Here is a 57,503-nt window from a genome sequence, read left to right on the forward strand (position 1 = left end):
TTAAAGCGGCGTGATTTTTAAGAGCAAAAACAATGAGTTATTTTTTGTTTGATAAGAGCTGGCTTGCCTGCGATAGCGGTGTATCAGTGCCAGATGAGCTAACTGACAGGCCGCTATCGCAGGCAAGCCAGCTCCCACAGTTTGATCGTATTGTCAGCTCAGGCGTTGGCCAGTTCGGAAGCGTTGCCCTTCGGCCGTGCCAGCCAATACCCCAACACCGCCAACGGCGCCGTCGCCAGCATCACAATCACCGTGATCAACAGCGGTTGCTCGATCATCGACGACACCAGCAGGCTGGCCAGGAAGCACAGGCCCAACTGCAGGGTATTTTGCAGGGCCGCCGCCTTGCCGGAGTTTTCTGCAAAGGGCATCAGCGCATTCGCCACCACAATCGGGTAGCTGGCGCCGTTGCACAGCGCCATCAGGCAGAACGGGATCAACAAGGTGGTCAGGGTCGGCACACTCAAGGTGGCCACTAGGTACAACGCCACCATGCTCAAGCAATAGGCGACCAGCAACCACGGCAGCAGGGTCTTGCCCGCCAGGCGCTGCAAGGCACTGCGGCAACTGTAGCCGCCAACGAGAAACGCCAGGGTCGGCAATACATAGCTGAGGCCGATGTCATTCGGGCTGTAGCCCATGCCACCGAGGATAAACGGCGAGGCGGTCAGCCAAGCGAAGAAGCTGGCCGAACAGGCGGCAAAGATCATCACATTGCCGGTAAACACCCGCGAGGTGAGCAATTGCCCATAGCCCAGGCGCACCGGGTTGCCCTTGTGCTCCGAACGCTTGGGCATGTTGCGCAGGAACAACGTCGGCAACAGCAGCAACAACGACACCACCAGCAACACGCCGAAGATCGCCTGCCAGCCAAAGTGATTCAGCACCATGGCACCCAACAGCGGTGCCAAGGCCGGAGACAGCGACATCAACGGCATGATGCTGGCGAAGACGCGGTGGGCCTTGTCGGCCGGGTAGCGGTCAATCACCAGCGCCTGCCAGCTCACGGCGGCGGCACACACGCCAATCGCTTGCATAAAGCGCAGGGCCAGCAGCTGCGGCGCGGTTTCGACCCAGAACATGCCCAGGCAACCGAGCACAAACAGGCTCAGGCCCGCGAGCAGGATCGGCTTGCGCCCCAGGCGGTCCGAGAGCGGCCCCCACAGCAACTGCCCCAGCGCAAAGCCTGCGAGGAAAACACTCAAGCTGGCGCCCACCGCGCCAGCACCAATATTCAACTGCTGGCCCATGGCGCCAAACGCCGGCAAGTACATGTCCATGGCCAGATAACCGAGCATGCTCAGCCCCGCCAGGTACCAGGTAAAACCAAAAGAATTTTTCATCGAAGCCTTGTAGAGACTGCCATCAAACTATTTGCTGACTGGCGCCCATTATGAAGCTGACAATATCTGTGTGAAGCGATAATAATTGGACACTCTCATCAATAATTTTGAAGGCAGCACCTATGTGGTCGGAATATTCCCTGGATGTGGTCGACGCCGTCGCCCGCCACGGCAGCTTCAGCGCCGCCGCTCAGGAACTGCACCGCGTACCGTCGGCCATCAGCTACACCGTGCGTCAGCTCGAAGAATGGCTGGCCGTGCCGTTGTTTGTGCGCCGGCATCGCGACGTGGAACTGACCCCCGCTGGCCGCCTGTTTATCGACGAAGCCCGCAGCGTGATGAAAAAAATGCTCGGCACTCGGCGCCTGTGCCAGCAGGTGGCCAATGGCTGGAGTGGCCAGTTGAAGGTGGCCGTGGACTCCATCGTCAAACCCCAACGCTGCCGGCAGTTGGTGCTCGACTTTTATCGGCAGTTTCCCGAAGTGGAATTGCTGCTCGAATACGAGGTGTACAACGGCGTGTGGGATGCGCTGGCGGATGAACGCACCGACATCGTGATCGGCGCCACCAGCGCGGTGCCGGTGGCCAGCCACTTCAGCTTTCGCGACATGGGCCTGTTGAACTGGCTGTGCGTGGTCAGCGCCCGGCACCCGCTGGCGGCGGTGCAAGGTTTGCTCAGTGATGACCAACTGCGCCCCTTTGCCTCGCTGTGCATGACCGACACCTCCCGCAACCTGCCCAAGCGCGACACCTGGACCCTGGATAATCAGCGCCGCCTGGTGGTGCCCAACTGGGCGTCGGCCCTGGATTGCCTGCGTGATGGCCTGTGTGTGGGAATGGCGCCGGCTCATCAGGTATTGCCATGGGTGGAGCGCGGTGAGCTGGTGGCGTTGCAGTTGAGCCGGCCATTTCCGGCCAGCCCGTCGTGTGTGGCGTGGGCGCAGAACAAGCTGTCGCCGGCCATGGCGTGGTTGCTGGAATACCTGGGAGATACCGAAACCATGAACCAGGAATGGCTGAATGGCCCGTCCCTGTAGGGCTGGCCCCCTTCCACACTTTTTCAATCCAGGAGGCGGGTGATGGCCCTTACGATCATCTCCACTTCCTTGCGCTCCAGCGTCAGCGGCGGCAACAGGCGAATGATCTTGCCCCGCGTGACATTGATCAATAGCCCATGCTCCTGCGCCGCCCGTTGGGCCAGGTCGCGGTAAGGCCTGGCCAGTTCAATGCCGATCATCAGGCCCTTTCCACGAATCGCCCGCACCTGCGGATGCTCCTCCAACTCCATGCGCAAGCGCGCTAGCAAGTGTTCGCCCTGGCGCGCGGCGTTTTCCAGCAAGCCTTGCTCCTGGATAATCTCCAGCACCGTACACCCGACGCGACACGCCAGCGGGTTGCCGCCAAAGGTGCTGCCATGGCTGCCTGGGGTGAACAGCTGCGCGACGGCGGCGCGGGCCAGGCAGGCGCCGATGGGCACGCCATTGCCCAGGCCTTTGGCCAGGGTCATCACGTCCGGCACGATGCCTTCGTGCTGGAACGCAAACCAGGTGCCGGTGCGCCCGATGCCGGTCTGGATTTCGTCAAGCATCATCAGCCAGCCGTGGCGCGTGCAGTGCTCGCGCAGGGCTTTGAGGTAGCCCGACGGCGCCACCAACACACCACTTTCACCCTGGATCGGTTCAAGCAGCACCGCCGCGATGCGCGTGCCGAACTGTGCGGTGAGCGTCTCCAGCGCCGCCATGTCGCCAAAGCCAACCTTGATGAAATCGCCAGGCAGGCGCTGGAACCCCAGGCGCACCGACGGCCCGTCGCTGGCGGCCATGGTGCCCAGTGTGCGGCCATGGAAGGCGTTCTCCATCACCACCACCAAAGGCTGTTCGATGCCTTTTTTCCAGCCGTGCAAACGCGCCAGTTTCAGCGCCGTCTCGTTGGCCTCGGCACCGGAATTGTTGAAGAACGCGCGGTCCAGCCCGGACAGTTGGGCCAGACGCCGGGCCAGTTGTTGTTGCCAGTCGATGCTGTAGAGGTTGGAGGTGTGCAGCAGCAAGCCGGCCTGTTCGCTGATGGCGGCCACTAACCTTGGGTGGGAATGGCCGACATTGGTCACCGCCACGCCGGCCACGGCGTCCAGGTATTCGCGGCCCTGTTGGTCCCATAGGCGCGTGCCTAGGCCACGGGTGAAACTCAGGGCCATGGGTTGATAAGTGCTCATCAGGCAGGCGGCGGTCATGGTGGCGGCTCCAGTGCATCGTTGGGGTGGATCCAGTATGGTTAACCACCCTCGCTGGATAAACGCAGAATTGCTGCAATAACTTTAAACCAGGGCTTGATAATGGATCTGTTCCAGGCAATGTCGGTGTACGTGAAAGTCGTTGAAACCGGCAGCATGACCGCCGCCGCGCAGGAATGCGGGATCTCGACCACCATGGTCGGCAACCATTTGCGGGCGCTGGAGCAACGGCTTGGCGTCAGCCTGCTCAAACGCACCACGCGCAAGCAAAACCTCACCGAATTTGGCGGCCAGTATTATCAGCGCTGCCTGGAAGTGCTGGGGCTGGTGGCCGACTCCGAGCTACTGGCCGAGCAGGTCCACAGCGAAACCCCCAGAGGCAGCCTGCGCATCACCGCGCCGCCGGTGTTCGGCACTGAACGCCTGGTGCCGGCCTTGAGTGAGTTTTCCCAGCGCTACCCCCTTATCGACCTGTACGTGGTGATGAGCAATGAGCGCATGGACCTGGTCGACAGCGGTTTTGACGTGGCGATCCGTCTCGGCGAACTGGATAGCTCCAGCCTGATCGCCCGGCCCCTGCAGGCCTACACCCTCACCCTTTGCGCCTCCCCTGCCTACCTGGCGCGACGCGGCACACCGCAAACCCCGGCCGACCTGCAGCAGCATGACTGCCTGGCATTCGCCTACCCCGCGAACGACAACTGGCGCGACACCGACAAACTGTGGCGCATGACGGGCGATGAAGGTGAAGTGGAGGTGCCGGTGTCTGGCTCATTGACCATCAACAGCTCGCAAGGCTTGCGCCAGGCCGCCATCAACGGCATGGGCATCACCATGCTGGCCGATGCCCTGGTGCAACCGGACCTTGCGAGCGGCAAACTGGTGGCCTTGTTGACCACCTATAACCTGCCCAGCCGCCCCATGCACCTGATGTATCGCCAGGACCGCTACCGCCTGCCCAAGCTACGGGCGTTCGTCGACTTTGTGATGGAGAAATGGGCGCGCTAGAACGCCACGCCCAGCTCACGCAGACGCGCGGCGGTGCGCTCAGCCGATATGTGGTGAATGCCCTGCCAGCCCAAAGCGATGGCGGCCTCGATATTGCCGGCGACGTCGTCGATGAACACCACTTCACTGGCCTGGATGTCTGGCAAGTGTTCACGCACCTGACTGAGGCTGGCGTGGTAGATCGCCGGGTCAGGCTTGATCAGCTTCACCTCGCCGGACACCAGAATGTCGCGAAAACGCGTCAGGAACGGGTAGTTGGCCCGGGCGTAAGGGAAGGTTTCCGCCGACCAGTTGGTGAGCCCGAACAGTGGCATCTCAACCTGGTGCAACGCCTCGAGAATCGCCACGCCCTCAGGTAATTCAGCACGCAGCATTTCAGGCCAGCGCTCGTAGTAAGCCTGGATCAGGGTCTTGTGCTCGGGGTATTGGGCAATCAGGGTGCGGGTGGCTTCAGCCAGGGAGCGACCGGCATCTTGCTCGGTGTTCCAGTCCTGGGTGCAGATGGTGTCGAGGAACCACTGGCGCTCGACGTCGTTGGCAATCAGCTTGCGGTACAGGTGCTGCGGGCTCCAGTCGAACAGGACACCGCCGAAATCAAAAACTACTGCACGAATCGTCATCAGATCCTCCGTTAGCGTGGCTTGATAGCTGCTGGAGTCTGACAGATCTAAAAGAGGGAGGTGCGTGCCGGGGCGTAAGAAGAGTCTGAAAAGACAGGTGGGAGGAGGCACGGCCTAATGAGCGAACGCAATGCTCAAAGCAACGAAGATCAAATGTGGGAGCTGGCTTGCCTGCGAAAGCGGTCGTACAGTCACAGATGCAGCGACTGATGCACCGCCTTCGCGGGCAAGCCCGCTCCCACATTTTTTACCGCGTGTTAAGCCTGGATCAGGCCGTTGATTTTGACGGTCGGGTTTACATCCGCGTCGTAATCCACGCCGTCGACTTCAAAGCCGAACAAGCGCAGGAACTCAGCCTTGTAACCGGCAAAATCGCTGATCTCGTTGACGTTGTCGTCGGTCACCTGGTTCCACAGCGCGGCCACGGCATCCTGGACCTTCGGCTCCAGCTCGGCCAGGTCGGCACGCAGGCGGCCATCGGCGTCGAGCTTCGGCTGGCTGCCGTACAGGCTGTCCTTGAACAGGCCGTAGACCTGTTCGATGCAGCCTTCGTGGGTGCCCTGCTCTTTCATCACCTTGAACAGCAGCGACAGGTACAGCGGCATGATCGGGATCGCCGAGCTGGCCTGGGTGACCACGGCCTTGAGCACCGACACGCGGGCGTCGCCCTTGAGCGCAGCGAGGTTTTCGCGCAGGGTCAAAACTTTCTTGTCCAGGTCTTTCTTGGCTTCGCCGATGGAGCCGTTCCAGTAGATGTCCTGGGTCAGCTTCTCACCCAAGTAGGTGAACGCGGTGGTCTTGGCGCCTTCGGCCAATACATCGGCGTCACGCAGAGCATCGATCCACAGCTGCCAGTCTTCGCCGCCCATGACCTTCACGGTACCGTCGATTTCTTCCTGGGTCGCAGGCTCAAGCGTGGTGTCGACCACTACGCCCTTGTCGGTGTTGATACCGCGCAGGGTCACGGCTTTGCCGATTGGCTTGAGGGTGGAGTTATGCACCACGCCTTGCGGGTCGGTACGGCGTGGCGCGGCCAGGCTGTAGACCACCAGGTCGATCTTGCCCAGGTCTTTCTTGATGGTCTCGATGGTCAGGCGCTTGATCTCGTCGGAGAACGCGTCGCCGTTGATGCTCTTGGCGTACAGGCCTTTTTCCACGGCAAACTTCTCGAACGCCGCGCTGTTGTACCAGCCGGCGGAGCTCAGCTTGCCTTCTTCGCCTTCTTTCTCAAAAAACACGCCCAGGGTGTCGGCGCCGCAGCCAAACGCAGCACTGATGCGCGCGGCCAGGCCGTAGCCGGTGGAGGCACCGAGGACCAATACCTTTTTAGGGCCGCCTTCGATGACGCCGTTTTTGGTTACGTAGTCGATCTGCTCTTTGACGTTCGCTTCACAGCCAACAGGGTGAGCGGTCACACAGATAAAGCCACGAACCCGCGGTTTGATGATCATAAAAAATTTCTGCCTCTTCCAAGGTGCCGAAGGCCAATGGTGGCCATTCAACTTCAATCGTACCGGTCTATGACGCCTGAAAAACCGAAGCGTCACGATAGACGCAAATCTTCTGTTCTCAAAATTCAATCCACAAAACATCGGAGCCTGCACGGCAACGGTTACAAAATGTGCAGCGGCTTCACACTTTCACCCTATTTAAAAACGCCTGCGAACCTCATAAACCCCTATGATGACGATATTATTTCAACATATTTCAGGTTTGGAGCCACGTTTCATGAGCAAAAATGCTGTCGGCAAAAAGCTGGTGTCCCTGGCCTGGGTGCTCGGCGTTCTGCTGTTGATCTACTGTTTCCCGCGCAGTTGCCTGGTGTTTCTGCTGTTGGTGGTGTGCTGCGGCGTTTATGACTTCCTGCGTAACGGCCTGTACGACCGCGACACCATCAAGAAGTATTTTATCGGCAACGGCCGTAATACCTGGGTGCTGGCACCGTTCAACACCCTGCTCGACCTGCTCAGCAGCCGCAACCGGCATGTCTACACCATGAACGACCTGCCACCGGCCTGGCGCGAAGACCTGCAACAGGTGATCGACGACGCCATGGCCCGCAAGGCTGAAATTATCAGCTACCTGGACGAGCGCATGGCCGAGAAGAAACGCGGCATGTTGTTTTTCCAGTGGTACGGTCGCCCGATCGAAACCACCCTGGATATCCCGCAGCTGCGCAAGAAACTGCCGTTCGTGAAAACCATCGGCGTCTCGGTGTTCAACGAGAACCGCTCGACGTCGTTCCACTTCGGCCCCCTGCGCATGATGTTCCGTGTGCTCTACAACATGGCGCCGGCACCGCACCATGAGGGCGTGTATATCCAGGTGGGCAAGCACAAGCACTACTGGCACGACGACCCGCTGTTTATCTTCGATGACACGCTAATGCACGCGTCCTTCAACAAGAACGACGCCAAACGCTACTGCCTGTTCATTGATATTGTGCGCCCGACCCCGCTGCCCTCGGTGCTCAACGCCGTGATCGCAGGGTTTGCCGGCCTGGTCTTTACCCTGCGTCGGGTTTTCTACAAAAACTGGAAGCTGATTCAGTAAGTTCTGCGGCATGATGGTGTTGGACGGCATTTGCGCAGGGCCTTGCGCCTGAGGTAAATAACCGTCTCGTGCGACCTTAATTGGCGCTCACCATTCTCAAGCCATCGCCTCCAAACGGGCGCGATGGCTGTGCTTTCAAGGAATCAGAATGCCCCAACGTCAAGTCATCAACGCCTCCGTCAGCCCCAAGGGCAGCCTCGAAACCCTGTCCCAACGTGAAGTGCAGCAACTGAGCGAAGCCGGTACCGGCAGCATCTACACCCTGTTCCGCCAATGCGCCCTGGCGATTCTCAACACCGGCGCGCATATCGACAACGCCAAGACCATCCTCGACGCCTACAAAGACTTTGAAGTGCGTATTCACCAGCAGGACCGCGGCGTACGCCTGGAACTGCTCAATGCCCCGGCCGATGCGTTCGTCGATGGCGAAATGATCGCCAGCACCCGCGAAATGCTGTTCAGCGCCCTGCGCGACATCGTCTACACCGAGAACGAACTGGACAGCCAGCGTATCGACCTGAGCAACTCCCAAGGCATCACCGATTACGTGTTCCACCTGCTGCGCAACGCCCGTACGCTGCGCCCGGGTGTGGAGCCGAAGATCGTGGTGTGCTGGGGCGGCCACTCGATCAACACCGAAGAATACAAATACACCAAGAAAGTCGGGCACGAACTGGGCCTGCGCAGCCTCGACGTGTGCACCGGATGCGGCCCAGGCGTAATGAAAGGTCCGATGAAAGGCGCGACCATTTCCCACGCCAAGCAACGCATCACCAATGGCCGTTACCTGGGCTTGACCGAGCCAGGCATCATCGCCGCCGAAGCGCCAAACCCTATCGTCAACGAGCTGGTGATTTTGCCGGACATCGAAAAGCGCCTGGAAGCCTTCGTGCGTGTCGGCCACGGCATCATCATCTTCCCCGGCGGCGCTGGCACGGCCGAGGAGTTCCTCTACCTGCTGGGCATCCTCATGCACCCGGACAACCGCGACGTGCCGTTCCCGGTGGTGCTCACCGGTCCCAAACAAGCCGCGCCTTACTTGGAACAACTGCACGCGTTCGTCGGGGCTACCCTGGGTGAAGCAGCGCAGAAGCATTACCAGATCATCATCGACGACCCGGCCGAAGTGGCCCGCCAGATGACCGCCGGCCTCAAGGCGGTGAAGCAGTTCCGCCGCGAGCGTAACGACGCGTTCCACTTCAACTGGCTGCTGAAGATCGACGAAGGCTTCCAGCGCCCGTTCGACCCTACCCATGAAAACATGGCCAGCCTGCAACTGAGCCACGCGCTGCCGCCCCATGAACTGGCGGCCAACCTGCGCCGGGCGTTCTCCGGGATTGTGGCGGGTAACGTCAAGGACAAGGGTATTCGCCTGATCGAAGAAAACGGCCCGTATGAGATCCACGGTGACCCGGCCATCATGAAACCGCTGGATGAGCTGTTGAAGGCATTCGTGGCCCAGCACCGCATGAAGTTGCCAGGCGGCGCGGCCTATGTACCGTGCTACCGCGTGGTGCAATGAGCTAGTGGCGGGCGGTCATAGTTTGTATCCGTTTGGGGCATGGCTCGGCGTGTGAGGCTAAAGAGTTCGGACTAGGATTTTACTATTCCTTCCAACTCATCCACCTCAGCGAGCGACCTATGGACCAACGGATATTGTCCTCTGTCATTCCTTACCCTAAGGTAAGGAATATCACGATGGAGATCTTCACTATGGCCACCGCCACACTCACTTCAAAAGGGCAAATCACCATCCCTGTCAAGGTCAGGACGGCCCTCGGCCTGGAAACAGGCGACCGGGTGGAATTCGTTGAAATGGAAGACGGCAAGTTTTCCATGATTGCCGCGAGCAAAACTGTCAGGGACCTCAAGGGTCTGATCCGCAAGCCTGCCCACGCCGTGTCTATCGAAGACATGAACCGCGCCATCGCGGCCCAGGGAGCAACAGCTGGATGATCGGCCTGGATACCAACGTGCTGGTACGTTACGTGACCCAGGACGACCCGGTTCAATCCGCTAAAGCATCCCAACTGATCGAATCGCTCACCGCCGCCTCGCCAGGCTTTGTCAGCCTGGTGACGCTTACGGAGTTGGTGTGGGTGTTGCAGTCCTGTTACCAGTCGGCAAAAAGCGACGTGGTAATGGTGCTGGAAACCTTGTTGCACACACGGGAGCTGACCGTCGAGCACGCCGATATCATCTGGCAGGCACTGCGCAAGTTCATCGCAGGCAAAGCCGACTTTGCCGACTGCCTGGTTGAACGCTGTGGCCATGCGGCGGGGTGCGAGTACACCGCCACTTTTGATCTGAACGCGGCCAAGGCGGCGGGGATGAAACGGCTCGGCTAGGCCGCTTTGTGTATGTAGGAGCGAGCTTGCTCGCGAAAAACGTCAACGATAACGCGAGCAGTCAGGTTGCACGCGGTGCCTGTGAGTTTTTCGCGAGCAAGCTCGCTCCTACAATTGGAGATAGCGTTTGGTCAGCGTATCCAGCCACCGACCTGCCAATGGTAGCCATCGTTACGCTGCACCCAGTGCGGGTGCACATAACGATAGCCCTGGCGCACCGGCTCCCAATGGCCGTGCACCGCCACGTAGCGCCCGCCCTCCCAACGCCAGTAACCGCGTGACCAGATATAACCCTCGCGTACCGCCGGTTCGACTTCGATCACCTGCACCGGTGGCGGCTGCGGCGCCACCACATCAACATACTCACGTTGCACCGGCCTGCGCTCATGCACCACGCGCTCTTGTACACACCCGGACGCTGCCACCACCACGGCAGCCAATGCTGCATAACGTAGCAACATACAAAACCCTCGGGCGCGAACGCCCAACACCTGCACTGGTAAAAATCCCCCCTTGTCACAGCCGCGCTCCTGCTTGGCCCTGGGTACTTTTTAACAGGCTGTGTCTGTCGGGTTGCTGAACCTGCCAGCCTCAGGAAGTACAGGCGACAGTCGGTCGCTTCAGGCGCACCAGCACCAACCCCGCCACGACTACAGCAATGCCCGCGTAGGTCGATGCGTGGATCACATCGCCAAACATCAACGCCGCCCACACCAGAGTCACCGGCGGCTCCAGGTACACCAGCGCCGCCACATGGGTGGCAGTCATCACCCGCAGCAGCATCCACAGGCTCAAATAGGCGAGGAAGGTGGAGAACACCGTCAGCCACACAATCGAGATCAGTACGTTGGTGTCATGGGGAATGCTCAGGGTGTCGGTGTAGATCACCGCCGCGGTAAAACCCAGCAGGGTCAACAGCGACTGGATAAACAGCGGCAACACCAACCCGCTGTCCTGGGTCTGTACCGAACGACGCTCGTACAAGGTCGCCAGCGTTAACCCGAGTGCCGACACCAGAGGCAACAGATACATGACCAGCCCGACACCCTGCCCGCCACCACCATACTGCCCGGCAATTACAATCGACACGCCGACAAAGCCGATCATCAAGCCCACCCACTGCCAGCCGCCACTGCGCTCGGACGCCCTGCCCGTCGACAATGCCGCCGTCATCAACGGCTGCAACGCCGCAATGATCGCCGCGATGCCAGGCGGCAGGCCGTTCTGGATCGCCACGTAGACGCAGCTCAAATAGAGAAATTGGGACAGGAAACCAACGACCGCGTGATGGCGGACCTGCTGCCAGGAAACCCTCAGCAAACGCCTGTTCAAAAACAGCGCCAGGCACAGCGACACCATCAGAAAACGCCAGAAAAGCAGGTTGAACGCCTCTCCACCCTGAGTCCCCAGCTTGGCGCCGATAAAGCCTGAACTCCAAGACAGCACAAACAGCGCCTGCAACAACCCCAAGGTAGATCGCTTCATATAGCCTCCCGTCGCTGTGATCGACTTAAAGGCTAAGGGCCGCGCATGATTCTGTATATTTGAATAACCGGAACAACCAATCCGAAAAAACGGAATCATGGCCAAACAACTGAACATCGAACTGTTGCGCACCTTCCATGCGGTGGCACGCTTTCGGCGCTTCAACGAGGCGGCCGAGCATGTGCACCGCAGCGCCTCCACCGTGACCACCCAGATCCAGAAGCTGGAGGATCAGGTCGGCCAGCGTCTGTTCAGCCGCAGCAACCAGGGCGTGGAGCTGACCCTGTATGGCCAGAAACTGCTGGGGGAAACCACCGAGTTTCTAAAAAGCCATGACCGTTTGCTGATCTCACTGATGCCCCAACGCATGCAAGGCAAGATCCGCCTGGGCGTGCCAGACACCTATGCGCCCGCCTTCATACAGGAGTTTGTGCCGCGACTGATCGCTGACAACCCCCTGCTGGAGCTGGAAATCGAAGCGCGCACCAGCGGGGAATTGCTGGGTTTATTCATCGCCAACCATCTGGACCTGACGCTCACCGTCAGCCCACTCCCCCTGGCCCAAGGTGAACGCCTGGGGTCCGTGCAACCGCTGTGGGTGGCGGCCGAGGGTTTCAGCTCGCCGCCGAATGTGCCATTGCCCGTTACCGTGCCCATCGCGGGTTGCCCCTACCGTGCAGCAGCGCTGCAGTGTTTGAAGGATCACGGAATTTACCACCGACTGCTGTTGGAAAGCCCTAATTCATCAGCGGTCGAAGCTTGCGTACGCAGTGGTGTGGCGGTGGGCTTGATGGAACAAAGCCGCATGGGCGAAGGGCTGATGCACATGACAGCACTGCCACCCCTGCCAGCGCAGCACCTGTACCTGATGTGCGATACCGCCAATGCACTGGCGTTGCATCTGCATGAGCAAATCCGCCACTTCAAGGTCTGAACACCGCGCACAAAAAAGCCCGCTGACCGTCACCGGTTCAGCGGGCTTTTTCGTGGGTGTGGCTTACAGCGCCAGGTCAGAAACCGGCTTGCTTGGCTCAGCCGCAGGCTTGGCAGCCTCGGTGGCCTGTGGAGCAGCCAGCTGCGGGATCGCAGGTGGCGGGGTCAGTTGCAGGACACCAGCGGTGTAGGCCCATTCCTTGGCAACCGCTTCAGGGCTGTCGTTCAGCTTGGTGCCGTAGCTTGGCACGATCTGGTGCAGTTTTTCCTGCCAGGCCGGGCTGGCTACTTTGTCCTTGAACACCTTTTGCAGCACGGTCAGCATGATCGGAGCCGCGGTGGACGCGCCTGGCGATGCACCCAACAGGCCGGCGATGGTGTTGTCGGCAGAGCTGACCACTTCGGTACCCAGCTTCAGCACGCCGCCTTGCTCTTCGTCACGCTTGATGATCTGCACGCGCTGGCCGGCTTGCCACAGGCGCCAGTCCGATTGCTTGGCGTTCGGGAAGTACTCTTGCAGCGCCTTGAAGCGGTCGTCATCGGACAGCATCAGTTGGCCGGCAAGGTACTCGACCAGTGGGTATTCACGAATACCGACTTTGGTCATTGGCCAGATGTTGTGGGTGGTGGTGCTGGTCAGCAGGTCCAGGTACGAGCCTTCTTTGAGGAACTTGGTGGAGAAGGTCGCGAATGGGCCAAACAGAATCACGCGCTTGCCATCCAGCACACGGGTGTCCAGGTGCGGAACCGACATCGGTGGCGAACCTACCGAAGCCTTACCGTAGGCCTTCGCCAGGTGCTGCTCGGCGATGGTCGGGTTCTCGGTCACCAGGAACGAACCACCCACCGGGAAGCCTGCGTATTCCTTGCCTTCAGGAATGCCCGACTTCTGCAGCAGGTGCAGGGCACCGCCGCCCGCGCCGATGAACACGAACTTGGCGTCGGTTTCAGTCTTGGTGCCGTCTTTGAGGTTTTTGTAGCTCACACGCCACGAACCGTCGGCGTTCTTGGTGATGTCCTGCACTTCGCTCGACAGTTTCAAGTCAAACTTCGGCGTGGTTTGCAGGTGAGCGACGAACTGACGGGTGATCTCGCCGAAGTTCACGTCGGTGCCGATCGGGCTCCAGGTGGCCGCGATTTTCTGGTTGGGATCACGCCCTTCCATCATCAGCGGAACCCACTTGGCGATTTGCGCCGGGTCTTCGGAATACTGCATGCCAGCGAACAGCGGGCTGGCCTTCAGGGCTTCGTAGCGTTTTTTCAGGAACTTGATGTTGTCATCGCCCCACACAAAGCTCATGTGCGGAGTGGAATTGATGAACGAACGCGGGTTCTTCAACACGCCCTGCTGAACCTGCCAGGACCAGAACTGACGGGAGATCTGGAACGCTTCGTTGATCTCGACCGCTTTAGGGATCTCAACGTTGCCGTTCTTGTCTTCCGGGGTGTAGTTCAGCTCAGCCAGGGCCGAGTGACCGGTACCGGCGTTGTTCCAGCCGTTGGAGCTTTCTTCGGCCACGCCATCGAGGCGCTCGACCATCTCCATCGACCAGCCCGGTTCCAGCTCATTGAGCCAGACACCCAGGGTTGCACTCATGATGCCGCCGCCGATCAGCAGCACATCGACTTTCTTTGCCTCTTCCGCGTGAACGGACGTGATCCCCATCGACAAAGCCAGCCCCAGCAGGGCAGTGTTTACTTTTTTAAACATCAGTAGCACCTATGATAAAACGCCATCCGCCCTACCGCCCCCGATCATGAGTAACCCTCGTTCACGCTACGTCAGGCAACGTACCGCGGGGTCTGCACAGTCACATAAAGGCTGCAGGGTGGGCACACAAGGCCGATGGATCGACCTCACTGTTATGTCCCTTCTGCGCTGACTTCTTATCATTATTGGCTTCAGCTACCTGGGCGACAGCCAACCGCTGGGACGTATACGGGTGTACGCACCAGGGAAAGACTAGCCCAAGACGGCGCGCAGAATATCACGCTAAACAGCGTTTATGCGCCGTTTGGCCAATTGACAGGCCTAAATCGCGGGTTTTAATGCGCCCCTGTCAAGCCTGGCAGCCGCGACCTGCGGTCACAGGCGTGGAACTCTGCCGAAAATGGCGGTTCTAGACACCTTCGTCGCGGCTTGCGTAGCATCGGCGACGTCCTTCGTGCACACCCTCCACACAGAGTTACCCATGACTATCCAGCAAACACCCGGGCACGTACTGCCCGCGCGCAGCGCCGCCAAAATGGAAGCGGCCATGGCCGTGGGCGCTTTCGCGATCGGCACTGGCGAATTCGCCATCATGGGCCTGATGCCCGACATCGCCCAGAACCTGGGCCTGAGCGAACCCCAGGTGGGTCACGCCATCAGCGCCTACGCCCTGGGCGTGATGGTCGGCGCCCCGCTGCTGGCCATCCTCGGCGCCAAGCTGCTGCGCAAACACATGCTGCTGTTGCTGATGGGCCTGTACGCCCTGGGCAACTTCGCCACCGCCTTCACCCCCACCTTCGGCTCGCTGGTGGCCTTCCGCTTTATCAGCGGCCTGCCCCACGGCGCCTACTTCGGCATCGCCGCCGTGGTCGCCTCCAGCATGGTGCCCACCGACAAACGCGCCGGCGCCGTGGCCCGCGTGATGATGGGCCTGACCCTGGCCATGCTGCTCGGCAACCCCATTGCCACCTTCCTAGGTCAACACCTGGGCTGGCGCTCGGCGTTCGCCCTGGTCAGCGTGATCGCCCTGCTCACCATCGCCCTGGTCTGGCAATTCGTACCCCACCGCCACGACGAACAACGCAGCGACCCGCGCAAAGAACTGCGCGCCTTCACCAAACCCCAGGTCTGGATGGCCCTTTCCATCGGCGCGATTGGCTTTGCCGGCATGTTCTGCGTATTCAGCTACCTGGCGCCGACCATGCTGGAAGTGACCAAAGTCTCGCCCCAGTGGATCCCCTTCGGCCTCGCCGCGTTTGGCGTCGGCGGCATCATCGGCAACATTGCCGGTGGCAAACTGTTTGATCGCATGCAGTTCCGGGCGGTGGGCTTGATATTGGTATGGTCGATGGCCGTGCTGCTGTTCTTCCCCTTCGCCGCGTCTTCGCTGTGGGGCGTGCTGCTGAGCATGGGGCTGGTGGGCACCATGGTCGCGTTGGCGGCGCCGTTGCAGATTCGCTTGATGGACATCGCGCATGAAGCGCCGAGCCTGGCGGCAGCATCGAACCATGCGGCGTTCAACCTGGCGAATGCGCTGGGGCCGTGGTTTGGGGGGATGGCGATTACAGCTGGCCTCGGCTGGACCAGCACCGGCTACATCGGCGCAGCGACAGCGCTGGTGGGCCTGGGCCTCTACCTGATCGCCCGGCGTATGAAAGGCGGCCATTAACGGCGCGCCTAATACCGATCAGCTACGCGAACACAATATTCCACACAACGAAGATCCAATGTGTGGAGCTTGCCTACGAAAGCATTGGTTCAGTTATAGATCCAGTGACTGACACGCCGCCTTCGCGAGCAAGCCCGCTCCCACAGGGATCTGGGCCGGGCGCTGATTTTGTGGGCGCTACATGGCCACTGTGGGAGCTGGCTTGCCTGCGATAGCGGTATATCAGTGACAGATGAATTAACTGACCCACCGCCATCGCGAGCAAGCCCTCTCCCACAGGGATCCGAGCCGGGCGCTGATTCTGCGAGCGATACATGGCCAATGTGGGAGCTGGCTTGCCTGCGATAGCGGTATATCAGTAACAGATGAGTTAACTGACCCACCGCCATCGCAGCATAAATATCTAAATAACTTCGGCACGACGCTGCACCTGTGGCGAGGGAGCTTGCTCCCGTGAAGACCTGACAGCCGACGCTTATATCCCAGACTCCCACGCTCCAACTGTGGGAGATTCTATGGTTGAGGGGCAACCCTCAACCAACTTTTGGCTGATATTCGCTTTGCCCTTTCAGCAGAGCGAACACCACCCTAGCAAGCTTGCGGGCCAGTATTACCAGCGCCTGTGTGGTGCTATAGCCTCGCGCCCTCTGTGCTTGATAAAACGCTTTCCATGTCTCTGTTCGGCTAGCCGCCATCGCTGCGTTATGCAGCAGGCGCCGAGCTTCTGAGTCGCCGCGCTTACTTAAACTACGACGACCATCCTTCTGTCCTGACTTGTTGACGCGCAAATCCATACCAAGAAAGGCGATAAACGCGTCCGAATTCCTGAACTCTCCCCGTTGGAAGGTGGCAATCAAACGCGCGCCAGTCAAAAAACCGATGCCTTCGACTTTCAAGCAACGCTTCAACTGACCCAGTAAACTTGCTTCTTTCAGGCAGTCACTGATCATTTTTTCGATTAACCCTTCCAGTCTCTGCATCGACTTCACCTGCTCGGCAAACGAGGCCTTAAGAAGCGGCTCGTTCGCCCAGCTTTGCGTCAGGCTGACGCGCGCCTGAACCAAGGCTGCGCGCCGACGAAACAGGCTTAGAAGATGGCGATACAGCGGTGATGGAGGTGTCCAGGGACGCAGTTCGTCTGCCTCCTTTCTCAAATAGCGGACGAGCAACTTGGCATCCAAAGCATCGGTCTTGGCCCGGATCTTCACGCTTTCGCGGTAATGCTTGAGCTCATAACCTCCAACCATGTAAACCACGCAACCAGCTTCATGAGCTAGATCAGCAAACTCCAAGTGGTAGATATTGGTGGCTTCAATTGCGATGGCCACTTTGCAGGACAAGGCCTTCAGCCATTTTTTGATAGCGGCTTTGGTGTTTGGGATTGTTTCTAACAAATCGACTTCAGCGTGATAAATCACCAGTTCATTCTTAGCGACATCGACGCCTACGATTGGCTTTGAGACAGAAACTGGCATTGCCATGGGGCTTCCTCCGGGCTAAGGTTTTGAGCACTTGAAGGGCTCACCCAGAGGCGCAGGCTTGTTCCTATCGTCGGTCATAGCCAGATGCATTCTTTATCGGCGCTTGGGTGAAAGGAGGAGGGGCGAAATCTCCCACGGTCTGTACTGCGTCAACAGTCAGAATCGGGCTTTGTCCCTTCTCCTCCCTTCAAGTCCTAGCATACAAGCGGGCTTGCTCGCGAAGACGGCCCGACAGCCGACGAAAATGCGGGATCAGACCGCGTACCTATCCGTTACCCAGGCAACGGCTACTTAGCGTTCCACCCCAACGGCTGCTCACTTTGCAAAGCAGCAAAGCAAGCGAAACACTCTCGCCCCACCACCCCATCAATCATCATGCAACAACCCCGAACCATACTCCCCATAACTACTCCCCAGCCCACTGCCACCGAAATTCATCTCCGCGGCCTTGTTGGGGCTATGGTCACCAAACGCCTGGCATCCACCTGAAAAGCACGGGTCACTGCTCACGGCGGGTGAAGATGAACAAGCGCTTAACAACAACGTGCCGGTGATCATCACGACTTTGACGAGGTTCGAGATCATGGTTTTCAGTTCCCTATGGGCTGGAGGCGCTGGGGTCCTCTCTCGCAGGGAATCGTAGACCTCAACGGCGCAGGGAATTATGAAACTTTGCTGGAAGACAGCATAAGTTCAGGTTGCCGCCTTAGGGCAAGGCGGCAGGGTTGGTTGTCAGGCTTTAACTGAGGCGGTTACAGGCGCAACCTGCTCCTGGGCTCGGTCAACGAGCAGCGAGCTCAACTCGATTAACTGCTGGATGCCCAGGGCGATGGCACGCTGGGAGTCGTCGAGATCGAACGCCAAGGTGACCGCCATTTCGTTGGCGGATGCGAGGTTTTCGGCGGCGTTGGCCAGGAGGGTTTCGGAGTGGGTGGACGGGTTGACGATGAATAGGTTGTCGCTTGGGCGCTCGGTGGGCGCAGCGTCGTCGGATGGGGGCAAGTGATGATGGATTGCTCGCTGGGCTGCGGCTTGAAGCTTGGGATCAGAAGATGCAGCGTTTGAAGCATAAGGCGGATTAGGTGTGACCTTGTACATGGCGAAGCTCCTTTAGCGTTTAAGGAACTGCCTATCTCACTTCCACATGAGGGGTGGCAGCTGTACGCAGGTGTGGAAGACCAGGGCTAAAGGACCCGGCGCACCGAAGTGCCCCGCGCACAGCCGCCATAAGCAATCATACAGACGTAAAAAAACGCCGGTAGGTGTTTATGGGCGATTGAGCGCCTTCAGCTAGGTCGGACTTCCACATCCGGCCGCTGGATTGCCAGCGGCTTGAGGAGGTTAGCTAGGGGTGGTCTGAGGGGCAAGCTGAGAAGAGCGTGGGATATTTCTTAGACGTTTTGATCTGCCTACAAAGATCGGTGTATCAGATGCACTGATGATGGATTGGAACTCAGATACCTGCTGGGCTGACTGGAAGGGCACTGGAGCACCGCCATTAGCCATTCGTATCAATTCCATACCAACATCATTCTCTCGTCGCAAAAGTCCTCAAACATTTGTGCTTGACTTAGCAGTCTCTAACACAACCAGTGCTATGCTAAATTTCTCTCGAAACGAGTAACCGGCAATGGCAAGCGAGCGCCCTGTACAGGTTAATCAAAATACGACGGCCTTAGAAAGGGTCAGTGATGAGGATGACTCTGTAGATTTAGCCATTTTTAGAGCCAGGTAAAAATGTTCAGAGCCGTTTAGAACATGGCCTAGCTCGACTGATGGGAGTGGACCGAACCTAAATATCGGCCAATTGGTTATAACCCCAAAGCAACGAGTCAATTCACCACTGGTTCAGCAACTTAGGACATGACATATTGCAATCTTATCGTTGACAACTCTAAAAACATGGAGCTACAGCTTGAAGGAAGTGGATCACGTTAAAAATGACTATTGGCTAGTAAAATTAATTTACATACTTTAGCCAATGCATAGTCGCCCAACAGATCTATATTGCCCGACTTAACCCATAGTAATATTTAGGTAGAAGCTAATGCCCAACAATGTATGCCAAATAAATGCAACAATACCAAGCTCAGGAAAACTGGCATCGATAGACCTGAAAAACAGAAACCTTATAATCACCGGAGTAAATGGCTGTGGCAAAACACAATTCATCAACGGACTTTTTGAAAGTTTATCCAAGCGCATTATCAATCGCAAAAACACTTCCATTCCGACCTTAGAGCAAAACATAACTTCTTACACCGAAATTGTCAAAACCACTAGCAAAGCAGAGGCGAATTACCAGCATTATGTTACCACCTTGGAAAATTTTAAGCAGGAGCTTAAAACAGTACAATCCCCACCGATAACAGTCGACAATTTTGAAAAATTCACAATCGACTATCACCAGCAAAGCGCTGTACTGCTAAAGTTTGAGGCCACGCGCCAAGCTAGCATAAGACCTTGCAACTCATCTAAGAGCACGGATGCTTTAAGGGAAGAAGCGGTTAAAACCTCTGACTCATCAGTACTTTTTGAAGAATACTTGGTAAGCCAGAAAACTGCTCAGGCTTTTGCGGAGTCACCTAATATAGGCAATAACCTAGACAAAGCAAATTTCATTAAAGCATGGTTTGAAAAGCTCGAAAATGACCTACAGGAACTATTTGAAGACCCTAGTTTAAAACTACATTTTGCTTACGAGTCTCAATCATTTTATATTAGGCAAGAGGGTAAATCTCAATATAGCCTTCAGCAACTCTCATCCGGCTTCTCTTCGATCTTTTCAATTTACGCAACCTTACTCACAAAAATTCAGTTGAGCAGAAATACAATTGATGAAATCTATGGCGTAGTACTTATCGACGAGATAGATGCCCATCTTCATGTTTCTCTTCAACGTAAAATTCTTTCATTCTTAACCAAATCCTTCCCAAACATTCAATTCATAGTTTCCACGCACTCTCCGTTTGTAGTATCTTCCGTCAGAGACGCCGTGATATATGATCTATCAACTCTTGAGCAGATCGAAGATTTATCCATGTACTCTTACGAATCCATTTTATCTGGATTATTCAACACCACACCAGTTTCTGAAGTCCTTCAGAAAATGATAGTTGATTTAGGCGAGCTAATGCAGTCTCCTGACCTAGACATTAGAAAGATAGAGCACTACGTCCGAGAAATTGGCGAACATGAACAGCATTTAGATAGTGAGTCTGCGTTTTTTATCAAAAAAGCCAGACTGGCTATCAGCAAACACAAAAGGGAAGAAATTTGAATGTTTAACGCCATACGAATTTCACAGCCCCCCAAGTCACTTGCAGCAAAACAAAAGTATGATGGCGATGACGTATATTCAGCACTGTGTAAGATTTTTTTTGACAAATGCTACATATGTGAAACAAAAGAGCCTCACGATATAAATGTAGAACACTTCCACCCTCATAAGGGGAATGAAAATAAAAAATTCGAGTGGAATAATCTTTATTTGGCTTGCAGTCGATGTAACAACATAAAGCTTGCAGAATTTGATGACATCATAGACTGCTGCGATACCAATTTTGATGTATTTCGAGCAATCAGACATGTACCGCCAATCACGCCATATGCCAAATCCGTTCAGTTACTATCGACATCCGCAGATCCGAAAGTCGAATTAAGCCAAAAACTCTTGGACCGTGTCTATAATAGTGACCATACTGTTAATAAAAAAGTATCCGGCGCATTCCTTCGCCGAAAAATTTTCGATCAATACAACCTCCTCCTTGATCAAATTAACAGTTATTACAGTCCCGTCGCCACTGACTTAGAAAAAGAATTAAGCCTCGCGCGCATCCAAAAACTCATTCACAGGTCAGCTCCTTACTCTGCATTTATCCGATGGTGCATCTTAGATGATATAGAACTCGGGGAACTGATGAGTGATTACATGGACTAGAAAGCTTCAAACATTACCACAGCACAAAAGGGGCAGATTTATTTATACACTCGCGGAGGAAAAGCTAAGCAAAAGACAGCAAAAAGCCGCATCATCCGCGGCTTATTGCCTTAGGCCATCAGTTCAGCCGGCGTGTGATGCTTGAGCCAACCGCCCAAGCGGCATTTATTTGCGTTTGCCGGCCCAGCCCGCAAGCCTAGAATCGTCAGCATCAAAACGAACATTGACGCGCTCTATGGTGGCTACCGACTTGCCCGCGCCTGCTTGGGTTGAGCATTTTCTTCGCCTGAGCTTCGCCAAATAATCCCTTAAGCACCTCACTGGCTAGTTTGGCCTTAGCAAAGTCCTCAGCCGACCATTCGGGGTTCACCGTATCAACCCTCTCAGGAATGGGTTTCTTGGTCTTAATTTTTACCTCCCGTTTGTTGGCACTACGAAAACCGATGACGTGAACCGCGTCACTCATGGACAGATATCGAAGCCAGACCACGATACCTAATTTTGAGTGGGCAGCGAAAAAGCAATTTACTTCCAGATACAACTCACCACGGACTGCTGAGTCAGCCAAGCACACCAAGGCGTAAAATGCCCCACAACCGTCCACCATCGAGGCCGCCATGACTAGGATATCCCTAAACCTGCCGGAAGAGCTGTCCAACTCTCTCGCCAACCTAGCCAAAACCAACGGCCTGACAGCAAGCTACTTGGCGGTGGATGTTCTTCGCGACTACATCAAGCATGAGAAGACGCTGACCGCCCAAATCGAGCGGGCAGTAAAGGAAGCCGACCAAGGCAAATTCGCCATCGATGCCCAAGTAGCAGCCATGCGCGCTAGGCGTTGGAGCAGGAATGCGGGTTGAGTGGTTTGAAAAAGCAATCAAAAATCTGGAAGACGAAGCGAACTATATCGCTCTCGAAAATCCAAAAGCCGCTGACGACTTCTCGGATATCATTTTCGCCAGCGTCGATAGGCTGGCTCAGTTTCCTTCCATGGACCGCGAAGGTCGAGTGAAATATACCCTCGAATGAGCAGCGCCCAACTAGTCCTATCTAATCCCGTATAGAGTGCAGGGTGATCGACTGCAGATCCTTGGCGTATTCCACACACGGCAACGTCCTCGTTCGAAGTGGTAATGCGCGCAAAACTTGCCTCTCTGGCCCCCAAGATCCGTTCCTGATAACCTCCGCCCCACTCACCCGCCGCTTCTGCGTTGCCCCCACGATACAGGCCAACCCGCTAACACTTCTTCGCTTGTAGCAATTCCTAAGCAAGCTGAAATACCTGCCTGAAAGCAGCACTGTCGGTATATGCTTTTACTTTTCTCGAAATGAGTCGAAACCATGCCGGATGAATATTCTCTATCGAATGCCCTGAATCAAAAACGCTTTACATCGGGATTGGAGCCCAATGCTGAACTGAAAATAGCGTTTCTACGCAAAATCCAGATAGACTGGGCAGCCAATATCTTTCTTACCTCCCATATAGAGGTGCAATATTCAGTTTTGGTGAAGTATTTTTACACACTCTAAACCAAAAAATGACACTTGTACCCAGACCTTTCTAACCTTCCCGATATAAATTATATAGCTTGCGTCCCGAAGCGTACAACTTCACCTATACCCGATCCAACTCTTGGATAGGTACCATTCGTAAGATGTAGCCTCATCATTATAGGACTTTCCGGAAAGCAGCCATCAACAGTTGATATCAGCAACAACAATGACTTATGGTAACTTGATATTGAGTCCGGCTTATCGGGCAGGTCATGCAAACTGTGCTCTACGGACAACATCAAAAATCTTGGAAATTGATTCGCATGCGGACCGCCTAATAAATTCAATACAACCTTAGCAGCTTGAAGATAATTGTGATTCTGGATGTAGTTTATATTTTCGATGATATCAATTGGAAGATGCGCACCAAACTTAATCAAATAGCTTTCAAGTTTATCAATGAAACTCCTGTTTTCATTATCGATAAAATTGGCCCAAAGCATAACTCCTTCGCCATACCTAGTCTCCGAGGAATAAAAATTTTGCACGCTCATCTGATCAATAAAAGATTGATTAAACAATTCTGATGGACGAATCTCAATCGTACCGGAGGATACTACAGACGTAACCTTAACCGTTTCCGCAATTATCTCTAGATGATTCATAATTATTGGCTTCAACATTGAAAGCTGTTTTTTTAGCGTTCCTTTCCTAACAAGCTCTTGCCTTTCTGATAGCTCAGCCTCTTTTAAATCACTCATCTTGTGAGAAAGCGAATTCAAAAACAAACCGATCAATATTACTCCAATCATTACCTGGGAGCATATTGCTAACAGTAGAGCATGACTCTCCTGCCTTGGGACAATATCGCCAAAGCCTAGGGTGCTGATGGTTACGATACTAAAATACAAAGATTGGACTATTTGAAGCCTTGGTATTTCCTTAAAATCAGAACCAAACAAAAAGTAATACACCGCAGTAAATATTAGTATCACGATTAAATACGAGACACCGTAAAATAAAGGTCTCTTCCGTGTGATTTTCATTCTCTTAATTACGTCCTTGTGGCGTTAGCCTTATTTATTCAGACAACTATATCTAAAGAGAATACGCTTGGCCGCTACGACAATCAATTCTTTGACATAGGGAATATTTATCCCTAAAGTGCTACTCACCTCCCAACAGCCCTATTTCACCAACAGAACCCCGTTCGTGGACGCTGTTGGCTTCACGGCATTTACCACCGACAAGAGGAAAACTAGCGAAAAAGGGGACCGATTTATTTAATATATGTCTCCCGCGCCGCACGATCAACACCCAGCCCCCTCTGACCCTTTCCTGATAAACTGCCCACCCTTCGCATTCTCCATCCAAGACTCCAATGCCTTCAGCCATAGTTCCACCGCAAGCCCTCTCACGCCGCTTCTCCGTCGCCCCCATGATGGACTGGACCGACCGCCACTGCCGGTTCTTCCTACGCCTGCTCTCCAAACACGCCCTGCTCTACACCGAGATGGTCACCACCGGCGCTATCCTCCATGGCGACCACGACCGCTTCCTGTGCCACAACGAAGCCGAGCACCCGCTGGCGCTCCAGTTGGGCGGCAGTGTCCCGGCTGATCTGGCCGCCTGCGCCCGTATGGCCGAGGCCGCCGGTTACGACGAAGTGAACCTGAACGTCGGTTGCCCCAGCGACCGGGTGCAGAACAATATGATCGGCGCGATCCTCATGGCGCACCCTGCCCTGGTGGCGGACTGTGTGAAGGCCATGCGCGATGCGGTGTCGATTCCGGTGACGGTGAAGCACCGTATCGGCATCAATGGGCGGGACAGTTATGCCCAGTTGTGTGATTTCGTCGGGACTGTGAAGGATGCCGGTTGCACCAGTTTTACCGTGCATGCGCGGATTGCGATTCTGGAGGGGTTGTCGCCCAAGGAGAACCGGGACATTCCGCCGTTGCGTTATGACGTGGCGGCGCAGTTGAAGCGGGATTTTCCGGCGTTGGAGATTAATCTCAACGGCGGGATCAAGACGTTGGAGCAGTGCCAAGAGCATTTGCAGACGTTTGATGGGGTGATGTTGGGGCGAGAGGCTTATCACAATCCGTATTTGCTGGCGGAGGTGGATCAGCAGCTGTTTGGCAGCACCGCGCCTGTGATCACCCGCGCTGAGGCGTTGGCGCAGTTGCGTCCGTATATAGCCGAGCACTTGGCGACAGGTGGCTCGATGCATCACATTACGCGCCATGTTCTGGGGCTGGGGACCGGTTTCCCGGGGGCGCGCAAGTTTCGGCAGTTGTTGTCGGTGGATATTCATAAGGCGAGTGATCCGTTGGCGTTGCTGGATCATGCGGGGGAATTGTTGGAGGGGCGGTGACGGGTTGGGTGTCAGTGGTGGTATTTGGGCTGACAGGCTGCTTTCGCGAGCAAGCCCACTCCCACGGTTTTGAGCGATGTGTGTCAGGTGAATGTCAGTGGCTGGACTGGCGTCATCGCAGGCAAGCCAGCTCCCACAGTTTGACTGATGGGGGTCAGGTGAATGTCAGGGGCCGGGCTGGCGTCATCGCAGGCAAGCCAGCTCCCACAGTTTGATTGGGGTGGTTATCAGGCAGTTAGGTTGAACCTGCCATCGATTTTGCCCTCCAATTGAGCACCACGGCCGGTAATTCAAACGGCTGTTTCCAGGTTATTGCCCTCGCAAACGACCTAACGCATTTGCGCCCTTGAGCGCCTGCCAGCGCTCGGGTAATGTCACTAGACCCACAGGACAGAGCACGCCCATGACTTCCAAGCTGGAACAACTCAAGCAATTCACCACCGTCGTAGCCGATACCGGCGATTTCTCCACGCTCGCCAAGCTCAAGCCGCAAGACGCGACCACCAACCCTTCCCTGCTGCTCAAGGCTGCGTCGATTCCTGGCTATGCCAAGCTGCTGGATGAGTGTGTGCAGGATTGCAACGGCGATGTGGGCCTGGCCAGTGACCGCTTTGCGGTGGCGGTGGGCCAAGAAATTCTCAAAGTAGTGCCGGGCCGTATTTCCACTGAGGTGGATGCGCGTCTGTCATTCGACGAGGCCGCGATTCTCAAGCGTGCGCACCGTCTGATCGACCTGTACGACAAAGCCGGCGTTGGCCGTGACCGCGTGCTGATCAAGATTGCCTCCACCTGGGAAGGCATCCGCGCCGCCGAGAAGCTGGAAAAAGAAGGCATCCAGACCAACCTGACGCTGCTGTTCTCGTTTGCCCAGGCCGTGGCTTGTGCCGAAGCGGGTGTGTTTCTGATTTCGCCATTCGTGGGCCGTATCTACGATTGGTACAAGAAGGCCAACGGCAACGACTACACCGGTTCCGATGACCCGGGCGTGCAGTCGGTGACGCGCATCTACAACTACTACAAGGCTAACGGCTACAAGACGGTGGTGATGGGTGCGAGCTTCCGTAACCTCAGCCAGATCGAAGAGCTGGCCGGGTGTGACCGCCTGACCATCAGCCCGGACCTGCTGGAGAAGCTGGCAGCCGATGAAGGCAAGCTTGAACGCAAGTTGGCGCCAGGGCATGCCGGTGAAGCGCGGGTGCATATGACTGAAGCGCAGTTCCGTTGGGAGTCCAACGAGGACGCGATGGCGACTGAGAAGCTGGCGGAGGGGATTCGTCAGTTTGCTCGGGACCAAGAGAAGCTGGAGGCGTTGTTGTCGGCCAAGCTGTAAAGGCAGATAGCGGCAAAAAGGGCGGCACCTGTGAGGGTGCCGCCCTTTTTTTGCCTCGGTGTCACCGCCGCCCGATGTGGGAGCTGGCTTGCCTGCGATAGCGGTGGGCCAGCCAAGACTTCATCGACTGACACGGCGCAATCGCAGGCAAGCCAGCTCCCACAGGGGGATGTGTTTCAACAGGGAAGCTGTCAGTGCCGCTCGAGGGCGTTGACGAGGTCGTGGAAGGCTTCGCGGTTGGACTCATTCAAGCCCATCAGGATCTTGTGCGCTTCCAGCACCTTGACCCGCACCACTTCCTCGGACTGGTCCTGGGACGGCAGGTCGGTAAGGCACTCCGGGCACGGGATCGGGCGGTCAACGATGTTGAACACCTGATCAAACCCCATGGACTGCAACAGACGGGTGATGTCTTCGTGGGTGGTGACCACGGTCGGCAACAGGCCGACCTTCTGCCGCGACAGAATGGACAACTTGGCCAACAGGCCCAGGGTGGTGCTATCGATGCTGCGTGTTTCGGTCAGGTCGATCACGATCGCCGAGAAGTTCAGCGCTGTGAAGATCCGCTCGATCGTCGCATCCAGGGCCGAACACAAGGTCAGGCGCACTTCACCGACAAACTTCAGGACGAAGGTCCCGTCTTGCTCGGCGAATTGGATTCTTCCGGTACTCATCAAAGATTCCTGCTCAACACCAATAGGGCGATATCATCCGGCATCTCCCCTAGCGTGGCCAATCCAAAAACCTGCCGCAGGCCATCCAGGCTGCCGCCCGCCGACTTGACCTTTTGGGGCAAGGCGGCTTCTTTCTCTTTGAGTGTAGGCTCTGGAAGAAGGTCCAGAATACCGTCAGACATCAGCGTCAAGCTGAAGGTCGGCGGCAGTTCCAGGATGTGGTCTTCGTAGGTGGCTTCGTTAAACAAGCCTACGGGCAGGCCACGCCCTTCCAGGTAGCGCACACTGTCAGGAGTGTACAAAACAGGCATCGGCAGGTGACCGCCAATACTGTAGGTCAAAAGACCGGTTTCTTCGTCGATCACGCCGCCGACCATCGTCACGTGCTTGCCCAGCTTGCAGCTGATCAGGCCTCGGTTGATGTGGCCCAGCACCTCGGAGGGGGTGAACTCCGGCAAGGTGCCATTGCGCTTGGACTCGAACAACAGCCGTGTGGTCATGAACTTCAACAACACGGTGACAAACGCTGAAGACGCGCCGTGGCCGGAAACGTCGGCCAGGTAGAACGCCACACGGCGCTCATCGACACGAAAATAGTCGACAAAATCACCCGACAGGTACAACGACGGGATGATCTGGTGGGCAAACTTGAATTCGTCAATCGTCCAGGGGCTCACCGGCAGCATGTTCATCTGCACCTGGCGACCGGCGTTCTGGTCTTCCTGCAGCAGGTTCAGGCTGGCTTCGAGTTCGCGGTTGGCGGTCTCGAGCTTTTCGCGGTAGCGCTGGTTTTCCAGGAGCAGGCGTGCACGGTCCAGGGCGCGGCGCACCGAGTGCTCCAGCACGGCCAGGTCTTCCAGGGGCTTGATCAGGTAATCGGCGGCGCCCAGGCGCAAGGCTTCAACGGCATCGTTCATGACACCGGCACCGGACACGACAATCACCGGCGTTTGCGGGGCAAGGTCGGTCACCTGGCGAATCAGCTCCAGGCCGCCCATCTGGGGCATGCGCAGGTCGCAGATCACAAGGTCGGGCTTGTCGCGCTCGAATACCTGGAGACCCTGTTGGCCATTACTGGCCTGCAGGACGCTGAAGCCACTGTCTTCCAAGTAGGCCGCGAGGCTCGCGCGCACTACTTCGTCGTCATCGATTATCAGCAGCGTGGCACTGGTTTTTTGCATGTGGGCAAACGGCGCCAGAATTAGGTTGGCGTAGGCGGCTCGGCAATGGCCGGGCTCACGTACTGGATTCGCTTTCTAGCCTCTCTGTCCTACAAAGCATTGGGATTTAGCCCATGCACAACGGTAAAGCAGAGGTGCCCTTCTAAGGCGCAGACGGTACTCCCATCCGTGAGGGGTTTCAAGCTCATGCCGATGGTCGCCGGGCGTCTTTGCCGTGCAAATCACCGGGAGTTATAAGAACCGCCTCGACCACAACACAAAGTAAGGTTTAGACAGGCATAAAAAAGGCGACCCGCAGAGGTCGCCTTATTTTCGTTTCAAGATGTCACGGCTTAAAAGTCGTCAACGACCTTGCCGTCCTTGACCTTGAACTCGCGGTTCTGCAGGTAAGCGTTACGAATGAAGGTGTACTTGTCGCCGCTGATCAGCTTCTCGCTGTCGAGCAGGCTGGCGCGCACGTCGACGACGTTGAGGCCGAAGGTGCTGTTACGCCAGCCGATGTCGTTCATGTAGCGGTACGGCTGGGTGTAGCTGTCGACGTATTTGGACGGCGCATCACGCAAGGTGCTCGGGCCCAGCAACGGGATCATCACGTACGGGCCGCTGCCCACGCCCCAGTAGCCGAGGGTTTGGCCGAAGTCTTCATCGCTGCGCTGCAGCCCCATTTTGGTGCCGACGTCGATGAAGCCCAGTACGCCAAACGTGGTGTTGACCAACAGGCGGGCGGTGTCGACGCCTGCGTTGTGCGGCTTGAGTTGCAGCACGTTGTTGGCCAGGTTGCCGACATCACCGATGTTGCGGAAGAAGTTGTGAACGCCGTCCTGCACAAATTGCGGGGTGACGAACTGATAGCCCTGGGCGAGGGGCTTGAGGGCGTAGGTATCAACGGTGTCGTTGAAGGTGAAGATGGGGCGGTTGACGCTTTCCCATGGGTCATCTTCCGAGGCCGCTTGGGCAGCGAAAGGCGCCAACAGGATGGTGGCACACACCGATAGCTGAGCGAAGTACTGGCTCCAGCGCATAGCTTTTGCTCCTTGAATGGTCTGTCATGGGCGCTATGCCCTGAATAAGGCTGTCAGTATATGACGGAAGTGTCGATTTAGGCAGCTACCTGGAATCGTCTTACGGAAAATGGACAAAATTCCCACAAATATCGACGGTGTCATCCCCTTGTCATGCCGCCCCGATAGCGTTGCAGCTATTTCAGGGACGTTCAGATGCCACACGCCGAGATTGCCGTCGCCGCCGCCCCCTCGTTGACCGCCGTGTTATTTGGCCTGAGTGGCTGCCTGGTGGATTTTGGTTCCCTGGCGCGCACCGACTCACCTTGCGCCGACGCCGAGGCCACGCCGGGCGCGCTGAAAATCCTGCGCAGCCTCAAAGAACAGGGCGTGCCCTGCGCCTGGCTGGACGAACTGCCTCCCGCCGTGACCACGCCACTGTGCGCCGGCCTGCCTGGCTGGCTCAAGGCCGCCTCACCCTCCTCCATTCGCTGGCCCGCGCCCCACGCCTGCTGGCAAGCCCTGATGGAGTTGAACATCGAACGCCTGGAAGGCTGCGTACTGGTCAGCGGCGAACCACGCCTGCTGCAGTCGGGCCTGAATGCCGGCTTGTGGACCATCGGCCTGGCCTCCTGCGGTTCGCTCTGCGGCCTATCGCCCAAGCAATGGCAGGCGCTCACAGAGCAACAACGCGAACACAAGCGTGGCAAGGCCACGGTGGCACTCTATGGCTTGGGCGTGCACTCGGTGATCGACCACCTTGGCGAACTCGGCACCTGCCTAGCCGACATCCGCCTGCGCCAGCTCAAGGGCGAGAAGCCCTGATCGAGATCATGCACAGTTGGCCCCAGTGGATTAATCTACAGGTCAGCCCGTAGACCTTTCACGGCGCGCCGCGGTCTATGCCAGTGCCTATCGATAAAAGGAAAGAACGTCATGCCTGATCGCAAAAAACTGGAAGAACAGGTCGAGATCCTGCGCGGGCAGTTGGAACAGGACCCGCCGCTGCCAGTAGAGAAACGTGAAGCGCTGGAGGCGCTGATTGCCAAGTTCGAAATGCAACTTGAATTGGAACCGGCGACTCAGACACCCAGTATTTCCGACGACGTGAATCAAGCGGCCATAGAGTTTGATGCTGAACATCCAGTCATTTCCGGGACCTTGCGCAATATCATGACCACCCTGGCCAATATCGGCATCTAACCCAAGCCAAACACAAAACCAAATGTGGGAGCTGGCTTGCCTGCGATTGCGATCTTTCAGTCATTCATCAAGTGACTGATACACCGCTATCGCAGGCAAGCCAGCTCCCACAGTTTTTTGTATGAAGGTTTACTGACGCGCCAGACGCACGTTCAGGAACTGGGTGTTCTCAGTGCTGCGGTACGGGTTGATGTCCAACCCACCCCGGCGCACATACCGCGCATACACCGTCAACTTCTCTGGCTTGAGCAAGCGCTGCAAGTCCAGGAAGATCCGCTCCACACACTGCTCATGAAAGTCCGAGTGCTGGCGAAAGCTGACGATATATTCCAGCAGGCTGGCGTGATCCAACGCCGCACCACGGTATTCCACCACCACACTGCCCCAATCCGGCTGGCTGGTCACCGGGCAGTTGGATTTGAGCAGGTGGCTGTGCACGCTCTCCTCCACCACGCGCGAATCATCGCAACGCAGCAGTTCCGGGCGCGGGTGCTCGTAGCTGCTGACGTTGATATCCAGGTCGTCAATGCACACACCGGGCAATGCCATCACGCCTTCGGCCTCGATATCGGCCAGGCTGCGAATGCGCACGTTCACGGGCTTGCCGGCCGCTAAGCTGAGGTCGGTGCGCAGGGTGGCTTCAAGGCTTTGCGTGTCGGCAAACGCGGTCTGGTTCAACGAGTTGAGGTACAGCTTGAACGACTTGGACTCGATGATGTTCGGCGAATCGGCTGGAATGCTGAATTCACCGATGGCCACCACCGGCTTGCCCGACGGCAACAACCAGGACAGCTCGAAGCAGTTCCAGAAATCCACGCCCTTGTACGGCAGGGTCTCGGCGCTCAGGCCCAGCTCGGCCCACTTGGCGGCGCGTGGAATCGGGAACAGCAACGAAGGCGTGTAGGTGCTGATGTATTCACTGGACTTGCCCAGCGGCGAATGTTCGGCTGCGGGATGCATGGCGGAAACCTGGCTAAATAAACCGCGCCAGTCTACCAGCCTTTGCCCCCGCCCTTAACAAACGCCTCACTCAACGGTCAGTTTGCCGACCATGCCTGCCTGGTAATGCCCTGGCAGGTTGCAGGCGAACTCAAGGCCGGTGGCCTGCTTGAACGTCCAGGTCAGCTCGGCTGTCTTGCCCGGTTCCACCAGCACACTGTTGGGATCGTCATGCTTCATGCCGCCCATATCGCCGTGGCCCATGGCGCTGTGGTCCATCTTGCCCATGCCGGTGGCGGTGAGCATGCCACTGGCTTGCATCTGCAACATCTCTTTCTGGTGGGCGGCATGCATGGCCGCGTCGCCCAGGTTGAACTCATGCAGCAGCTTGCCCTTGTTGACCAGTACAAAGCGCACGGTTTCACCGGCCTTGACGTCCAGGGACTTGGGCTCAAAGGCGATGTCCTGCAGCGTGACTTCAACGGTGCGCGTGGCTTTATCCACCGGGGCCGGCTGGCCGAACGCGTAGGTGTGAGCCGCATCCGCCAGCGCATTGAAACTCAACGCCAGCAGGCAGCCCGCCAATAACAGGGGTGTACGCAACGCCATCTTTCACTCTCCACAATAGGTATCCAGCTTGGGCAACACTTTAAGATGGCCTCGCTGCCAGCCAGCTGACTGCTAGATTACAACTTTGTCAGCTTGTGCCCATACCCTGAAGCCCAGGGTATAAAGGCCGGCGTCCACCTTGACCAAGAGCCCTGAATGAAACTGCTGATCGTCGAAGACCAACCCAAAACCGGTCATTACCTGCGCCAGGGCCTGGCCGAGGCGGGCTTCATCACCGAATTGGTGGCTGACGGCACCAGTGGCCAGCACTTGGCGCTGACGGGCGACTATGACTTGTTGATCCTCGATGTGATGCTGCCCGGTCGCGACGGCTGGCAAATCCTGCAGGCGGTGCGCAGTGCCGGCCTGGACATCCCGGTGCTGTTCCTCACCGCCCGCGATGCCGTCGAAGACCGGGTACACGGCCTGGAGTTGGGCGCCGACGATTACCTGGTCAAACCCTTCGCCTTTTCCGAACTGCTGGCGCGGGTGCGCACCTTGCTGCGCCGTGGCAGCAGCACGCCGCAGGACACCCTGCTGCAACTGGCGGACCTGAGCCTGGACTTGATCCGCCGCCGCGTCGAGCGCAGCGGCCAGCGCATCGACCTCACCGCCAAGGAGTTCGCCCTGCTGGAGCTACTGCTGCGCCGCCAGGGCGAAGTGCTGCCCAAGACCCTGATCGCCTCCCAGGTGTGGGACATGAATTTCGACAGCGACACCAACATCATCGAAGTCGCCATTCGCCGCCTGCGCCTGAAGGTCGACGACCATTTCCCCAACAAACTGATCCACACCGTGCGCGGCATGGGTTACGTGCTGGAAGAGCGGTTCACGTGATCAAACGCCTGTCCCTGACCAGCCGCCTGGCGCTGCTGTTTGCCGCCTGCACGGCGGTGGTCTCGTTGATCGCCGGAGTGTTGTTCAACCGGGCCAGCGAGGCGCATTTCATGGAGCTGGACCAGCAACAGCTCGAAAGCAAACTGGTGGCCCTGCGCAGCACCTTGCAGGGTGTCGCCTCACCGGAAGACCTCGCCCAGCGAGCCCCTAAGCTGCGCGCCGAACTCGATCACCAGCCCGACCTCGCCTTGCGCATCACCGGAGCGGGTCAACGTTGGCTGGACGGCGCGCCAACTCTTCCCTTGCCCCAGGCACCCGGCCTGCATAGCCTGCAACACGCAGGCACCGACTACCGCGTATTCACCGCGCCCTTGACGCCTAGCCAACTGGATTCACCACAGCTGACCCTGATCCTCGACATCACCCACCACCAGCACTTTCTGCAACGCATGCAACGCTTGATCTGGCTGACCGTGAGCCTCTCGGCCCTGGCCACCGCCCTGCTCGGCGCATGGGCCGCACGCAGTGGCTTGCGGCCGCTGCGGCGTATGGGCGAAGTGGCCGCCAGCGTATCCGCCCACTCCCTCACGCAACGCTTACCCCAGGAACAAATGCCGGTGGAGCTGGCGGAACTGGCCCAGGCCGTCAACGCCATGCTGGCGCGCCTCGATGATGCGTTCCAGCGCTTGTCTGCGTTCTCCGCCGATATCGCCCACGAACTGCGCACACCACTGTCCAACCTGCTGACTCATACCCAAGTCATCCTCACCCAGCCGCGCCCGTTGGAGGATTACCGCGAGGCACTGCACAGCAACCTCGAAGAGCTGCAATGGATGGCGCAACTGGTCAACGACATGCTGTACCTGGCCAAAGCTGACCACGGTTTGCTGATGCCCAGCCGTGAAGCTCTGGATTTGGGCGATGAGGTCGACGCACTGTTGGAGTTCTTTATCCTGCTGGCGGAGGACGCGCAGGTAACGCTGGTGCGCGAAGGCAGCGCCCAGACGATGGGCGATCGCGGCATGTTGCGCCGGGCCCTGTCGAACTTGCTGGATAACGCGCTGCGCTTTACCCCACCGGGCGGTGAAGTGCGGGTACGGATCGAGAGTGGCGTAACACTGACGGTGGAGAACAGCGGGGAAGGCATTCCTGCGCCGTTATTGCCGCGGCTGTTTGACCGTTTCTACCGAGCCGATCCGTCCAGGCGTGCAGGCAGCAGCGAACATGCGGGGTTGGGGTTGGCGATTACCCAGTCGATTGTGCGGGCGCATGGCGGGAGGATTTATTGTGAGTCGCAGGCGGACTGGACAAGGTTTGTGATTGAGTTGCCCAAGGGGGATTGATGCAAGCTGGGCCGGCCCTATCGCAGCATAGGTATCTACACAACTTTCTGGGCTGTAGCAGACGGTAACCACGATGCGAAGCGAGCCGCTCTTGATCTTGATCTGCTTGTGATCTTGATTTCAGGCGCCCCGTTAAACCACGCTGGCGGATTACGGGCACACCGAGCCCAAGCGAGGTGCCGAGTGGTGGGGCAAGAGCGTTTTGCTTACTTTTGACTGGGCCGGCATTCCGGCTTTTCAAAAGTGAGCCGCTGTCAGAGCGGAACCCTAAGTGGCCGTTACCGCAGCAATGGATATGTACACGGTCCCACTGTGTTGACTGTCAGGCCGCCTTCGCAGGCAAGCCAGCTCCCACAATTTGAGCTGTGGATACAGTCACAATGTGGGAGCTGGCTTGCCTGCGATAGCGGTCTTAACGGTTACGAATACCTGAGGGCGTGCGCCGGCTCAATCTTCGCCGCCCGATACGCCGGGTAAATCGTCGCCAAGAAGCTCAACACAAACCCCGCCGAGCAAATCAGCAATACATCCCCACCTTGCAGCTCCGAAGGCAGGTTGCTGACAAAGTACACATCCGAACTGAAGATATGCTGCCCGCTCACCCGCTCCAGCCAGCCCACCAGCTCACTCACGTTCAACGCCGCAATCACCCCCAGCACGCCGCCGATCAAGGTGCCGACCACGCCAATCACGGTGCCCTGCACCATGAAGATCGCCATGATCTGCCGAGGCGTGGCGCCGATGGTGCGCAGGATGGCAATGTCCGCGCCCTTGTCGTTCACCACCATGATCAAGGTGGCGATGATGTTGAACGCGGCCACGGCGACGATCATCAGCAACAGCAGGCCGATCATGGTCTTTTCCATTTTCATCGCGCTGAACAGGCTGCCCTGGGTGTGGGTCCAGTCATCCGGCTTGTAAGCCGCGCCCAGGCTGGCGGCGATGTCCGCCGAGACTTTGGGCGCTGCATACAGGTCCTTCACCGCCAGGCGCACGCTTTGCACCTGGTTGGGCTGCCAATGCTGGATTTGCGCGGCGTCGGCCATGTGGATCAGGGCCATGGAGCCATCCAGTTCGGCGCCGACCTTGAAGATACCCACTACGTTCAGGCGCTGCATGCGCGGGGTGATGCCGCCCGGCGCGCTGCTCAGTTCCGGCACGATCAAGGTCAGCTTGTCGCCCACGTTGAGGCGAAAGCGCCGCGCGGTGATATCACCGACCACCACGCCGAATTCGCCAGGTTTGAGGTCATCGAGTTTGCCGCGCACGATGTGCTGGGCCACGATCGACACCTTGCCTTCCTGGGCCGGGTCGACGCCGCTGATCTCGATGGGCTGCATCGCGCCCTTGTAGGAAAACATGCCGTCCATTTGGGTAAAGGGCACGGCGGCGGTGACTTGCGGATTCTTCATCGCGGCGGCGGCCACTGGCTGCCAATCATCAATCGGCTTTACGCCGACGAGGGTGGCGTGGGGCACCATGCCAAGGATGCGCGAGCTCATTTCACGCTGAAAGCCGTTCATCACCGAAAGCACCACGATCATCGCCAGTACGCCCAGGGCGAGGCCGATCATCGAGGTCATCGAGATAAATGAGACAAAACGGTTGCGGCGCTTGGCGCGGGTATAGCGCGTGCCGATAAAAATCGATAACGGTCTGAACATTCGCGGGCACCGTTGGAAAAATGAAAAAGCCCGACCTCAAAAAACCGGGCTTGCAACAGGTCAGATAGCGACCAGATGACCTTCCTGCAAATGCAGTACGCGGTCCATCTGCCGGGCCATGCTCATGTCATGGGTGACCACCAGGAACGCGGTGCGCATCTGGGTGCTCAACTCCAGCATCAAGTCCTTGATGCCCTGGGCGGTGTGGGAGTCGAGGTTACCGGTCGGCTCGTCGAGCATCACCAGGCCGGGGTTGTTCACCAGGGCACGGGCAATCGCCACACGCTGGCGCTCACCGCCAGACAACTCCGCTGGCTTGTGCTCCAGGCGATGGCCCAGGCCGACGCGCTCAAGCAAGGCCGTGGCACGCTGGCGCGCTTCGGGAATTGCGGTTTTGCCGATCAACAGCGGCATGCACACGTTTTCCAGGGCGGTGAATTCCGGCAGCAAGTGGTGAAACTGGTACACAAAGCCCAACGAGCGATTGCGCAGTTGGCCACGGGCCTTTTCATTCAAGGCCGACAGCTCTTCACCGGCCAGCCATACGCTGCCCTGGGACGGCGTATCGAGGCCGCCCAACAGGTTGAGCAAGGTACTTTTGCCGGAACCGGAACTGCCGACGATCGCCACGCGCTCGCCAGGGTGCAGTTCAAGCTGCAGGTTGGACAGCACCACCACCGATTCCGGGCCTTCCTCGTAGGATTTGCCCAGGTTGCGGCAGCTCAGGATTGCTTTTTCACTCATGCCCGATTCACTCATAACGTAATGCCTGTGCTGGCTGGGTACGTGCCGCGCGCCAGGCTGGATACAGGGTGGCAAGGAAGCTCAGGACCAACGCAGCGCCGCCCACCATCAGCACGTCCTGGGTTTGCACCTGGGACGGCAAGTAATCGATGAAGTAGACGTCGGCGTTGAGAAACTTGTGGCCGATCACTTTTTCAAGCAGGGCAATGGCGGCGCTGACGTTCAGCGCGGCCAGAATGCCCACCGCCGTGCCGATCAAGGTGCCGACCACGCCGATCACGGTGCCCTGCACCATAAAGATCGCCATGATCTGCCCCGGCGTAGCGCCCAGGGTACGCAGGATGGCGATGTCGCCCTTCTTGTCGTTCACCACCATCACCAGCGTGGAGATGATGTTGAAGGCCGCCACGGCGACGATCAGCAGCAACAACAGGCCGATCATGGCTTTTTCCATGCGGATGGCCTGGTACAGGTTGCCGTGGGTGCGGGTCCAGTCGCGGGCGTAATACTCGGTCTCACCCAGGTGCTGGGCAATTTCCCAGGCGCCGCGCGGGGCGTCGAACAGGTCGTTGAATTTCAGGCGCAGGCCCTGCACCTGGTCGGGCTGCCAGCGATGCAGGCGGGCCAGGTCGGTGAGGTTGGTCAGGCCGATATAACCGTCGATCTCGCCAGCGCCGACGTGGAAGGTGCCCACCACGGTAAAGCGCTTCATGCGTGGGAACATGCCGGCCGGGGTCACGGTGACCTCCGGCGCGACGAAGGTCAGCTTGTCGCCAACCCCCACGCCCAGCTTGGCCGCGGCCTTGTCACCGATGACGATGCCAAAGCTGCCCGGCGCCAGCGCGTCGAGCTTACCTTGCAGCATGAACTTGTCGATGATCGAGACGTTACGCTCCTGGGCCGGGTCGATGCCATTGAGCAGGATCTTCTGCACTTTGCCGTCGTTGGTCAGCAACCCCTGCATCTGGGTAAACGGCGCGACCGCCACCACCTTCGGGTTCTGCTGGACCTTGGCGGCCAGGCTTTGCCAGTCATTGATCGGCGCATCGCCCTCAATGGTCGCGTGGGGCACCATGCCCAGCACGCGGGTGCGCATCTCATGATCGAAGCCGTTCATCACCGACAGCACCACGATCATCACGACCACGCCCAGGGCGAGACCGATCATCGAGGTCAAGGAAATGAACGACACAAAATGATTGCGACGCTTTGCACGGGTATAACGCGTGCCGATAAATACGAAGAGAGGTCTGAACATGTCGGGGCTTGTTCGGAGGAAAAGAAGACGTCCCGGTGGCGGGGTCTGGTCAGCAGCTTTACACTCAGACCATTACCGTTACCTGGGGTTCGCCATGTCGACATTAGATGAAGAAGAGCGCCGCGAATACTACCGTATCGATGACATGATCGCACTTCAAATCAAACCCCTGTCTGGCCCCGACGCGGCGAGCAAGGAAGTGTTGCTGGATGATTCACCGCTGTTCAATCTGCTCAGCGAACTGCACTTGAGTGAATTCGAAGCCCAGCACCTGCTGCGCCAGATCAACGAGAAAGACCGCAGCCTGGCGGCGTTCCTCAAAGTGCAGAACAAACGCCTGGACCTGCTCAGCCAGGTCATGGCTCGCGGTTTGCTGAACGAGGTGGGTGCGCCGCAACCGGTGATCCTCTCCGAGGGCGGTATCGACTTCCAGCACCCGACGCCGCTGGCTCCCGACACTCACCTGGCGGTCAAGCTGGTGCTGATGCCCCAGGCGCTCGGCCTGTTGCTGCGCGCGCGGGTGACCCATTGCGACCCCAAGGGCGACGGCTTTGATGTGGGTACGGAGTTCGAGTCCATGACCGATGCCCAACGCCAACTGCTGGCGCGCTATATCCTGCAGAAACAGGCCCAGGAACGCCGCCTGGCGCGAGAACAAAGCGACGACCTCTGAATGCGTATTCACGACGCCAGCCATCCTGGCGCAAAGGAGCAACTGTGACCCTGATTTACGGCCACCGCGGTGCCAAAGGCGAAGCACCGGAAAACACCCTGACCAGCTTTCAGGAGTGCCTCAAGCACGGCGTACGCCGCTGCGAGCTGGACTTGCACCTGTCCATGGACGGCGAGTTGATGGTCATCCACGACCCGACCCTCAAGCGCACCACCGACCGACGCGGCAAAGTCGTCGAGTATTCGGCGGCTGACCTGGTGAAAATGGACGCCCGCAAAGGTGGCCCAGGCTGGGTAAGCCCCTGCCCGATCCCGCGCCTGGAGGCGTTGTTCGAACAGTGCGACTTCGATCACTGGCAACTGGAAGTCAAAAGCGCCTCGCGTACCCGTGCCGCGACCACCGTGCTGGCGATTCGCGAAATGGCCGTGCGCTTTGGCTTGATGGACAAGGTCACGGTCACGTCAAGCTCGCGGGAAGTGCTCAAGGCCGCCGTGGAACTCACCCCAGACCTGTCACGCGGGCTGGTCGCCGAATACGCCTGGCTCGACCCGCTGAAGGTCGCGCAGAACTATGGCTGTGAATATTTGGCATTGAACTGGACGCTGTGCACCCCCGAGCGGCTGGAGAAAGCCCAGCGCCAGGGCTTGCATGTGTCCGTGTGGACAGTCAACGAACCTGCGCTGATGCGCAGGCTCGCCGACTTCGGCGTAGATAGCCTGATTACAGACTTTCCCGGTTTGGCCACTGCCACCCTCGAGAATTACTGAAATCGGTCTCCCCGGCCGGCTCAGGCCACCGGCCGGAGCCGCTCAAAAAAGCCGGTTGAGGCCGTCGTAGGCCGCTACCCGATAGGCTTCGGCCATGGTCGGGTAGTTGAAGGTGGTGTTGACGAAATACTTGAGGGTATTTTGCTCACCCGGCTGGTTCATGATTGCCTGGCCAATGTGCACGATCTCCGAGGCCTGGTAGCCGAAGCAATGCACGCCAAGTACTTCCAGGGTTTCGCGGTGGAACAGGATTTTCAGCATGCCTTGCGGCTCGCCGGCGATCTGCGCACGCGCCATGCTCTTGAAGAATGCCTTGCCCACTTCGTAAGGCACCTTGGCCTTGGTCAGTTCGTGCTCGTTCTTGCCGATGGAGCTGATCTCGGGAATCGTGTAGATCCCGGTCGGCACGTCGTTCACGTAGCGCCAGCTGCCATTGTCGACAATGCTGCCGGCGGCCGAGCGGCCCTGGTCATGGGCGGCACTGGCCAGGCTTGGCCAGCCGATCACGTCACCGGCGCCGTAGATGTTCGGCACGCAGGTGCGGTAGTTCTCGTCCACTTCGATCTGGCCACGGCTGTTGACCTTGACCCCGATGTTTTCCATGCCCAGCTTGTCAGTGTTGCCGGTACGGCCGTTGCACCACAGCAAGGCGTCGGCCTTGATCTTCTTGCCGGACTTGAGGTGCAGAATCACCCCGTTGTCCAGGCCTTCGACCCGCTCGTACTCTTCGTTATGGCGCACGGTGATGTTGTTGTTGCTGAAGTGGTAGCTCAACGCCTGGGAGATTTCCGAGTCGAGGAAGCTGAGCAACTGGTCACGGTTGTCCACCAGCTCGACCAATACACCCAGGCCACTGAAGATCGAGGCGTATTCACAGCCGATCACGCCGGCGCCGTAGATGATCAGTTTGCGCGGGGTATGGCCCAGGCTCAGGATGGTGTCGCTATCGTAGATACGCGGGTGGTGGAAATCGATGTCCGCCGGGCGATACGGGCGCGAACCGGTGGCGATGATGATGTGCTTGGCCACCAGTTTCTCGACCACGCCATTGGCGCAGACCACTTCGACGGTTTGCTCATCGGCAAAACTGCCGGTGCCGAAGAACAGGTCGACGCGGTTACGGGCGTAGTAGCCGGTACGCGAGGCGACTTGCTTGGAGATGACTTTTTCAGCGCTTTTCAATACGTCCGGGAACGAGAACCAGCGCGGCTCACCAATGGCCCGGAACATCGGGTTGGTATTGAACTGCATGATCTGCCGTACCGAGTGACGCAACGCCTTGGACGGGATGGTACCCAGGTGGGTGCAGTTACCGCCGACCTGGCGACGGCTATCGACCATCGCCACCTTGCGCCCTGCTTTGGCAGCGTTCATCGCCGCACCTTCTCCAGCTGGGCCGGAACCCAGTACCACCACGTCGTAGTTGTAGACAGCCATGCGTACTCCTCAGAACAGGCCAGGCGTACGGTTGGACGCCGGGCTAAATCATGCCGCGGCCAGCGTGCATGAAGGACAATTTGGCTCAAGTGTGTGAACCGGGGCACAGTCTATAGAAGCCCGAGCGCCGCGAACATTAACCCTTGGTCGCGTCGTAGGCCAGTGTTGCCATACTACAGGACGCAAACCAGCGCCGAATTCAGGATGAGCCATTATGCGACAACTATTTTTCTGTTTGATGCTGATGGTGTCGCTCACGGCGCACGCCAACGATGCACAGCGGCTCAAGCAGGCAAGCTTCCCCGCACAGGTCGAGGGGCTGGCGCTGAAAAACCAGGCGGTATTCAACTATCTGTGGGCGGATGTGTATGCGGCGGCGCTGTATGCACCGGCTGACCTAGCTGCAAAGCAGGCCTGGGACCAGCAGAAGGCTGTGCGCCTGGCGCTGTATTACTTTCGCGACATCGACCGCGATGATGTGATCAAGGCGGCCACCGTCACCCTGGAGCGTCAGCAGGCCAATGCCGGGTTGAATCCTGAAATCGCCAAGCTGCACGCGCGCTTTCGGGACATTCGCAGCGGCGATCGCTATGCCCTGGATTTTCGTCCGGGGCGCGGGTTGAATCTGGAGATTAATGGGCAGGTGATGTTCAGCAGCGGTGATGAGGAGCTGGCACGGGCCTACCTGGGCATCTGGCTGGGGCCCAAAGGGCTGTCCGACAGTTTACGCAACACGCTACTCAAGTGATGAAGGTGTCGACTGTTCGCCATTGTAGGAGCGAATACAACACTTCAGGCATAAAAAAGCCCCGAACCAGTCGGGGCTTTTTCATTCAGCGAGGCTTAGCGCGGAAACGCAGGCGGGTTGACCCCAGCCATGTCTTCCATCACGCGAACCACCTGGCAGCTGTAGCCGAACTCGTTGTCGTACCACACGTACAGCACAACACGGTTGTCCTGGGTGATGGTCGCTTCGGCGTCCACCACACCGGCGTGGCGCGAGCCCACGAAGTCGGTGGAGACCACTTCCTGGGAATTGACGAAGTCGATCTGCTTATGCAGGTCGGAGTGCAGCGCCATGTAGCGCAGGTACTCGTTCATCTCTTCACGGGTGGCGGCTTTCTCAAGGTTGAGGTTGAGAATGGCCATCGACACGTTCGGCGTCGGTACACGGATGGCGTTACCGGTCAGCTTGCCGGCCAGTTCAGGCAGGGCCTTGGCAGCAGCGGTAGCAGCACCGGTCTCGGTGATCACCATGTTCAACGCGGCGCTACGGCCACGGCGATCGCCCTTGTGGAAGTTGTCGATCAGGTTCTGGTCGTTGGTGTACGAGTGGACCGTCTCAACATGGCCGTTGACGATGCCGAACTTGTCATTCACAGCTTTGAGCACCGGCACGATGGCGTTGGTGGTGCAGGAAGCGGCGGACACGATCTTGTCGTCAGCGGTGATTTCAGCATGGTTGATGCCGTGCACGATGTTCTTGAGCTTGCCCTTGCCAGGCGCGGTCAGCACCACACGGTCGACACCCGGGCATGCCAGGTGCTGGCCCAGGCCCTCGGCATCACGCCATACGCCAGTGTTGTCCACCAGCAGGGCGTTCTGGATACCGTACTGGGTGTAATCCACCTCAGTCGGGTTCTTCGCGTAGATCACCTGGATCAGGTTACCGTTGGCGGTGATGGTGTTGTTTTCTTCGTCAATGGTGATGGTGCCATTGAACGAGCCGTGTACCGAGTCGCGACGCAACAGGCTGGCGCGCTTGGTCAGGTCGTTCTCGGCGCCTTTGCGCACCACGATGGCACGCAGGCGCAGGCCGTCGCCGCCACCGGTTTTTTCGATCAGGATGCGCGCCAGCAGGCGGCCGATACGGCCAAAGCCGTACAGCACCACGTCGGTGCCTTTACGGGCGGCAGCGTTTTGCTGGCCAACCACATCGGCCATTTCTTCACGCACGAACTGCTCGGCGGTGCGGCCAGCGCCTTCCTTGCGGAATTTGTACGCCAACTTGCCCAGGTCTACCGAAGCCGCGCCGAGCTTGAGCTCGCTCATGGCTTTGAGCAGTGGGAATGTTTCGTGGACGGAGAGTTCGCTGTCGTCGGCGGAGCGATGGCGCGCAAAGCGGTGGGCTTTGAGAATCGCGATGACAGACTGGTTGATCAGGCTGCGGCCATAGATCGAGCTCACCACATTGTTATTGCGGTACAGCTGACCGATAAGCGGAATCATCGCTTCAGCGAGTGCTTCACGGTCGATCCATTCACCAAGACACTGGTCGGGCTTCTGAGTCACGGGAACCTTCCACATGTAGGGGCAGAAAAAAGGGGCTACATTATGTCGCCCGACTGCGCGTTGAGCAATGCGCGAAGGGCAACAAAAAGCCCTTGCAAAAAAATACCACCGCGCTACAGCCCAGGAAACACGCGGGTTCCAGAAGGCCACTAGTTTGGCGAGCGGGCCGACTTGTCCGTAACCCTCCTAAACATTCGCGCATTTTGGCACTACATATTGAGTCAAAACCCGCCATTATTTGTCTTAGCCACTACATTTCCTACAAACCGTAATAGGCACAGTCAGCAACTGACAGGCGGCACCTGGGGCCGTTACAATTACCGACTTTGTCGCAACGCTTGGAGCTCAACCTTCCGTGCCCGTTCTGCGTCTACCGCTACTCCCTGCCGCGGCAGGTAAACAGCATTGGGGCAACCTGCCCGGTGCCGCCCTGAGCCTGGCCATTGCCGAGGCTGCCAGCGCAGCCAAGCGCTTTACCCTGCTGCTCACCGCCGACAGCCAAAGTGCCGAACGGTTGGAGCAGGAGCTGAGCTTCTTCGCCCCGGATTTGCCGGTGCTGCATTTTCCCGACTGGGAAACCCTGCCTTACGATCTGTTCTCGCCGCACCAGGACATCATCTCTCAGCGCATCGCCAGCCTGTACCGCTTGCCGGAACTGGCCCACGGCGTGCTGGTGGTGCCGATCACCACCGCCCTGCACCGCCTGGCGCCGACCAAGTTCCTGCTCGGCAGCAGCCTGGTGCTGGACGTCGGCCAGAAGCTCGATGTGGAGCAAATGCGCACGCGCCTGGAAGCCAGCGGCTACCGTTGCGTCGACACGGTGTACGAACACGGTGAGTTCGCGGTGCGCGGCGCCCTGATCGACCTGTTCCCGATGGGCAGCAAGTTGCCGTACCGCATCGACCTGTTCGATGACGAGATCGAAACGCTGCGCACGTTCGACCCGGAGAACCAGCGCTCCATCGACAAGGTCGACTCGATCAAGCTGCTGCCGGCACGAGAATTCCCGCTGCAAAAAGACGCGGTCACGCGCTTCAAGGCGCGCTTTCGTGAACGCTTCGACGTGGATTTCCGTCGTTGCCCGATCTTCCAGGACTTGAGCAGCGGCATCACGCCCGCCGGTATCGAGTACTACCTGCCGCTGTTCTTCGACGAAACCTCCACCCTCTTCGACTACCTGCCCCAGGACACCCAGGTGTTCTCGCTGCCGGGTATCGAACAGGCGGCGGAAAACTTCTGGAACGACGTGCGCAACCGCTATGAAGAGCGCCGCGTCGATCCGTCCCGGCCTTTATTGCCGCCCGCTGAACTGTTCCTGCCGGTTGAAGACTGCTTCGCGCGCCTGAAAAACTGGCCACGTGTGGTCGCCAGCCAGCAGGACGTGGACGCCGGCAGTGGCCGCGAGCGTTTCCCGGCAAGCGCGCTGCCCGATTTGGCGATCCAGGCCAAGGCCACACAACCGCTGGAAGCGCTGTCGAATTTCCTCGGCGACTTCCCCGGCCGCGTGCTGTTTACCGCCGAATCCGCCGGGCGCCGCGAAGTGCTGCTGGAGCTGTTGGAACGCCTGAAGCTGCGGCCGAAAACCGTCGACAGTTGGCCGGATTTTGTCGCCAGCAAAGAGCGCCTGGCGATCACCATCGCGCCGCTGGACGAAGGGCTGCGGCTGGATGACCCGGCGCTGGCCTTGATCGCCGAAAGCCCGCTGTTCGGTCAGCGCGTGATGCAACGCCGACGCCGGGAAAAACGCGCCGACGCCAACAACGACGCGGTGATCAAAAACCTCACCGAGCTGCGCGAAGGCGCGCCGGTGGTGCATATCGACCATGGCGTGGGCCGCTACCTGGGCCTGCAGACCCTGGAGATCGACAACCAGGCCGCCGAATTCCTCACCCTGGAATACGCCGAGGGCGCCAAGCTCTACGTGCCGGTGGCCAACCTGCACCTGATCGCCCGCTACACCGGCAGCGACGACGCCTTGGCGCCGTTGCACCGCCTGGGCTCCGAGACCTGGCAGAAAGCCAAGCGCAAGGCCGCCGAACAGGTGCGCGACGTGGCCGCCGAACTGCTCGACATCTATGCCCGTCGCGCCGCCCGCGAAGGCTACGCGTTCGCCGACCCGAAAGCCGACTACGCCACCTTCAGCGCCGGCTTCGCCTTCGAAGAAACCCCCGACCAGCAAACCACCATCGAAGCGGTGCGCGCCGACATGCTCGCGCCCAAGCCGATGGATCGCCTGGTGTGTGGTGACGTGGGCTTTGGCAAAACCGAAGTGGCCATGCGTGCAGCCTTTATTGCGGTACACGGCGGTCGCCAGGTTGCGATCCTGGTACCCACCACCCTGCTCGCCCAGCAGCACTACAACAGTTTCCGCGACCGCTTTGCCGACTGGCCGGTGACCGTGGAGGTGATGAGCCGCTTCAAGTCCGCCAAGGAAGTGAATGCCGCCGTCGCCGACCTGGCCGAAGGCAAGATCGACATCGTGATCGGCACCCACAAGTTGTTGTCGGACGATGTGAAGATCAAGAACCTGGGCCTGGTGATCATCGACGAAGAGCACCGCTTTGGCGTGCGCCAGAAAGAACAGCTCAAGGCCCTGCGCAGCGAAGTCGACATCCTCACCCTCACCGCCACGCCGATTCCACGCACGCTGAACATGGCGGTGTCGGGCATGCGCGACCTGTCGATCATCGCCACGCCACCGGCGCGTCGTTTGTCGGTGCGCACCTTTGTAATGGAGCAGAACAAGAGCACGGTCAAGGAAGCCCTGCTGCGCGAACTGCTGCGCGGCGGCCAGGTGTATTACCTGCACAACGATGTGAAAACCATCGAGAAATGCGCCGCCGACCTCGCCGAACTGGTGCCGGAGGCCCGCATCGCCATCGGCCACGGGCAAATGCGCGAGCGCGAACTCGAACAGGTGATGAGCGACTTCTATCACAAGCGTTTCAACGTGCTGATCGCCTCGACCATCATCGAGACCGGCATCGACGTGCCGAGCGCCAACACCATCATCATCGAGCGCGCCGACAAGTTCGGCCTGGCGCAGTTGCACCAATTGCGCGGCCGCGTCGGGCGTAGTCACCACCAGGCTTATGCGTACCTGCTGACACCACCGCGCCAGCAGATCACTTCCGATGCGGAAAAACGCCTGGAAGCGATCGCCAATACCCAGGACCTCGGGGCCGGTTTTGTACTGGCCACCAACGACCTGGAAATCCGGGGTGCCGGCGAGTTGCTCGGCGACGGCCAGAGCGGGCAGATCCAGGCGGTAGGTTTCACGCTGTATATGGAGATGCTCGAACGCGCGGTGAAAGCCATCCGTAAAGGCGAACAACCGAACCTCGACCAACCCTTGGGCGGTGGCCCGGAGATCAACCTGCGCTTGCCGGCGTTGATTCCCGAAGACTACCTGCCGGATGTGCATGCACGGTTGATCCTGTACAAGCGCATTGCCTCGGCGGCCGATGAAGAAGGCCTCAAGGACTTGCAGGTAGAGATGATCGACCGCTTCGGCCTGTTGCCGGAGCCGACCAAGAACCTGGTGCGCCTGACCCTGCTCAAGTTGCAGGCCGAGCAGTTGGGCATCAAGAAAGTCGACGCCGGGCCGCAAGGTGGGCGTATCGAGTTCGAAGCGCAGACGCCGGTCGACCCGCTGGTGCTGATCAAGCTGATCCAGGGCCAACCCAACCGCTACAAGTTCGAAGGGGCTACGCTGTTCAAGTTCATGGTGCCGATGGAACGTGCCGAAGAACGCTTCAACACCTTGGAGGCGCTGTTTGAACGCCTCATTCCGAAATCCGTTTAAGGACGCCCCCATGCGCGTGTTCCGCATTTTGAGCCTGTTGTTGGTGGTACTCGCACCTTCGGCCTTTGCCGACAGCCTGTATCAGGTGGAAATGATCCTGGTGCGCCAGAATGCGGAACCGGTGATCAACAGCCGCGCCGCCCCGGAAAACTGGGATGCGGGCGCGCCGCGCCTGGGTGAGCGGATGAGCCCGCCGCGCCTGGGCAATATCGTCGACAAGCTGCGCGCCGACGCCAACTACACGGTGCTCGCCCACAAAGCCTGGGAACAGAACCTGGGCGAACAAGCGGTGAAAGTGGCGATCACCGACGGCCAGGAGCAATTCGGCCAGTTCCCTATCGAAGGGGTGTTGAGCCTGCAACTGGGGCGCTTTACCGATATCGACGCGGATTTCTGGATCAACCAGTTCGACGGCAACGGCAGCGTGATTAACAGCGAACACCTGAGCCAGAAAGACGTGCGCACCAAGAACAACCAGCTCAACTACCTGGACGGCGGCCACCTGGCGCTGCTGATCAAGATCACCTCGCTGACCGCCAAGCCACCCAGCGCACCACCGCCCGACCTTCAGGACTGATTGCGCGCCATGCCCCTGACGTCGTCGTTGACCAAACCCCTGGCCCCTTCGTGGGCCAATCGCTTCAAAGAGCAAAGCCTTGAGCGCGGGCGGCGCTACGCCCTGGAAAACCGCGTGCGCATCGTCGAGTGCGGCGACAGCACCATCACCGCCAGTTGCGAAGGCTCGGGCGGCAACGTTTACCGCCAGACCATCTCACTGCGCGAATCGGCCAAGGGCCTGCTGATCCTGGTGGACAGCCGCTGCACGTGCCCGGTACACACCAATTGCAAACACATTGCGGCGGTGCTGCTCAAGGTCCAGGAAACCCTGGCCTACCCGGCAGCAGCCCAGGATGCGCAGCTGCTGGAAAAACTCCAGGCGGTGCTGGATAACCGCGTGGTCCTGCCGCAGGTGGTCATGGAGGATGTGCGGCCCGTGCCGCGCCTGTGGCTGGCCAGCGTCGAGTTCAGCGCGTTCGAGCCGCGCAACGGCAAGATGCAGCGCTATATCCAGCACCGTGCGGCGCTGTCGTTCAACTACTTGGGCAACTATGTCAGCGGGCAAAAAAATGCCGACATCATCGTGCGCCAGGAGACGCAGAGCCTGCGGATCAAGCGCCAACCCGAGCAAGAGCAGGCCTATCGCGAGCACCTGCGCCTGCTTGGCTTCAAGATCGCCACGCGCCAGAGCAAGGCCCTGCCGGAAAGCGCCGGCGAGCTGTTCGAGATGGTCAATGACAGTGCCTGGCTGAACTTCACTCTCAATGTGTCGCCCACTTTGCGTGCCGAGGGCTGGGAGCTGCAGATCGATGAAGACTTCGGCTTTGACCTCAGCCCCGTCGATGACTGGTATGCCACGGTCGATGAAGGGCCGGAACGCGATTGGTTCGACCTGGAACTGGGCATTATCGTCAACGGCGAACGCCTGAGCCTGCTGCCGATCCTGCTGAACCTGATGCGCTCCCACACCGAGATTCTCAACCCCGAGAAACTCGCGCGGCGCCGCGATGAAGAGCTGATCCTGGTCAACATCCCCGGCCTGCCGAACGGCCACGGCCCGTTGCAAGTGGCGCTGCCCTACGGCCGCTTGAAGCCGGTGCTGGCGACTCTCGGCGAGTTTTACCTGCAGGAAGCCGGCACCACCGCGCTGCGCCTGGCCAAGGCCGACGCCATTCGCCTCAACCCGCTGGAAGACCTGCCACTGCAATGGGAAGGCGGCGAGAAGATCCGCAACTTCGCCCAGCGCCTGCGCGATATCAAGGATTTCACCTGCGCGGCGCCTGAAGGATTGAATGCGACCTTGCGCCCCTATCAGCTGGAAGGCTTGAGCTGGATGCAGTCACTGCGCCAACTGGAGGTGGGTGGGATACTCGCGGATGACATGGGCCTGGGTAAAACCCTGCAAACCCTGGCGCATATTCTTACCGAGAAAATCGCCGGGCGCCTTGATCGGCCGTGCATGGTCGTGATGCCTACCAGCCTGATCCCGAATTGGCTCGATGAGGCTGCGCACTTCACCCCGCAGCTGAGAGTGCAGGCACTTTATGGCGCGGGGCGTAAGAAACATTTCGCCAACCTGAATGACTACGACCTGCTGCTGACCACCTACGCCCTGCTGCCCAAAGACATCGAACAACTCGCCGCCCTGCCCTTGCACGTCTTGATCCTCGATGAAGCGCAGTACATCAAGAACCCGTCCAGCAAGGCGGCCCAGGCCGCACGCGAGCTGAATGCCCGCCAGCGCCTTTGCCTGAGCGGCACGCCCTTGGAAAACCACTTGGGCGAGCTGTGGTCGCTGTTCCACTTCCTGCTGCCGGGTTGGCTGGGCGATGTGAAGAGTTTCAACCGTGATTACCGCGTGCCGATTGAAAAACGCGCCAGCGAGGTGCGATTGCAACACCTTAACGGTCGGATCAAACCCTTCCTGCTGCGCCGTACCAAGGAGCAAGTGGCGACCGAACTGCCGCCCAAGACCGAGATTATCCACTGGGTCGACCTCAACGAGGCCCAGCGCGACGTGTACGAAACCATGCGCCTGGCCATGGATAAAAAGGTCCGCGACGAGATCACCCGCAAAGGCGTGGCCCGCAGCCAGATCATCATCCTTGAAGCCCTGCTGAAACTGCGCCAGGTGTGCTGCGACTTGCGCCTGGTCAACGACGCTACCCTGCCCGCCCGTGGCAGCAGCTCGGGCAAGCTCGATAGCCTGATGGACATGCTCGACGAGCTGTTTGCCGAGGGCCGCCGGATCCTGTTGTTCTCACAGTTCACCTCGATGCTGAGCCTGATCGAGGCCGAACTGAGAAAGCGCGGCATTGCCTACGCCCTGCTGACCGGCCAGACCCGGGATCGACGCACACCGGTGAAGGATTTCCAGAGCGGTAAGCTGCAGATCTTTTTGATCAGCCTGAAGGCCGGTGGCGTAGGTTTGAACCTGACCGAAGCCGACACGGTTATCCACTATGACCCATGGTGGAACCCGGCCACGGAAAACCAGGCCACCGACCGTGCGTATCGCATCGGGCAGGAAAAGCCGGTGTTTGTGTACAAGATGATTGCCCGGGGCACGGTGGAGGAGAAAATTCAGCACTTGCAGAAGGAAAAGTCCGATCTGGCGGCGGGCGTGCTGGATGGGCGTACGACTGGGGACTGGCAGTTGGGCAATGAAGAGATTGAGGCGTTGTTTGCGCCGTTGCCCAATAAGCAAGAGAAGCGCTGACTGCTAGGCCGCCTTCGCGAGCAAGCCCGCTCCCACACTTGAAATGCATTCCCCTGTGGGAGCTGGCTTGCCTGCGATAGCCGCGCCGCGGTCTTCAACTTGGCAAAGGCGCAAACAGCGCCTCAATATCCCGCTGCTCCAGCTTCCAACCCGCACTGGCGCCACCTTCCAGCACCCCCTCGGCCAACGCAGCCTTCTCCAGCTGCAACGCCTGAATTTTTTCCTCCACCGTGCCTCGCGCAATCATCTTGTACACAAACACTGGCTTTTCCTGCCCGATGCGATACGCACGGTCGGTGGCCTGATTTTCCACCGCCGGGTTCCACCACGGGTCGTAGTGAATCACCGTATCCGCCGCTGTCAGGTTCAAGCCCGTCCCGCCCGCCTTCAGGCTGATCAGGAATAGCGGTGTCTTGCCGTCCTGGAAGTTCTCAACGGGCGTACGTCGGTCAACGGTGTCTCCCGTTAGGATCGAATACTCAACCCCACGCAGCTTGAGCTCTTCTTCGATCAACGCCAGCATCGAGGTGAACTGCGAGAACAGCAAAATCCGCCGCCCCTCGCTGAGCAACTCTTCCAACATGTCCATCAAGCTGCCCAGCTTGCCAGTGTCGGCCTTGGCCGCTTTAGTCATCGGCACAGATTTGACCAGGCGCAAGTCACAGCACACCTGGCGCAGTTTGAGCAGGGCTTCGAGAATGATGATCTGGCTGCGGGCCACGCCATGACGACTGATCTCATCGCGCACCTTTTTATCCATGGCCACACGCACTGTTTCGTAGACATCCCGCTGTGCATCGCTGAGCTCTACCCAGTGCACGATTTCCGACTTGGGCGGTAACTCCGTGGCAACCTGTTCCTTTTTGCGCCGCAACAGGAACGGTTTGATACGTGCCGTGAGGTGCTGCATACGCTGCGCATTACCGTGTTTTTCGATGGGCGTGCGGTAATCGCGATTAAAGCTCTTGCTATCGCCCAACCAGCCCGGCAACAAGAAATGAAACAGTGACCACAGCTCGCCCAAGTGGTTTTCCAATGGCGTACCGCTCAAGCATAAACGCTGGCCGGCCTCCAACTCACGAGCCGCCTGGGCTGCCTTGCTATTGGGATTCTTGATGTTTTGCGCTTCGTCGAGGATCAGCACACTCCAACATTGAGGCTGCAGCACTTCAAGGTCTCGCGACAGCAGCGCGTAAGTGGTGAGTACCAAGTCGTAATCGGCCAGGCGCGCGAAGTCAGCCTGGCGCTGCGAGCCGTGCAGCGCCAGGACCTTGAGTTGAGGGGTAAAGCGCGCGGCTTCATCCATCCAGTTCGGGACCAGGCTGGTGGGCATCACCGCCAGAGCGGGCGCCTGCAAGCGGCCGGCCTGTTTTTCACAGAGCAAATGGGCAAGGGCCTGCAGGGTTTTCCCCAGGCCCATGTCATCCCCAAGAATCCCGCCCACGTCCAGCTCGCGCAGGGTTTGCATCCAGTTAAGGCCTTCGAGCTGGTAGCCACGCAGTTCGGCGTTCAGGCCCTGGGGAGCAGGGACATTGACGTGACTGGCGCCCTTGAGACGCTTGGCGAAATCACGCAGCCGCTCGCCGCCCTGCCACACCAAGGGTATTGCATCCAGGTTGCTGAGCCGTGCCGCGTCGGGCGCGCTCAGTCGCAGTGCATCGCCTTCAGGTGCACGCAGGTAGAGTTCGCCGAGGGTCGCCATCAGGGGTTTGATACGGCCGTAGGGCAGCGCAACCTTTGTATGAGTGCCGGCGCCCAAACTGACCAACACGCGCTCATCGTCGCCACGTTCAGCCATGTAAGTGGCATCGAGCAGTTTGGGCTGGCGACGCATCAAGTCGAGCATGATTGGCAACAGGCTGTGCCGCTCGCCATTGACCTCGACGCCCAGCTCAAGGTTGAACCATTCATGACCCGGCGTCTCTTCGATATCCGCGTACCAGTGGTCCACAGCCTCCACGTCGTAATAAAAGCCCGGATGGATGACCACCTCCCACCCGGCCTCGCGCAAAACCGCCAGGTCGCGCTCAACAAAGCGCAGCCAGGCTTCATCAGTGGGTAGATCGAACATCTCTCCTGCACTGGCAGGCAGCGCACGGGTTTTGCGAGTGACCGTTTTAAGGCCGATCTTTGTGAGCGTCTTGCGCAGGGCTTTCTCAGCCGCCGTCTTGCGTTGGATGCGTTGGGTTTCGGTGCCGTTGAGAAACAGGATGTCCTCAGTGCCCTTGCCGCTGACCAGGCAGGCGTCGTATCGGTAAGCCAAGGCGGCGCGGTGTTCAAAAGTGAGCATTTGCCGATGGTGCGCCTGGCTGTAGACGTAGGACTCGTCGCTTCCCAGAGTGAGACATCCTTGAGGCTCTAACGTATCCACCACACGCTCGGTCAGCTCGCGCGGCGCAGGAATCACCTTGGACACCGCACTGATGCGATGACTGAATAACGCGACCTGATCAGCTGGAATCATCGGCACGGCGCAAAGATGCATGGCCAGATTGTCATCCAGCCCGTGATCGATCACCCCGATCGCCAAGTTATCGCGGTCAAGATAATGAAGCGGTTTGAGGGGCAATACCTCGTCCAACTCGCGCCCGCTGCTGATCCACTTGGGAATGTGATTGCCATCGGACAACATGGCCCAATCAAAGCGCGCGGGCCGGGCCGGGCCGGACTTGAGCGCCAGACCTGGGCCCTGCTCAATAAACAGACGTTGGGTTTTCAGCGCCAATTGGAGAATTTCGGCCCCTGACTCGCCGGCCAGCTGATAACGGGTGCTATAGGAACTATAAGACCGGCTCAACAACAGCAATCGACAAATGCGAGCATCCAGCTCATGCATATAGGCTGGCGCACGCCGCAATGTCTCATCGATCGAGTACAGCGGCTTGATATCGCTGTAGTCACCTTTTTTCGTCACACGCGCCCGATATAGCTCTATTGACCACCTCGTCGAATAGGGATCGAGGGAGAGCTGGTACAACAAAGAGGTGCCCGTATTCCTGGGTTGCCCCTCATCCACAGGCGTGGGCTCAGGGATGCTTTCAAGCCACTTTTCGAGCTGGGGGCTGAGGCGCTCAACCGGTGTCTTTTGCGGTTTTACAGGCGGGTTCAGGTCTTCGTACAGTACGGTCAACATAAACAGCGCCGCGGCCGCGTGCTTGCAATTGATCGCTACCGGGCAAGAACACACGCACTCGACAGTCGCCCAATTTGATGTGGCAACATGCGTGATCACCTGGGTGTAGACGTTGCGACCGGAGCCCTTGCAACGTGCGATCAACCGGTGTTTTCCCACTTCGACTATTTCGAGACGACTTTCGCCAGCGTACTCGAAACCACGCTCCAGTGAACGAGGGTCAAAGCTCTCTTGCCAATCCAACTCGACGATACGTGCAATAAGGTCATTCATGGGGCAGCACTCTACAGCGGTCGGCAACGCGATTTAAAGCAGGCCGACTCCCACAAAGCGGTAAGAGAAAGCTACAGCAACACCCAGACGCTTCCTACACCAAGCCTCTTTCTTTAACGTTTATTCGATCAGTTGAGCGTCTCGCAACGCTGTGAGGGCCGCCAACCAGCGTGGATCCTGCTTGTAATCCGTCGACGCAACCGCCTGCCCACGCATACGCGCAATGCGAGCTGACGGCGTGACCTTCATCCGCTGCGCTGCACTCAGCGCCAACTCGGCCGCCGCACGGTCATTGCACACCAAGCCCATGTCACAGCCGGCGGTCAGCGCCGCTTCGATACGACTGGCCGCATCGCCGACCACATGGGCGCCGGCCATGGACAGATCATCGCTGAAGATCACCCCGTCGAACTGCAATTCACCGCGCAGGATGTCCTGCAACCAGCGACGCGAAAAACCAGCAGGCTGGGCATCGACCTGCGGGTAGATGACGTGCGCTGGCATCACGGCGGCCAATTGCTTGCTCAGGCGTGCGAAAGGCACCAGGTCATTGGCGCGAATCTGTTCCAGGCTGCGCTCATCATTGGGAATGGCGACGTGGGAATCGGCCTCGGCCCAACCGTGGCCAGGGAAGTGCTTGCCGGTGGCGGCCATGCCGGCGCTGTTCATGCCGCGGATAAAGGCACCGGCGAGCACGGCAGCACGCTCTGGGTCGCCTTCAAAGGAGCGGGTGCCGACCACGGCGCTGCGTTGGTAGTCGAGGTCCAGCACTGGGGCGAAACTCAGGTCCAGGCCCACCGCAAGCACTTCGGTGGCCATGATCCAACCGCATTGTTCGGCCAGGTATTCGGCGTTGGGGTTATCCGCCAGCGCACGCATGGCCGGCAGGCGCACGAAGCCTTGGCGCAGACGCTGCACGCGGCCGCCTTCCTGGTCCACGGCCAGCAGCAGGTCCGGGCGCACTGCACGAATCGCCGCGCTCAACTCGCGAACCTGGCGCGGGTGCTCGATATTGCGTGCAAAAATGATCAGGCCGCCCACTTCCGGTTGGCGCAACAGATGACGATCCTCGGCCGTGAGCCAGGTACCGGCGACGTCGACCATCAAAGAACCTTGCAGGGCAGCAGTCATAAACCTTCCTTAAATAACGCACACAACCCGTCGTCCTTGCCAGGCACGGCAAGGACGACGGGTTGCGAATAAATAGCTGAAATCGGCATGGCGGCTAGCTTAGCGGATGCAAGCGGCCGCGCCCACCCGCAGCGATCAAACCTTGGCGGCGACCGGTACGGTTTTGCTGCGTGGGCGCAACTGGGCGGCAGCCATGGCCGGGTCGGTGATGCCGGTTTCGGCGCGCATGCCAGCGGCGAGGAACGGCACCATCAGGCGCATGACCTGCTCGATGGAGGTGTTCACGCCAAAATCGGTCTCGGCAATCGCTCGCAACGCTTTGATACCGGACATGCTGAAGGCAGCGGCACCGAGCATGAAATGCACGCGCCAGAACAGTTCGATAGGCGGAATACGCGGGGCCGCTTCGTTGACCAGCAGCATATAGCGGCGGAACACCTTGCCGTACATGTCTTCCAGGTAGCGGCGCAGGTGACCCTGGCTCTGGCTGAACGCCAAGCCCAGCAGGCGCATGAAGATCGACAGGTCGTTGCCACTGCGAGGCTGCACGACCAATGCTTGCTCCACCAGGATTTCCAGCAGCTCTTCCAGGCTGGGCTTGTGATCGGCCTTGGCCTGGCGGCGTTCCAGCTCACGGTCGAGGCTTGCGCAGAACGGGCCCAGAAAGCGTGAGAACACCGCCTGGATCAGGGCCTTTTTCGAGCCGAAATGATAGTTCACAGCAGCCAGGTTGACCCCAGCCTTGCTGGTGATCAGCCGCAATGAAGTTTCAGCAAATCCTTTTTCCGCGAACAATTGCTCGGCAGCATCGAGAATGCGTTCAACGGTTTCCGACTGGGCCATGGCTACTCCGCCTGACAAACACTTGTTTGAAACATACGTTTCAGAGTGTGTCTTGTCAAGCCTGCGGGTCCGCTTTGCGGCTGGTCGGTCATCTGTTTCATCGCTATTTAATCACATCCTCGCGGGTCTGTAGGCAGCGTCGCTTCTGCTCTGTAGGACGGCTGACGGATGACCGTCCAGCGGAGCCGCCAAAAAGGATGATTGCCAAGCGCAGTTCACTGTATATAATCCCAGTCACTGTATAAAAAGACAGAGCGATCAACATGCTAAAACTGACGCCACGCCAAGCTGAGATTCTGGCTTTTATCAAGCGCTGCCTTGATGACAATGGTTACCCGCCTACCCGTGCGGAGATTGCCCTGGAACTGGGGTTCAAATCCCCGAACGCCGCCGAGGAACACCTCAAGGCCCTCGCTCGCAAAGGCGCGATCGAGATGACCCCGGGTGCTTCGCGGGGTATTCGCATCCCTGGCTTCGAAGCCAAGGCCGACGAGTCGACATTGCCGATCATCGGTCGCGTCGCCGCAGGTGCGCCGATCCTGGCGCAGCAGCACGTCGAGGAATCCTGCAACATCAACCCGACCTTCTTCCATCCCCGCGCCGACTACCTGTTGCGCGTGCACGGCATGAGCATGAAGGACGTGGGCATCTTCGACGGTGACCTGCTGGCCGTGCATACCACTCGCGAAGCCCGCAATGGCCAGATCGTCGTGGCCCGTATCGGCGACGAGGTCACGGTCAAACGCTTCAAGCGCGAAGGCAGCAAGGTCTGGCTCCTGGCCGAAAACCCTGAGTTTGCCCCGATCGAAGTCAACCTGAAAGACCAGGACCTGGTGATCGAAGGCTTGAGTGTCGGCGTCATTCGCCGCTAAAGGAGGCATCATGCAGCTCGTGCACACCCCACAACACACACAACTGTCGCTGTTCGAGGCCTTCATGGCCCAACCCCTTGCGCCAATCCTCAAGGAAACGGTCGAGGCCCCCTGGGGCGGCGAACCTGAGGCGTTCAGTGAATTGTCGTTGCGCGGTGCGGCTGAGAGCTGCCTGAACCTGCTGGCACCTATCCTGCGCGAATTAAGCGAAGATCAGGATGCCCGCTGGCTGACACTGATCGCCCCGCCCGCCAGCCTCACCCAGGCCTGGCTGCGGGACGCTGGGCTCAACCGCGAGCGCATCCTGTTGCTGCAGCCACGCGGTGCGCAAAGCGCCCAGCAGCTAACCTGCGAAGCTTTGCGCCTGGGCCGTAGCCATACGGTGGTGAGCTGGTTGAACCCGCTGAATGCCAGCGCCAAGCAGCAACTGATCAGCGCTGCACGCACAGGTGATGCACAGAGTTTGAATATTCGATTGGGGTAATGACGGGCGCGCCACAGACGCAGCCTTCACCAAGGACTCAGTGAAGAACGCGCGGCCCTTCTTCTTTCTCCGGCTCGCCTTCGGCAAGGCGACCTGCCATCTGCACGCCCACGCTCAACATGGCTTTGGCCACTTCGACGTGCTGGCCTTGCAGGAAGACTTTGGCGTCTTCGGAGAAATCCAGAATAACCAGAGAACCCTCGTCCTCCGCCCGGCGCAGTTCGATTCGGCCGTCAGGCAGTTCAACAATTTCCAGAAAGGACGTTGGCATAAAAGTCTGTTCTCCACGAAAGGCCTGGGATTATATCAGTCATCCACCTAGCCTCGCAGGGGATATGGACAGGTTTGTTGACGGCTTGATGAATGGTGCCCTGGGCAACACGCTAATCAATGTGGGAGCTGGCTTGCCTGCGATTGCTTTAGGTGTCTACACAACTTTGTAGGTCTTAGCAGCCAACGGTAATCACGATGCGAAGCGAGCCGCTCTTGATCTGCTTTTGATCTTGATCTTAGGCGCCCCGTTAAACCACGCTGGCCGGAA

At 58.6% G+C, this 57,503-nt stretch carries 51 protein-coding genes and 1 pseudogene; 26 read left to right on the forward strand and 26 right to left on the reverse strand.

Going from position 1 to position 57,503, the window contains the following annotated elements; genetic code table 11:
* Positions 1–158: 158 nt before the first annotated feature.
* Positions 159–1,343, reverse strand: coding sequence for a purine nucleoside transporter PunC (punC, locus tag DK871_RS18770; RefSeq protein WP_161906246.1), 1,185 nt, complete (start codon positions 1,341–1,343; stop codon positions 159–161).
* 122 nt (positions 1,344–1,465) lie between these two features.
* Here punC and punR point away from each other — a divergent pair, with 122 nt between their 5' ends.
* Positions 1,466–2,380 carry a DNA-binding transcriptional activator PunR gene (gene punR / locus DK871_RS18775; RefSeq protein WP_161906247.1) on the forward strand — a complete coding sequence of 305 codons (915 nt, stop codon included), beginning with the start codon at positions 1,466–1,468 and terminating at the stop codon, positions 2,378–2,380.
* Positions 2,381–2,403: 23 nt separating this feature from the next.
* Here the strand turns inward: punR and DK871_RS18780 are convergent, their stop codons facing one another.
* Positions 2,404–3,573: an aspartate aminotransferase family protein gene (locus DK871_RS18780; RefSeq protein ID WP_161906248.1), complete on the reverse strand. Its 1,170-nt coding sequence runs from the start codon at positions 3,571–3,573 to the stop codon at positions 2,404–2,406.
* Between the two features lie 102 nt (positions 3,574–3,675).
* On the opposite strand from DK871_RS18780, the gene DK871_RS18785 reads away from it, so the two are divergent.
* Complete coding sequence (locus tag DK871_RS18785) at positions 3,676–4,581, forward strand: LysR family transcriptional regulator (protein WP_161906249.1); 906 nt, start codon at positions 3,676–3,678, stop codon at positions 4,579–4,581.
* Here the strand turns inward: DK871_RS18785 and DK871_RS18790 are convergent.
* Positions 4,578–5,201: an HAD family phosphatase gene (locus tag DK871_RS18790; protein ID WP_161906250.1), complete on the reverse strand. Its 624-nt coding sequence runs from the start codon at positions 5,199–5,201 to the stop codon at positions 4,578–4,580. The two genes, DK871_RS18785 and DK871_RS18790, sit on opposite strands and share 4 nt — an antisense overlap.
* A 257-nt stretch (positions 5,202–5,458) precedes the next feature.
* Entirely contained in the window at positions 5,459–6,652 is a 1,194-nt protein-coding gene (gene fabV, locus DK871_RS18795; RefSeq protein WP_003189732.1) for an enoyl-ACP reductase FabV, read from the reverse strand.
* A gap of 277 nt (positions 6,653–6,929) precedes the next feature.
* Between fabV and DK871_RS18800 the strand changes: the two genes are divergently transcribed.
* The 4 genes from DK871_RS18800 to DK871_RS18815 all read left to right on the forward strand — a co-directional run bounded on the left by DK871_RS18800 (position 6,930) and on the right by DK871_RS18815 (position 10,102).
* Complete coding sequence (locus DK871_RS18800; RefSeq protein WP_161906251.1) at positions 6,930–7,754, forward strand: aspartyl/asparaginyl beta-hydroxylase domain-containing protein; 825 nt, start codon at positions 6,930–6,932, stop codon at positions 7,752–7,754.
* A gap of 148 nt (positions 7,755–7,902) precedes the next feature.
* On the forward strand, positions 7,903–9,276 hold the full coding sequence (gene ppnN / locus DK871_RS18805) for a nucleotide 5'-monophosphate nucleosidase PpnN (RefSeq protein WP_161906252.1): 1,374 nt from the start codon (positions 7,903–7,905) through the stop codon (positions 9,274–9,276).
* 176 nt (positions 9,277–9,452) lie between these two features.
* The gene (locus tag DK871_RS18810; protein WP_161906253.1) at positions 9,453–9,710 is read left to right on the forward strand and encodes an AbrB/MazE/SpoVT family DNA-binding domain-containing protein; all 258 of its coding nucleotides are present in this window, start codon (positions 9,453–9,455) and stop codon (positions 9,708–9,710) included.
* Positions 9,707–10,102: a PIN domain-containing protein gene (locus DK871_RS18815; RefSeq protein ID WP_161906254.1), complete on the forward strand. Its 396-nt coding sequence runs from the start codon at positions 9,707–9,709 to the stop codon at positions 10,100–10,102. The genes DK871_RS18810 and DK871_RS18815 overlap by 4 nt, the downstream gene beginning before the upstream one ends.
* 131 nt (positions 10,103–10,233) lie before the next feature.
* On the opposite strand, the gene DK871_RS18820 is transcribed toward DK871_RS18815, so the two are convergent.
* Both DK871_RS18820 and DK871_RS18825 read right to left on the reverse strand, forming a co-directional pair.
* Positions 10,234–10,563, reverse strand: a complete 330-nt coding sequence (locus DK871_RS18820) for a YXWGXW repeat-containing protein (protein WP_161906255.1) — start codon at positions 10,561–10,563, stop codon at positions 10,234–10,236.
* Positions 10,564–10,693: 130 nt separating this feature from the next.
* On the reverse strand, positions 10,694–11,587 hold the full coding sequence (locus tag DK871_RS18825; RefSeq protein WP_161906256.1) for a DMT family transporter: 894 nt from the start codon (positions 11,585–11,587) through the stop codon (positions 10,694–10,696).
* A gap of 97 nt (positions 11,588–11,684) precedes the next feature.
* On the opposite strand from DK871_RS18825, the gene DK871_RS18830 reads away from it, so the two are divergent.
* Positions 11,685–12,521: a LysR family transcriptional regulator gene (locus tag DK871_RS18830; protein ID WP_161906257.1), complete on the forward strand. Its 837-nt coding sequence runs from the start codon at positions 11,685–11,687 to the stop codon at positions 12,519–12,521.
* Between the two features lie 63 nt (positions 12,522–12,584).
* Here DK871_RS18830 and mqo read toward each other — a convergent pair whose 3' ends face one another.
* Positions 12,585–14,231 (reverse strand): malate dehydrogenase (quinone), encoded by a 1,647-nt coding sequence (gene mqo, locus DK871_RS18835; RefSeq protein WP_161906258.1) that lies wholly within the window; start codon positions 14,229–14,231, stop codon positions 12,585–12,587.
* 481 nt (positions 14,232–14,712) lie between these two features.
* On the opposite strand from mqo, the gene DK871_RS18840 reads away from it, so the two are divergent.
* Positions 14,713–15,900 carry an MFS transporter gene (locus DK871_RS18840; protein WP_014717589.1) on the forward strand — a complete coding sequence of 396 codons (1,188 nt, stop codon included), beginning with the start codon at positions 14,713–14,715 and terminating at the stop codon, positions 15,898–15,900.
* 533 nt (positions 15,901–16,433) lie between these two features.
* On the opposite strand, the gene DK871_RS18845 is transcribed toward DK871_RS18840, so the two are convergent.
* From DK871_RS18845 to DK871_RS18855, 3 genes are all read right to left on the reverse strand, one after another.
* Positions 16,434–17,375, reverse strand: a complete 942-nt coding sequence (locus tag DK871_RS18845; protein ID WP_178116066.1) for a transposase — start codon at positions 17,373–17,375, stop codon at positions 16,434–16,436.
* Positions 17,376–17,747: 372 nt separating this feature from the next.
* Entirely contained in the window at positions 17,748–17,966 is a 219-nt protein-coding gene (locus tag DK871_RS18850) for a hypothetical protein (protein WP_161906260.1), read from the reverse strand.
* Positions 17,967–18,113: 147 nt separating this feature from the next.
* Positions 18,114–18,479 (reverse strand): DUF6124 family protein, encoded by a 366-nt coding sequence (locus DK871_RS18855; RefSeq protein WP_161906261.1) that lies wholly within the window; start codon positions 18,477–18,479, stop codon positions 18,114–18,116.
* A 949-nt stretch (positions 18,480–19,428) separates the two neighbouring features.
* On the opposite strand from DK871_RS18855, the gene DK871_RS18860 reads away from it, so the two are divergent.
* Complete coding sequence (locus tag DK871_RS18860; RefSeq protein WP_161906262.1) at positions 19,429–20,661, forward strand: AAA family ATPase; 1,233 nt, start codon at positions 19,429–19,431, stop codon at positions 20,659–20,661.
* The gene (locus DK871_RS18865; protein WP_161906263.1) at positions 20,662–21,321 is read left to right on the forward strand and encodes an HNH endonuclease; all 660 of its coding nucleotides are present in this window, start codon (positions 20,662–20,664) and stop codon (positions 21,319–21,321) included.
* A 211-nt stretch (positions 21,322–21,532) separates the two neighbouring features.
* On the opposite strand, the gene DK871_RS18870 is transcribed toward DK871_RS18865, so the two are convergent.
* Positions 21,533–21,940: a hypothetical protein gene (locus DK871_RS18870; RefSeq protein WP_161906264.1), complete on the reverse strand. Its 408-nt coding sequence runs from the start codon at positions 21,938–21,940 to the stop codon at positions 21,533–21,535.
* Between DK871_RS18870 and DK871_RS18875 the strand changes: the two genes are divergently transcribed.
* Together DK871_RS18875 and DK871_RS18880 are read left to right on the forward strand one after the other, a co-directional pair.
* Positions 21,939–22,181: a CopG family ribbon-helix-helix protein gene (locus tag DK871_RS18875; RefSeq protein WP_161906265.1), complete on the forward strand. Its 243-nt coding sequence runs from the start codon at positions 21,939–21,941 to the stop codon at positions 22,179–22,181. The two genes, DK871_RS18870 and DK871_RS18875, sit on opposite strands and share 2 nt — an antisense overlap.
* Positions 22,171–22,455 (forward strand): annotated as a pseudogene (locus tag DK871_RS18880) (type II toxin-antitoxin system RelE/ParE family toxin). Before DK871_RS18875 ends, DK871_RS18880 begins: the two are co-directional and overlap by 11 nt.
* 446 nt (positions 22,456–22,901) lie before the next feature.
* Here DK871_RS18880 and DK871_RS18885 read toward each other — a convergent pair.
* Positions 22,902–23,861, reverse strand: coding sequence for a potassium channel family protein (locus DK871_RS18885; protein ID WP_161906266.1), 960 nt, complete (start codon positions 23,859–23,861; stop codon positions 22,902–22,904).
* 335 nt (positions 23,862–24,196) lie between these two features.
* Between DK871_RS18885 and dusA the strand changes: the two genes are divergently transcribed.
* Positions 24,197–25,192, forward strand: coding sequence for a tRNA dihydrouridine(20/20a) synthase DusA (gene dusA / locus DK871_RS18890; RefSeq protein WP_161906267.1), 996 nt, complete (start codon positions 24,197–24,199; stop codon positions 25,190–25,192).
* Positions 25,193–25,595: 403 nt separating this feature from the next.
* On the forward strand, positions 25,596–26,522 hold the full coding sequence (gene tal / locus DK871_RS18895) for a transaldolase (protein ID WP_019818234.1): 927 nt from the start codon (positions 25,596–25,598) through the stop codon (positions 26,520–26,522).
* A gap of 191 nt (positions 26,523–26,713) precedes the next feature.
* Here the strand turns inward: tal and rssC are convergent, their stop codons facing one another.
* The 3 genes from rssC to DK871_RS18910 form a co-directional block, all read right to left on the reverse strand.
* The gene (rssC, locus tag DK871_RS18900) at positions 26,714–27,196 is read right to left on the reverse strand and encodes an anti-sigma factor antagonist RssC (RefSeq protein ID WP_003172602.1); all 483 of its coding nucleotides are present in this window, start codon (positions 27,194–27,196) and stop codon (positions 26,714–26,716) included.
* Complete coding sequence (gene rssB, locus DK871_RS18905) at positions 27,196–28,377, reverse strand: two-component system response regulator RssB (RefSeq protein WP_014717527.1); 1,182 nt, start codon at positions 28,375–28,377, stop codon at positions 27,196–27,198. Before rssB ends, rssC begins: the two co-directional genes overlap by 1 nt.
* A gap of 332 nt (positions 28,378–28,709) precedes the next feature.
* On the reverse strand, positions 28,710–29,399 hold the full coding sequence (locus DK871_RS18910; protein WP_032892828.1) for a VacJ family lipoprotein: 690 nt from the start codon (positions 29,397–29,399) through the stop codon (positions 28,710–28,712).
* A 195-nt stretch (positions 29,400–29,594) separates the two neighbouring features.
* Between DK871_RS18910 and DK871_RS18915 the strand changes: the two genes are divergently transcribed.
* Positions 29,595–30,203 carry an HAD family phosphatase gene (locus tag DK871_RS18915; RefSeq protein WP_161906268.1) on the forward strand — a complete coding sequence of 203 codons (609 nt, stop codon included), beginning with the start codon at positions 29,595–29,597 and terminating at the stop codon, positions 30,201–30,203.
* 111 nt (positions 30,204–30,314) lie between these two features.
* Positions 30,315–30,581 (forward strand): DUF4404 family protein, encoded by a 267-nt coding sequence (locus tag DK871_RS18920; protein WP_056791803.1) that lies wholly within the window; start codon positions 30,315–30,317, stop codon positions 30,579–30,581.
* A 129-nt stretch (positions 30,582–30,710) separates the two neighbouring features.
* Here the strand turns inward: DK871_RS18920 and queF are convergent, their stop codons facing one another.
* A complete protein-coding gene (queF, locus tag DK871_RS18925) occupies positions 30,711–31,541 on the reverse strand; it encodes an NADPH-dependent 7-cyano-7-deazaguanine reductase QueF (RefSeq protein ID WP_032892832.1) in 831 nt (276 codons plus the stop codon).
* Positions 31,542–31,607: 66 nt separating this feature from the next.
* On the reverse strand, positions 31,608–32,129 hold the full coding sequence (locus DK871_RS18930) for a plastocyanin/azurin family copper-binding protein (protein ID WP_161906269.1): 522 nt from the start codon (positions 32,127–32,129) through the stop codon (positions 31,608–31,610).
* Positions 32,130–32,285: 156 nt separating this feature from the next.
* On the opposite strand from DK871_RS18930, the gene DK871_RS18935 reads away from it, so the two are divergent.
* Positions 32,286–32,966 carry a heavy metal response regulator transcription factor gene (locus DK871_RS18935; protein WP_161906270.1) on the forward strand — a complete coding sequence of 227 codons (681 nt, stop codon included), beginning with the start codon at positions 32,286–32,288 and terminating at the stop codon, positions 32,964–32,966.
* Complete coding sequence (locus tag DK871_RS18940) at positions 32,963–34,309, forward strand: heavy metal sensor histidine kinase (RefSeq protein ID WP_161906271.1); 1,347 nt, start codon at positions 32,963–32,965, stop codon at positions 34,307–34,309. The genes DK871_RS18935 and DK871_RS18940 overlap by 4 nt, the downstream gene beginning before the upstream one ends.
* Positions 34,310–34,728: 419 nt before the next feature.
* Here DK871_RS18940 and DK871_RS18945 read toward each other — a convergent pair whose 3' ends face one another.
* From DK871_RS18945 to DK871_RS18955, 3 genes are read right to left on the reverse strand one after another with little or no spacing between them, the layout of a single operon-like run.
* Positions 34,729–35,973 carry a lipoprotein-releasing ABC transporter permease subunit gene (locus tag DK871_RS18945; protein ID WP_161906272.1) on the reverse strand — a complete coding sequence of 415 codons (1,245 nt, stop codon included), beginning with the start codon at positions 35,971–35,973 and terminating at the stop codon, positions 34,729–34,731.
* Between the two features lie 60 nt (positions 35,974–36,033).
* Positions 36,034–36,717 (reverse strand): lipoprotein-releasing ABC transporter ATP-binding protein LolD, encoded by a 684-nt coding sequence (lolD, locus tag DK871_RS18950; RefSeq protein ID WP_019818240.1) that lies wholly within the window; start codon positions 36,715–36,717, stop codon positions 36,034–36,036.
* Between the two features lie 7 nt (positions 36,718–36,724).
* A complete protein-coding gene (locus DK871_RS18955; protein ID WP_014717520.1) occupies positions 36,725–37,975 on the reverse strand; it encodes a lipoprotein-releasing ABC transporter permease subunit in 1,251 nt (416 codons plus the stop codon).
* 94 nt (positions 37,976–38,069) lie between these two features.
* On the opposite strand from DK871_RS18955, the gene DK871_RS18960 reads away from it, so the two are divergent.
* A complete protein-coding gene (locus DK871_RS18960; protein WP_161906273.1) occupies positions 38,070–38,648 on the forward strand; it encodes a PilZ domain-containing protein in 579 nt (192 codons plus the stop codon).
* Positions 38,649–38,692: 44 nt separating this feature from the next.
* Positions 38,693–39,415, forward strand: coding sequence for a glycerophosphodiester phosphodiesterase family protein (locus tag DK871_RS18965; RefSeq protein WP_003189671.1), 723 nt, complete (start codon positions 38,693–38,695; stop codon positions 39,413–39,415).
* 42 nt (positions 39,416–39,457) lie between these two features.
* On the opposite strand, the gene sthA is transcribed toward DK871_RS18965, so the two are convergent.
* Positions 39,458–40,852: a Si-specific NAD(P)(+) transhydrogenase gene (gene sthA, locus DK871_RS18970; RefSeq protein WP_003189670.1), complete on the reverse strand. Its 1,395-nt coding sequence runs from the start codon at positions 40,850–40,852 to the stop codon at positions 39,458–39,460.
* 214 nt (positions 40,853–41,066) lie between these two features.
* Here sthA and DK871_RS18975 point away from each other — a divergent pair, with 214 nt between their 5' ends.
* Positions 41,067–41,600: a chalcone isomerase family protein gene (locus DK871_RS18975; protein ID WP_161906274.1), complete on the forward strand. Its 534-nt coding sequence runs from the start codon at positions 41,067–41,069 to the stop codon at positions 41,598–41,600.
* Positions 41,601–41,695: 95 nt separating this feature from the next.
* Here DK871_RS18975 and DK871_RS18980 read toward each other — a convergent pair whose 3' ends face one another.
* Positions 41,696–43,159: a glyceraldehyde-3-phosphate dehydrogenase gene (locus DK871_RS18980; RefSeq protein WP_032873405.1), complete on the reverse strand. Its 1,464-nt coding sequence runs from the start codon at positions 43,157–43,159 to the stop codon at positions 41,696–41,698.
* Between the two features lie 340 nt (positions 43,160–43,499).
* On the opposite strand from DK871_RS18980, the gene mfd reads away from it, so the two are divergent.
* The 3 genes from mfd to DK871_RS18995 are packed head-to-tail and all read left to right on the forward strand — an operon-like array spanning position 43,500 to position 50,226.
* On the forward strand, positions 43,500–46,949 hold the full coding sequence (gene mfd / locus DK871_RS18985; RefSeq protein ID WP_003189666.1) for a transcription-repair coupling factor: 3,450 nt from the start codon (positions 43,500–43,502) through the stop codon (positions 46,947–46,949).
* 10 nt (positions 46,950–46,959) lie between these two features.
* The gene (locus DK871_RS18990; protein ID WP_161906275.1) at positions 46,960–47,526 is read left to right on the forward strand and encodes a CsiV family protein; all 567 of its coding nucleotides are present in this window, start codon (positions 46,960–46,962) and stop codon (positions 47,524–47,526) included.
* Between the two features lie 9 nt (positions 47,527–47,535).
* Positions 47,536–50,226, forward strand: a complete 2,691-nt coding sequence (locus tag DK871_RS18995; protein ID WP_161906276.1) for a DEAD/DEAH box helicase — start codon at positions 47,536–47,538, stop codon at positions 50,224–50,226.
* Positions 50,227–50,320: 94 nt separating this feature from the next.
* Here DK871_RS18995 and DK871_RS19000 read toward each other — a convergent pair whose 3' ends face one another.
* The 3 genes from DK871_RS19000 to DK871_RS19010 form a co-directional block, all read right to left on the reverse strand.
* On the reverse strand, positions 50,321–53,632 hold the full coding sequence (locus DK871_RS19000; protein ID WP_161906277.1) for a DEAD/DEAH box helicase: 3,312 nt from the start codon (positions 53,630–53,632) through the stop codon (positions 50,321–50,323).
* A 120-nt stretch (positions 53,633–53,752) separates the two neighbouring features.
* On the reverse strand, positions 53,753–54,763 hold the full coding sequence (gene nagZ, locus DK871_RS19005; RefSeq protein WP_069557142.1) for a beta-N-acetylhexosaminidase: 1,011 nt from the start codon (positions 54,761–54,763) through the stop codon (positions 53,753–53,755).
* A 135-nt stretch (positions 54,764–54,898) separates the two neighbouring features.
* Complete coding sequence (locus tag DK871_RS19010) at positions 54,899–55,606, reverse strand: TetR/AcrR family transcriptional regulator (RefSeq protein ID WP_161906278.1); 708 nt, start codon at positions 55,604–55,606, stop codon at positions 54,899–54,901.
* 263 nt (positions 55,607–55,869) lie between these two features.
* On the opposite strand from DK871_RS19010, the gene lexA reads away from it, so the two are divergent.
* Positions 55,870–56,478: a transcriptional repressor LexA gene (gene lexA, locus DK871_RS19015; RefSeq protein ID WP_003172575.1), complete on the forward strand. Its 609-nt coding sequence runs from the start codon at positions 55,870–55,872 to the stop codon at positions 56,476–56,478.
* A 10-nt stretch (positions 56,479–56,488) separates the two neighbouring features.
* Positions 56,489–56,962, forward strand: coding sequence for an SOS-induced cell division inhibitor SulA (gene sulA, locus DK871_RS19020; RefSeq protein WP_005786162.1), 474 nt, complete (start codon positions 56,489–56,491; stop codon positions 56,960–56,962).
* Positions 56,963–56,999: 37 nt separating this feature from the next.
* Here sulA and DK871_RS19025 read toward each other — a convergent pair whose 3' ends face one another.
* Positions 57,000–57,233 carry a hypothetical protein gene (locus tag DK871_RS19025; protein ID WP_003189656.1) on the reverse strand — a complete coding sequence of 78 codons (234 nt, stop codon included), beginning with the start codon at positions 57,231–57,233 and terminating at the stop codon, positions 57,000–57,002.
* Positions 57,234–57,503: the final 270 nt, after the last annotated feature.

Source organism: Pseudomonas sp. L13, assembly GCF_009935965.1.
Taxonomy (GTDB): domain Bacteria; phylum Pseudomonadota; class Gammaproteobacteria; order Pseudomonadales; family Pseudomonadaceae; genus Aquipseudomonas; species Aquipseudomonas lactis.

Coding starts and splice junctions, on each gene's coding strand:
- ppnN (WP_161906252.1), top strand. CDS start 7,903: ATGCCCCAACGTCAAGTCATCAACGCCTCCGTCAGCCCCAAGGGCAGC.
- DK871_RS18930 (WP_161906269.1), bottom strand. CDS start 32,129: ATGGCGTTGCGTACACCCCTGTTATTGGCGGGCTGCCTGCTGGCGTTG.
- DK871_RS18865 (WP_161906263.1), top strand. CDS start 20,662: ATGTTTAACGCCATACGAATTTCACAGCCCCCCAAGTCACTTGCAGCA.
- tal (WP_019818234.1), top strand. CDS start 25,596: ATGACTTCCAAGCTGGAACAACTCAAGCAATTCACCACCGTCGTAGCC.
- DK871_RS18945 (WP_161906272.1), bottom strand. CDS start 35,973: ATGTTCAGACCGTTATCGATTTTTATCGGCACGCGCTATACCCGCGCC.
- sulA (WP_005786162.1), top strand. CDS start 56,489: ATGCAGCTCGTGCACACCCCACAACACACACAACTGTCGCTGTTCGAG.
- sthA (WP_003189670.1), bottom strand. CDS start 40,852: ATGGCTGTCTACAACTACGACGTGGTGGTACTGGGTTCCGGCCCAGCT.
- DK871_RS18920 (WP_056791803.1), top strand. CDS start 30,315: ATGCCTGATCGCAAAAAACTGGAAGAACAGGTCGAGATCCTGCGCGGG.
- DK871_RS18810 (WP_161906253.1), top strand. CDS start 9,453: ATGGAGATCTTCACTATGGCCACCGCCACACTCACTTCAAAAGGGCAA.
- fabV (WP_003189732.1), bottom strand. CDS start 6,652: ATGATCATCAAACCGCGGGTTCGTGGCTTTATCTGTGTGACCGCTCAC.
- punR (WP_161906247.1), top strand. CDS start 1,466: ATGTGGTCGGAATATTCCCTGGATGTGGTCGACGCCGTCGCCCGCCAC.
- DK871_RS18960 (WP_161906273.1), top strand. CDS start 38,070: ATGTCGACATTAGATGAAGAAGAGCGCCGCGAATACTACCGTATCGAT.
- DK871_RS18820 (WP_161906255.1), bottom strand. CDS start 10,563: ATGTTGCTACGTTATGCAGCATTGGCTGCCGTGGTGGTGGCAGCGTCC.
- DK871_RS19025 (WP_003189656.1), bottom strand. CDS start 57,233: ATGCCAACGTCCTTTCTGGAAATTGTTGAACTGCCTGACGGCCGAATC.
- rssC (WP_003172602.1), bottom strand. CDS start 27,196: ATGAGTACCGGAAGAATCCAATTCGCCGAGCAAGACGGGACCTTCGTC.
- nagZ (WP_069557142.1), bottom strand. CDS start 54,763: ATGACTGCTGCCCTGCAAGGTTCTTTGATGGTCGACGTCGCCGGTACC.
- lolD (WP_019818240.1), bottom strand. CDS start 36,717: ATGAGTGAAAAAGCAATCCTGAGCTGCCGCAACCTGGGCAAATCCTAC.
- DK871_RS18975 (WP_161906274.1), top strand. CDS start 41,067: ATGCGACAACTATTTTTCTGTTTGATGCTGATGGTGTCGCTCACGGCG.
- DK871_RS19010 (WP_161906278.1), bottom strand. CDS start 55,606: ATGGCCCAGTCGGAAACCGTTGAACGCATTCTCGATGCTGCCGAGCAA.
- DK871_RS18800 (WP_161906251.1), top strand. CDS start 6,930: ATGAGCAAAAATGCTGTCGGCAAAAAGCTGGTGTCCCTGGCCTGGGTG.
- DK871_RS18825 (WP_161906256.1), bottom strand. CDS start 11,587: ATGAAGCGATCTACCTTGGGGTTGTTGCAGGCGCTGTTTGTGCTGTCT.
- mqo (WP_161906258.1), bottom strand. CDS start 14,231: ATGTTTAAAAAAGTAAACACTGCCCTGCTGGGGCTGGCTTTGTCGATG.
- DK871_RS18955 (WP_014717520.1), bottom strand. CDS start 37,975: ATGTTCAGACCTCTCTTCGTATTTATCGGCACGCGTTATACCCGTGCA.
- queF (WP_032892832.1), bottom strand. CDS start 31,541: ATGCATCCCGCAGCCGAACATTCGCCGCTGGGCAAGTCCAGTGAATAC.
- DK871_RS18855 (WP_161906261.1), bottom strand. CDS start 18,479: ATGTACAAGGTCACACCTAATCCGCCTTATGCTTCAAACGCTGCATCT.
- DK871_RS18815 (WP_161906254.1), top strand. CDS start 9,707: ATGATCGGCCTGGATACCAACGTGCTGGTACGTTACGTGACCCAGGAC.
- rssB (WP_014717527.1), bottom strand. CDS start 28,377: ATGCAAAAAACCAGTGCCACGCTGCTGATAATCGATGACGACGAAGTA.
- DK871_RS18840 (WP_014717589.1), top strand. CDS start 14,713: ATGACTATCCAGCAAACACCCGGGCACGTACTGCCCGCGCGCAGCGCC.
- DK871_RS18850 (WP_161906260.1), bottom strand. CDS start 17,966: ATGATCTCGAACCTCGTCAAAGTCGTGATGATCACCGGCACGTTGTTG.
- DK871_RS18885 (WP_161906266.1), bottom strand. CDS start 23,861: ATGAAAATCACACGGAAGAGACCTTTATTTTACGGTGTCTCGTATTTA.
- DK871_RS19000 (WP_161906277.1), bottom strand. CDS start 53,632: ATGAATGACCTTATTGCACGTATCGTCGAGTTGGATTGGCAAGAGAGC.
- DK871_RS18845 (WP_178116066.1), bottom strand. CDS start 17,375: ATGCCAGTTTCTGTCTCAAAGCCAATCGTAGGCGTCGATGTCGCTAAG.
- DK871_RS18910 (WP_032892828.1), bottom strand. CDS start 29,399: ATGCGCTGGAGCCAGTACTTCGCTCAGCTATCGGTGTGTGCCACCATC.
- dusA (WP_161906267.1), top strand. CDS start 24,197: ATGCCTTCAGCCATAGTTCCACCGCAAGCCCTCTCACGCCGCTTCTCC.
- DK871_RS18935 (WP_161906270.1), top strand. CDS start 32,286: ATGAAACTGCTGATCGTCGAAGACCAACCCAAAACCGGTCATTACCTG.
- DK871_RS18980 (WP_032873405.1), bottom strand. CDS start 43,159: ATGTGGAAGGTTCCCGTGACTCAGAAGCCCGACCAGTGTCTTGGTGAA.
- DK871_RS18785 (WP_161906249.1), top strand. CDS start 3,676: ATGGATCTGTTCCAGGCAATGTCGGTGTACGTGAAAGTCGTTGAAACC.
- lexA (WP_003172575.1), top strand. CDS start 55,870: ATGCTAAAACTGACGCCACGCCAAGCTGAGATTCTGGCTTTTATCAAG.
- DK871_RS18875 (WP_161906265.1), top strand. CDS start 21,939: ATGACTAGGATATCCCTAAACCTGCCGGAAGAGCTGTCCAACTCTCTC.
- DK871_RS18860 (WP_161906262.1), top strand. CDS start 19,429: ATGCCCAACAATGTATGCCAAATAAATGCAACAATACCAAGCTCAGGA.
- punC (WP_161906246.1), bottom strand. CDS start 1,343: ATGAAAAATTCTTTTGGTTTTACCTGGTACCTGGCGGGGCTGAGCATG.
- DK871_RS18780 (WP_161906248.1), bottom strand. CDS start 3,573: ATGACCGCCGCCTGCCTGATGAGCACTTATCAACCCATGGCCCTGAGT.
- DK871_RS18830 (WP_161906257.1), top strand. CDS start 11,685: ATGGCCAAACAACTGAACATCGAACTGTTGCGCACCTTCCATGCGGTG.
- DK871_RS18915 (WP_161906268.1), top strand. CDS start 29,595: ATGCCACACGCCGAGATTGCCGTCGCCGCCGCCCCCTCGTTGACCGCC.
- DK871_RS18995 (WP_161906276.1), top strand. CDS start 47,536: ATGCCCCTGACGTCGTCGTTGACCAAACCCCTGGCCCCTTCGTGGGCC.
- DK871_RS18990 (WP_161906275.1), top strand. CDS start 46,960: ATGCGCGTGTTCCGCATTTTGAGCCTGTTGTTGGTGGTACTCGCACCT.
- DK871_RS18790 (WP_161906250.1), bottom strand. CDS start 5,201: ATGACGATTCGTGCAGTAGTTTTTGATTTCGGCGGTGTCCTGTTCGAC.
- DK871_RS18870 (WP_161906264.1), bottom strand. CDS start 21,940: ATGGCGGCCTCGATGGTGGACGGTTGTGGGGCATTTTACGCCTTGGTG.